General features: G+C 71.2%; 54 protein-coding genes (1 of these 54 only partly in view). 15 read left to right on the plus strand and 39 right to left on the minus strand.

Going from position 1 to position 55,419, the window contains the following annotated elements; translation table 11 throughout:
* Window positions 1-122: 122 nt before the first annotated feature.
* The 9 genes from ACFZBT_RS23880 to ACFZBT_RS23920 all read right to left on the minus strand — a co-directional run bounded on the left by ACFZBT_RS23880 (window position 123) and on the right by ACFZBT_RS23920 (window position 12,016).
* Window positions 123-941 (minus strand): TrmH family RNA methyltransferase, encoded by an 819-nt coding sequence (locus tag ACFZBT_RS23880; RefSeq protein ID WP_391106653.1) that lies wholly within the window; start codon window positions 939-941, stop codon window positions 123-125.
* 64 nt (window positions 942-1,005) lie between these two features.
* Window positions 1,006-2,247, minus strand: coding sequence for a uroporphyrinogen-III C-methyltransferase (gene cobA / locus ACFZBT_RS23885; protein WP_391106657.1), 1,242 nt, complete (start codon window positions 2,245-2,247; stop codon window positions 1,006-1,008).
* Window positions 2,248-2,364: 117 nt separating this feature from the next.
* Window positions 2,365-5,868 (minus strand): nicotinate-nucleotide--dimethylbenzimidazole phosphoribosyltransferase, encoded by a 3,504-nt coding sequence (gene cobT / locus ACFZBT_RS23890; protein WP_391106660.1) that lies wholly within the window; start codon window positions 5,866-5,868, stop codon window positions 2,365-2,367.
* A 366-nt stretch (window positions 5,869-6,234) separates the two neighbouring features.
* The gene (cbiE, locus tag ACFZBT_RS23895; protein ID WP_391106662.1) at window positions 6,235-7,455 is read right to left on the minus strand and encodes a precorrin-6y C5,15-methyltransferase (decarboxylating) subunit CbiE; all 1,221 of its coding nucleotides are present in this window, start codon (window positions 7,453-7,455) and stop codon (window positions 6,235-6,237) included.
* Window positions 7,456-7,591: 136 nt separating this feature from the next.
* Window positions 7,592-8,224 carry a GNAT family N-acetyltransferase gene (locus ACFZBT_RS23900; RefSeq protein ID WP_391106665.1) on the minus strand — a complete coding sequence of 211 codons (633 nt, stop codon included), beginning with the start codon at window positions 8,222-8,224 and terminating at the stop codon, window positions 7,592-7,594.
* Between the two features lie 140 nt (window positions 8,225-8,364).
* A complete protein-coding gene (locus tag ACFZBT_RS23905) occupies window positions 8,365-9,183 on the minus strand; it encodes a MetQ/NlpA family ABC transporter substrate-binding protein (protein ID WP_391106668.1) in 819 nt (272 codons plus the stop codon).
* Window positions 9,184-9,246: 63 nt separating this feature from the next.
* Window positions 9,247-9,954 (minus strand): methionine ABC transporter permease MetI, encoded by a 708-nt coding sequence (locus ACFZBT_RS23910; protein ID WP_391106672.1) that lies wholly within the window; start codon window positions 9,952-9,954, stop codon window positions 9,247-9,249.
* The gene (locus ACFZBT_RS23915) at window positions 9,951-10,985 is read right to left on the minus strand and encodes an ATP-binding cassette domain-containing protein (protein WP_391106675.1); all 1,035 of its coding nucleotides are present in this window, start codon (window positions 10,983-10,985) and stop codon (window positions 9,951-9,953) included. Before ACFZBT_RS23915 ends, ACFZBT_RS23910 begins: the two co-directional genes overlap by 4 nt.
* Window positions 10,986-11,365: 380 nt before the next feature.
* Entirely contained in the window at window positions 11,366-12,016 is a 651-nt protein-coding gene (locus tag ACFZBT_RS23920) for an HAD-IA family hydrolase (RefSeq protein WP_391106678.1), read from the minus strand.
* A 69-nt stretch (window positions 12,017-12,085) separates the two neighbouring features.
* Here ACFZBT_RS23920 and ACFZBT_RS23925 point away from each other — a divergent pair, with 69 nt between their 5' ends.
* Together ACFZBT_RS23925 and ACFZBT_RS23930 are read left to right on the plus strand one after the other, a co-directional pair.
* Window positions 12,086-12,445, plus strand: coding sequence for a hypothetical protein (locus tag ACFZBT_RS23925; protein WP_184597297.1), 360 nt, complete (start codon window positions 12,086-12,088; stop codon window positions 12,443-12,445).
* On the plus strand, window positions 12,426-12,857 hold the full coding sequence (locus ACFZBT_RS23930) for a hypothetical protein (RefSeq protein ID WP_391106681.1): 432 nt from the start codon (window positions 12,426-12,428) through the stop codon (window positions 12,855-12,857). Before ACFZBT_RS23925 ends, ACFZBT_RS23930 begins: the two co-directional genes overlap by 20 nt.
* Before the next feature lie 70 nt (window positions 12,858-12,927).
* Here ACFZBT_RS23930 and ACFZBT_RS23935 read toward each other — a convergent pair whose 3' ends face one another.
* From ACFZBT_RS23935 to ACFZBT_RS23945, 3 genes are all read right to left on the minus strand, one after another.
* A complete protein-coding gene (locus ACFZBT_RS23935; protein ID WP_391107044.1) occupies window positions 12,928-13,425 on the minus strand; it encodes a GNAT family N-acetyltransferase in 498 nt (165 codons plus the stop codon).
* 57 nt (window positions 13,426-13,482) lie between these two features.
* Window positions 13,483-13,977, minus strand: a complete 495-nt coding sequence (locus tag ACFZBT_RS23940; protein ID WP_391106684.1) for a sigma-70 family RNA polymerase sigma factor — start codon at window positions 13,975-13,977, stop codon at window positions 13,483-13,485.
* A gap of 74 nt (window positions 13,978-14,051) precedes the next feature.
* Window positions 14,052-15,224 (minus strand): glycerophosphodiester phosphodiesterase family protein, encoded by a 1,173-nt coding sequence (locus ACFZBT_RS23945; protein WP_391106687.1) that lies wholly within the window; start codon window positions 15,222-15,224, stop codon window positions 14,052-14,054.
* A gap of 387 nt (window positions 15,225-15,611) precedes the next feature.
* On the opposite strand from ACFZBT_RS23945, the gene ACFZBT_RS23950 reads away from it, so the two are divergent.
* Window positions 15,612-16,286 carry a 1-acyl-sn-glycerol-3-phosphate acyltransferase gene (locus tag ACFZBT_RS23950; RefSeq protein WP_189726505.1) on the plus strand — a complete coding sequence of 225 codons (675 nt, stop codon included), beginning with the start codon at window positions 15,612-15,614 and terminating at the stop codon, window positions 16,284-16,286.
* Window positions 16,287-16,351: 65 nt separating this feature from the next.
* Here ACFZBT_RS23950 and ACFZBT_RS23955 read toward each other — a convergent pair whose 3' ends face one another.
* From ACFZBT_RS23955 to ACFZBT_RS23975, 5 genes are all read right to left on the minus strand, one after another.
* Window positions 16,352-17,887 carry an MFS transporter gene (locus tag ACFZBT_RS23955; RefSeq protein WP_391106690.1) on the minus strand — a complete coding sequence of 512 codons (1,536 nt, stop codon included), beginning with the start codon at window positions 17,885-17,887 and terminating at the stop codon, window positions 16,352-16,354.
* Complete coding sequence (locus tag ACFZBT_RS23960; protein WP_391106693.1) at window positions 17,884-18,435, minus strand: TetR family transcriptional regulator; 552 nt, start codon at window positions 18,433-18,435, stop codon at window positions 17,884-17,886. The genes ACFZBT_RS23955 and ACFZBT_RS23960 overlap by 4 nt, the downstream gene beginning before the upstream one ends.
* A gap of 100 nt (window positions 18,436-18,535) precedes the next feature.
* Window positions 18,536-19,507 carry an aldo/keto reductase gene (locus ACFZBT_RS23965; protein ID WP_391106696.1) on the minus strand — a complete coding sequence of 324 codons (972 nt, stop codon included), beginning with the start codon at window positions 19,505-19,507 and terminating at the stop codon, window positions 18,536-18,538.
* 159 nt (window positions 19,508-19,666) lie between these two features.
* On the minus strand, window positions 19,667-21,103 hold the full coding sequence (argH, locus tag ACFZBT_RS23970) for an argininosuccinate lyase (protein WP_391106699.1): 1,437 nt from the start codon (window positions 21,101-21,103) through the stop codon (window positions 19,667-19,669).
* Window positions 21,104-21,200: 97 nt separating this feature from the next.
* Window positions 21,201-22,394 (minus strand): argininosuccinate synthase, encoded by a 1,194-nt coding sequence (locus ACFZBT_RS23975; protein ID WP_391106702.1) that lies wholly within the window; start codon window positions 22,392-22,394, stop codon window positions 21,201-21,203.
* A 240-nt stretch (window positions 22,395-22,634) separates the two neighbouring features.
* On the opposite strand from ACFZBT_RS23975, the gene ACFZBT_RS23980 reads away from it, so the two are divergent.
* From ACFZBT_RS23980 to ACFZBT_RS24005, 6 genes are all read left to right on the plus strand, one after another.
* Window positions 22,635-23,534, plus strand: coding sequence for a hypothetical protein (locus tag ACFZBT_RS23980; protein ID WP_391106705.1), 900 nt, complete (start codon window positions 22,635-22,637; stop codon window positions 23,532-23,534).
* A gap of 162 nt (window positions 23,535-23,696) precedes the next feature.
* On the plus strand, window positions 23,697-24,284 hold the full coding sequence (locus ACFZBT_RS23985; RefSeq protein WP_391106708.1) for a pyridoxamine 5'-phosphate oxidase family protein: 588 nt from the start codon (window positions 23,697-23,699) through the stop codon (window positions 24,282-24,284).
* 3 nt (window positions 24,285-24,287) lie between these two features.
* Window positions 24,288-24,986, plus strand: coding sequence for a L,D-transpeptidase family protein (locus tag ACFZBT_RS23990; RefSeq protein WP_391106710.1), 699 nt, complete (start codon window positions 24,288-24,290; stop codon window positions 24,984-24,986).
* Between the two features lie 136 nt (window positions 24,987-25,122).
* A complete protein-coding gene (locus tag ACFZBT_RS23995) occupies window positions 25,123-26,505 on the plus strand; it encodes a ferric reductase-like transmembrane domain-containing protein (protein WP_391106713.1) in 1,383 nt (460 codons plus the stop codon).
* Window positions 26,506-26,545: 40 nt separating this feature from the next.
* Window positions 26,546-27,625 carry an FMN-binding protein gene (locus ACFZBT_RS24000; RefSeq protein ID WP_391106716.1) on the plus strand — a complete coding sequence of 360 codons (1,080 nt, stop codon included), beginning with the start codon at window positions 26,546-26,548 and terminating at the stop codon, window positions 27,623-27,625.
* Window positions 27,618-28,421, plus strand: coding sequence for an FAD:protein FMN transferase (locus ACFZBT_RS24005; RefSeq protein WP_391106719.1), 804 nt, complete (start codon window positions 27,618-27,620; stop codon window positions 28,419-28,421). Before ACFZBT_RS24000 ends, ACFZBT_RS24005 begins: the two co-directional genes overlap by 8 nt.
* A gap of 70 nt (window positions 28,422-28,491) precedes the next feature.
* Here the strand turns inward: ACFZBT_RS24005 and ACFZBT_RS24010 are convergent, their stop codons facing one another.
* The 6 genes from ACFZBT_RS24010 to ACFZBT_RS24035 form a co-directional block, all read right to left on the minus strand.
* The gene (locus ACFZBT_RS24010; protein WP_391106721.1) at window positions 28,492-29,034 is read right to left on the minus strand and encodes an arginine repressor; all 543 of its coding nucleotides are present in this window, start codon (window positions 29,032-29,034) and stop codon (window positions 28,492-28,494) included.
* 7 nt (window positions 29,035-29,041) lie between these two features.
* Complete coding sequence (locus tag ACFZBT_RS24015; protein ID WP_391106725.1) at window positions 29,042-30,238, minus strand: acetylornithine transaminase; 1,197 nt, start codon at window positions 30,236-30,238, stop codon at window positions 29,042-29,044.
* A complete protein-coding gene (gene argB, locus ACFZBT_RS24020) occupies window positions 30,235-31,158 on the minus strand; it encodes an acetylglutamate kinase (RefSeq protein WP_391106728.1) in 924 nt (307 codons plus the stop codon). The genes ACFZBT_RS24015 and argB overlap by 4 nt, the downstream gene beginning before the upstream one ends.
* On the minus strand, window positions 31,155-32,306 hold the full coding sequence (gene argJ, locus ACFZBT_RS24025) for a bifunctional glutamate N-acetyltransferase/amino-acid acetyltransferase ArgJ (protein WP_391106731.1): 1,152 nt from the start codon (window positions 32,304-32,306) through the stop codon (window positions 31,155-31,157). Before argJ ends, argB begins: the two co-directional genes overlap by 4 nt.
* Window positions 32,303-33,331, minus strand: a complete 1,029-nt coding sequence (argC, locus tag ACFZBT_RS24030; protein ID WP_391106734.1) for an N-acetyl-gamma-glutamyl-phosphate reductase — start codon at window positions 33,329-33,331, stop codon at window positions 32,303-32,305. The genes argJ and argC overlap by 4 nt, the downstream gene beginning before the upstream one ends.
* 311 nt (window positions 33,332-33,642) lie before the next feature.
* Complete coding sequence (locus ACFZBT_RS24035) at window positions 33,643-36,126, minus strand: alpha-L-arabinofuranosidase C-terminal domain-containing protein (RefSeq protein WP_391106736.1); 2,484 nt, start codon at window positions 36,124-36,126, stop codon at window positions 33,643-33,645.
* A gap of 137 nt (window positions 36,127-36,263) precedes the next feature.
* Here ACFZBT_RS24035 and ACFZBT_RS24040 point away from each other — a divergent pair, with 137 nt between their 5' ends.
* On the plus strand, window positions 36,264-36,704 hold the full coding sequence (locus ACFZBT_RS24040; RefSeq protein ID WP_391107047.1) for a DUF6314 family protein: 441 nt from the start codon (window positions 36,264-36,266) through the stop codon (window positions 36,702-36,704).
* 82 nt (window positions 36,705-36,786) lie between these two features.
* On the opposite strand, the gene ACFZBT_RS24045 is transcribed toward ACFZBT_RS24040, so the two are convergent.
* From ACFZBT_RS24045 to ACFZBT_RS24055, 3 genes are all read right to left on the minus strand, one after another.
* The gene (locus ACFZBT_RS24045; protein ID WP_391106739.1) at window positions 36,787-37,380 is read right to left on the minus strand and encodes a histidine phosphatase family protein; all 594 of its coding nucleotides are present in this window, start codon (window positions 37,378-37,380) and stop codon (window positions 36,787-36,789) included.
* Window positions 37,381-37,453: 73 nt separating this feature from the next.
* A complete protein-coding gene (locus ACFZBT_RS24050) occupies window positions 37,454-37,894 on the minus strand; it encodes a GNAT family N-acetyltransferase (RefSeq protein ID WP_391106742.1) in 441 nt (146 codons plus the stop codon).
* A gap of 39 nt (window positions 37,895-37,933) precedes the next feature.
* Window positions 37,934-39,370, minus strand: coding sequence for an aminotransferase class I/II-fold pyridoxal phosphate-dependent enzyme (locus tag ACFZBT_RS24055; RefSeq protein WP_391106745.1), 1,437 nt, complete (start codon window positions 39,368-39,370; stop codon window positions 37,934-37,936).
* Here ACFZBT_RS24055 and ACFZBT_RS24060 point away from each other — a divergent pair.
* Together ACFZBT_RS24060 and ACFZBT_RS24065 are read left to right on the plus strand one after the other, a co-directional pair.
* Complete coding sequence (locus ACFZBT_RS24060; RefSeq protein WP_391106748.1) at window positions 39,369-40,286, plus strand: EamA family transporter; 918 nt, start codon at window positions 39,369-39,371, stop codon at window positions 40,284-40,286. The two genes, ACFZBT_RS24055 and ACFZBT_RS24060, sit on opposite strands and share 2 nt — an antisense overlap.
* Window positions 40,287-40,379: 93 nt before the next feature.
* On the plus strand, window positions 40,380-40,580 hold the full coding sequence (locus ACFZBT_RS24065; protein WP_010045242.1) for a DUF1918 domain-containing protein: 201 nt from the start codon (window positions 40,380-40,382) through the stop codon (window positions 40,578-40,580).
* 53 nt (window positions 40,581-40,633) lie between these two features.
* Here the strand turns inward: ACFZBT_RS24065 and ACFZBT_RS24070 are convergent, their stop codons facing one another.
* The gene (locus ACFZBT_RS24070; RefSeq protein WP_391106750.1) at window positions 40,634-41,863 is read right to left on the minus strand and encodes a family 10 glycosylhydrolase; all 1,230 of its coding nucleotides are present in this window, start codon (window positions 41,861-41,863) and stop codon (window positions 40,634-40,636) included.
* Window positions 41,864-42,043: 180 nt separating this feature from the next.
* On the opposite strand from ACFZBT_RS24070, the gene ACFZBT_RS24075 reads away from it, so the two are divergent.
* Complete coding sequence (locus ACFZBT_RS24075; protein WP_391106752.1) at window positions 42,044-42,919, plus strand: 3-hydroxybutyryl-CoA dehydrogenase; 876 nt, start codon at window positions 42,044-42,046, stop codon at window positions 42,917-42,919.
* 22 nt (window positions 42,920-42,941) lie between these two features.
* Here the strand turns inward: ACFZBT_RS24075 and ACFZBT_RS24080 are convergent, their stop codons facing one another.
* Window positions 42,942-43,172 carry a hypothetical protein gene (locus ACFZBT_RS24080; protein WP_391106755.1) on the minus strand — a complete coding sequence of 77 codons (231 nt, stop codon included), beginning with the start codon at window positions 43,170-43,172 and terminating at the stop codon, window positions 42,942-42,944.
* 220 nt (window positions 43,173-43,392) lie between these two features.
* Between ACFZBT_RS24080 and ACFZBT_RS24085 the strand changes: the two genes are divergently transcribed.
* Entirely contained in the window at window positions 43,393-43,650 is a 258-nt protein-coding gene (locus ACFZBT_RS24085; protein ID WP_184597347.1) for a hypothetical protein, read from the plus strand.
* Between the two features lie 11 nt (window positions 43,651-43,661).
* On the opposite strand, the gene ACFZBT_RS24090 is transcribed toward ACFZBT_RS24085, so the two are convergent.
* The 10 genes from ACFZBT_RS24090 to infC form a co-directional block, all read right to left on the minus strand.
* Window positions 43,662-44,207 carry an NUDIX domain-containing protein gene (locus tag ACFZBT_RS24090; RefSeq protein WP_391106758.1) on the minus strand — a complete coding sequence of 182 codons (546 nt, stop codon included), beginning with the start codon at window positions 44,205-44,207 and terminating at the stop codon, window positions 43,662-43,664.
* A gap of 107 nt (window positions 44,208-44,314) precedes the next feature.
* Complete coding sequence (locus ACFZBT_RS24095; protein ID WP_391106761.1) at window positions 44,315-45,655, minus strand: transcriptional regulator; 1,341 nt, start codon at window positions 45,653-45,655, stop codon at window positions 44,315-44,317.
* A 271-nt stretch (window positions 45,656-45,926) separates the two neighbouring features.
* On the minus strand, window positions 45,927-46,859 hold the full coding sequence (locus ACFZBT_RS24100; protein ID WP_391106764.1) for a SpoIIE family protein phosphatase: 933 nt from the start codon (window positions 46,857-46,859) through the stop codon (window positions 45,927-45,929).
* Between the two features lie 167 nt (window positions 46,860-47,026).
* A complete protein-coding gene (gene pheT / locus ACFZBT_RS24105; protein ID WP_391106766.1) occupies window positions 47,027-49,540 on the minus strand; it encodes a phenylalanine--tRNA ligase subunit beta in 2,514 nt (837 codons plus the stop codon).
* Window positions 49,540-50,661 carry a phenylalanine--tRNA ligase subunit alpha gene (gene pheS / locus ACFZBT_RS24110; protein ID WP_391106769.1) on the minus strand — a complete coding sequence of 374 codons (1,122 nt, stop codon included), beginning with the start codon at window positions 50,659-50,661 and terminating at the stop codon, window positions 49,540-49,542. The genes pheT and pheS overlap by 1 nt, the downstream gene beginning before the upstream one ends.
* Before the next feature lie 134 nt (window positions 50,662-50,795).
* A complete protein-coding gene (locus ACFZBT_RS24115) occupies window positions 50,796-51,947 on the minus strand; it encodes an ATP-binding protein (protein WP_391106771.1) in 1,152 nt (383 codons plus the stop codon).
* 54 nt (window positions 51,948-52,001) lie between these two features.
* Window positions 52,002-52,862 (minus strand): TrmH family RNA methyltransferase, encoded by an 861-nt coding sequence (locus tag ACFZBT_RS24120; RefSeq protein WP_391106774.1) that lies wholly within the window; start codon window positions 52,860-52,862, stop codon window positions 52,002-52,004.
* Between the two features lie 91 nt (window positions 52,863-52,953).
* Window positions 52,954-53,337 (minus strand): 50S ribosomal protein L20, encoded by a 384-nt coding sequence (gene rplT / locus ACFZBT_RS24125; RefSeq protein WP_004002577.1) that lies wholly within the window; start codon window positions 53,335-53,337, stop codon window positions 52,954-52,956.
* A 95-nt stretch (window positions 53,338-53,432) separates the two neighbouring features.
* A complete protein-coding gene (gene rpmI, locus ACFZBT_RS24130; protein ID WP_003989075.1) occupies window positions 53,433-53,627 on the minus strand; it encodes a 50S ribosomal protein L35 in 195 nt (64 codons plus the stop codon).
* Window positions 53,628-53,736: 109 nt separating this feature from the next.
* Window positions 53,737-54,387, minus strand: coding sequence for a translation initiation factor IF-3 (gene infC / locus ACFZBT_RS24135; protein WP_215124526.1), 651 nt, complete (start codon window positions 54,385-54,387; stop codon window positions 53,737-53,739).
* A gap of 394 nt (window positions 54,388-54,781) precedes the next feature.
* On the opposite strand from infC, the gene ACFZBT_RS24140 reads away from it, so the two are divergent.
* Window positions 54,782-55,138: a DUF1844 domain-containing protein gene (locus ACFZBT_RS24140; protein WP_184597362.1), complete on the plus strand. Its 357-nt coding sequence runs from the start codon at window positions 54,782-54,784 to the stop codon at window positions 55,136-55,138.
* Window position 55,139: 1 nt separating this feature from the next.
* Here the strand turns inward: ACFZBT_RS24140 and ACFZBT_RS24145 are convergent, their stop codons facing one another.
* Window positions 55,140-55,419, minus strand: the end of a protein-coding gene (locus ACFZBT_RS24145; RefSeq protein WP_391106779.1) for an SseB family protein. The gene runs 452 nt beyond the window's last position; the window shows 280 of its 732 coding nt (coding positions 453-732); its start codon lies off the right edge, out of view — the gene reads right to left on this strand; its stop codon occupies window positions 55,140-55,142.

The following is a 55,419-nucleotide window of genomic DNA, read 5'->3' on the forward strand; positions in this document are numbered from 1 at the left end:
AACGAGGGCCTCCTGGGTGCCGGTTGTAGATGTCGCAATCCACACCGAAACCAGAGGCCCTCACCTCGTTCAAGGACCGCTCAAGGCGTGTCGCCCGTCACCAACGTCCCCGGACAGCACACCTAGACGCGGGGTCGGCCGGTGGCCACGGCGTAGAAGGCGACGGCCGCCGCCGCGCCCACGTTGAGGGAGTCGACGCCGTGGGACATGGGGATGCGGACCCACTCGTCTGCGGCGACCAGGGCCTGGGTGGACAGGCCGTCGCCCTCGGCGCCGAGCATCAGGGCCACGCGGTCCATGGTGTGCGGGGCGGCCTCGTCGAGGGGCCGGGCCTTCTCGTCCGGGGTGAGGGCGAGAAGCGTGAAGCCGGCCTCGCGTACCGACTCCAGCCCCTTGGGCCAGGTGTCCAGACGGGCGTACGGGACGGAGAAGACCGCGCCCATGGAGACCTTCACGCTGCGACGGTAGAGGGGGTCGGCGCAGTCCGGGGAGAGGAGGACCGCGTCCATGCCGAGGGCGGCGGCCGAGCGGAAGATCGCGCCGATGTTGGTGTGGTCGTTGACCGACTCCATGATCACGACGCGGCGGGCGGTCCTCAGGAGGTCGGCCGCCGTGGGCAGAGGCTTGCGCTGCATGGAGGCGAGCGCGCCGCGGTGCACGTGGTAGCCGGTGACCTGCTCGGCCAGCTCCGGGCTGACCGCGTAGACCGGGGCCGGGAGCTCGTCGATGACGTCGCGCATGACGTCGACCCACTTGGCCGAGAGCAGCATGGACCGCATCTCGTAGCCCGCTTCCTTGGCCCTTCTGATGACCTTCTCGCCCTCGGCGATGAACAGGCCCTCGGCGGGTTCGCGCTTGCGGCGCAGTTCCACGTCGGTCAGGCCGGTGTAGTCGGAGAGGCGCGGGTCGTCGGGATCGTCGACGGTGATGAGATCGGCCACAGGGTGATACTGCCTTGTCCTGAGTGCGGTGCCAACGGCTCGGTACGGGTTGCGTTACCCGGAGTTACTCGCGGGGCGCGGGGGTCGCGGCGCCGACCTTCACGACCTCGCCGATGACGATGACCGCAGGGGGCTTCACGTCCTCCGTCCGGACCCTCTCCGCGACCGTCGCGAGGGTCGCGTCGACCCGGCGCTGAGCGGCCGTCGTGCCCTCCTGGACGAGGGCGACGGGGGTGTCGGCCGGCTTTCCGTGCGCGACCAGCGTCTCGGCGATCTTTCCGATCTTGTCGACGCCCATGAGGATCACCAGCGTGCCGGTCAGCCTGGCCAGGGACGGCCAGTCGACCAGGGAGCGCTCGTCGTCGGGTGCGACATGGCCGCTGACCACGGTGAACTCATGGGCGACGCCGCGGTGGGTGACGGGGATGCCGGCCGCGCTCGGGACCGAGATCGAGCTGGAGATCCCGGGGACGACCGTGCACGGGATGCCGACCTCGGCGAGGGCCTGGAGTTCCTCCATGCCGCGGCCGAAGACGTAGGGGTCGCCGCCCTTCAGACGGACGACCGACTTGCCCTGCTTCGCGTGCTCGATCAGCGCGCTGTTGATGGCCTCCTGGGCCATGAAGCGCCCGTAGGGGATCTTCGCCGCGTCGATCACCTCGACATGGGGCGGGAGTTCGGCGAGGAGATCGCGCGGGCCGAGGCGGTCCGCGATGACCACGTCCGCCTCGGCGAGCAGGCGACGGCCGCGGACCGTGATCAGGTCCGGGTCGCCGGGGCCGCCGCCGACCAGGGCGACTCCGGGCGTGCGGGTGCGGTGGTGCGGGGCGACGAGCGTGCCGTCGCGCAGGCCCTCCACGACCGCGTCGCGGACGGCGGCGGTGTGGCGGGGGTCGCGGCCCTTGGCGTCCGTGGTGAGGACGGCGACCGTGACGCCCTCGCTGTGGCCGGTGGCCGGGGTCCAGGCCGTCGCCTCGTCGGCGTCGTCGGAGCGGACGCACCAGATGCGGCGCTGCTCCGCTTCGGCGGAGGCCCGGGTGTTCGCCTCCGTGTCGCCGGTGGCGATGAGGGCGTACCAGGCGTTCTCGAGGTCGCCGTCCTCATAGCGGCGCCGCTGCCAGGTGATCTCGCCGGCGTCCGCCATGGCTTCGACGGAGGGGGTGGCACTGGGGGACACGAGGAAGACGTCCGCACCTGCCGCGATCAGTGCCGGGAGGCGGCGCTGGGCGACCTGGCCGCCGCCGAGAACGACCACGCGGCGGCCGGTGAGGCGGAGGCCTACGGGGTAGGCGGGGTGTTCGGCCATGGGGGTGCGGCTCCTGTTGACTGCGGTGCGGTAGCCCTGACGTGCGGATTTTAATGGGCGGGAGTCAGGACGGCTCCGGTGGTCCAGTGGCTGGGCACCGGAGCCGGCCCCAGGCACCTACTTCTCAGTGACGCCCGCCGAATCGAACGTCGCCACCTCGTGCATCGCCCGGGCCGTGCTCTGCACCAGCGGCAGGGCCAGGAGGGCACCCGTGCCCTCGCCCAGACGCAGGTCGAGGTCGACCAGGGGTCGCAGGCCCAGCTTGTTGAGGGCCGCGACATGGCCGGGCTCGGCGCTGCGGTGACCGGCGATGCAGGCGGCCAGGACCTCGGGGGCGATGGCGCGGGCCACCAGGGCGGCGGCACCGGCGCTGACGCCGTCCAGGATCACCGGCGTACGCAGGGAGGCACCGCCGAGGAGGAGGCCGACGATGGCGGCGTGCTCGAAGCCGCCGATCGCGGCGAGCACGCCGATCGGGTCGGCCGGGTCCGGCTGGTGGAGTTCCAGCGCGCGGCGGACGACCTCCGTCTTGCGGGCGAGGGTCTCGTCGTTGATGCCGGTCCCCCGGCCGGTGACCTCGGCCGGCTCCGCACCCGTGAAGACGGAGATCAGAGCGGCGGACGCGGTCGTGTTCGCGATGCCCATCTCGCCGGTGAGCAGGGCCTTGTTGCCGGCGGCGACCAGATCGCGGGCGGTCTCGATGCCGACCTCGATGGCCTGCTTGGCCTCCTCGCGGGTCATCGCGGGCCCGGTGGTCAGGTCGGACGTACCGGCCCGGACCTTGCGGGGCAGCAGTCCCGGGGTGGCCGGGAGGTCGGCGGCGACGCCCACGTCGACGATGCAGACCTCGGCGCCCACCTGGGTGGCGAAGGCGTTGCAGACGGCGCCGCCGCCGAGGAAGTTGGCCACCATCTGGGCCGTGACCTCCTGCGGCCAGGGGGTCACCCCCTGCGCGTGCACGCCGTGGTCGCCGGCGAAGATCGCGACGGCCGCGGGCTCCGGGATGGGCGGCGGGCACTGGCGGGACAGGCCGGAAAGCTGGGCGGAGATGATCTCCAGCATGCCCAGCGCACCGGCCGGCTTGGTCATGCGCTTCTGGCGCTCCCACGCCTCGCCGAGCGCCTTGGCGTCCAGCGGGCGGATCTGCGCGACGGTCTCGGCGAGCAGGTCGTGCGGTTCCTCTCCGGGCAGTGCGCGGCGGCCGTACGTCTCCTCGTGCACGACCCAGGACAGCGGGCGGCGCTTGGACCAGCCCGCCTGCAGCAGTTCGGGCTCGTCCGGGAACTCGTCGACGTAGCCGACGCACAGATAGGCGATGACTTCGAGGTGCTCGGGCAGGCCGAGGGCGCGGACCATCTCGCGCTCGTCGAAGAAGCTGACCCAGCCGACGCCGAGGCCTTCGGCGCGGGCGGCGAGCCAGAGGTTCTCCACGGCCAGGGCGGCCGAGTACGGCGCCATCTGGGGCTGGGTGTGACGGCCGAGGGTGTGCCGGCCGCCGCGGGTCGGGTCGGCGGTGACCACGATGTTCACCGGGGTGTCGAGGATGGCCTCGATCTTCAGTTCCTTGAACTGCTTGGCCCTGCCCTTGGGGAGGGACTTCGCGTACGCGTCGCGCTGGCGCATGGCCAGTTCGTGCATCGCGCGCCGGGTGTCGGCGGAGCGGATGACGACGAAGTCCCAGGGCTGCGAGTGGCCTACGGAGGGCGCGTGGTGGGCGGCCTCCAGGACACGGAGCAGCACCTCGTGCGGGATCGGGTCGCTGCGGAAGCCGTTGCGGATGTCGCGGCGTTCACGCATGACCTTCAGTACGGCCTCGCGCTCGGCGGGGTCGTAGCCGGGGGCGGCGGGGCCGGTGGGCTGTGGTGCCTCTGCCACTGCGGCCGTGCTCTCTTCGTCGTGGCGTACCTGGTCAGCCAAGTCTTCCTGCTCCGCGGCCCGGGTGTCCAGGTCGTCCGCGTGCTGCACGAGTTCGGCGTCGCCGTCGCGGGGTGCGGGGACGGTGGCGGCGGGGGCCGGAGGCTGCTCCGGGGTCTCGGGCTGCGCGGGCTCGGTCTCGGCCTGTGCGGGCTCGGGGGCGGCGGGCGGCTGGGACTGCTGGGGGCCCTGGACGGGCCGCATGGTGTGTTCGTCCGGCATTTCGTCCGGCTCCCCTTCCGGCTTCTCGTCCGGCGTTTCGTCCGCGATCGGCTCGGGGGGTACGACGGCGACGTCCTCGGCGGATGCCGGGGGGAGGTCCGTGGTCTCGGGCGTGGAGGACACCGGCTCGAGGGCGGGCTCGGGAGCGACTTCCTCGACTACGGGGGCGGGCTCGGGAGCGACCTCCGCGGCCACGGGGGCGGGCTGGACTTCCTCGACGACGGGAGCAGGCACGGGTGCCTCGGCCATGGGGGCAGGCTCGGGCGCCTCGGCCATGGGGGCAGGCTCGGGCGCCTCGGGTGCCTCGGGCTGCACAGGAGACTCGACGGGTGCGTCCGGCGCGGGTGTCTCGGTGGCCTGGGCGAGGGCGGCTGCCTCGGCCTCAGTTGCCTGAGGAGCGGGGGCGGCCTGCGGGGCGACGGGCTCGGCGGCCGGCGAGGGGACCTCGACGCCGAGGGCGTCCGGCTCCGGTGCTACGGCCTCGGGGGCGATCGCTTCCGGGCCGGGTGCGGCGGGCTCGGGGGCGACAACCGGGACCGGTACCTCCGCGACGGCCTCGGGAGCGACGGCCTCGGGCTCCTCGGCGGGAGCCTCGGGCGCGGTCGCGGCCTCCGGGAACGGCACTGCTTCAGGGGCCGGTGCGGCCTCAGCAACAGGAGCGGCCGCGGCAACAGGAGCGGAGACCACGTCCTGTTCCCCGACGGCCGCCGGAACCTGATCGCCGGCATCGGCGGAGTCGCCGACGGGAGCCGGCTCGGAAGCCTCGGGAGAATCAGCGGCAGGCACCGGCTCCTCCCCCGGAACCGGTTCAGGGAGGGACGCGGCCTCGGCCAACGGCGCGGGCTGCTCGGCAGGGACGCTCTGCTCCGCCTCCGGCGCCACAGTGGTCTCGACGGCCGCGGGCAGCGGCTGCGCTTCCGGAACAACCGTTTCCGCAGTGGCGGCCCCGGCGCTCACCGGAGCCTCGTGGGTGACCTGCCCGTCCCAGGGTGCCGCCGGGGGCGAGGGCATCTCCTGGACGCGCGGGACGTCGAGGTACTCGGGTCCCGCCGACGGCGACGCGGGCTGCCGCAGCGGCGCGTCCGCGGGGCCGCGGTCGGCGAGGGAGCGGACCGGGCTGGCGGAGCTGTCGGGCAGCGGCGGGCCGAGGTGCAGCGGGCGTCGCGGGGTGACGGGCGGGATCGGCGGAGGGTCGGGCAGCCGGACGCCGCCGAGGTCGACCGAGCCGCTGTCGCGGCCGGAGATCTCGTGCGGCCCCGGCTCGTGGACGGTCTCGGCGACCGGCTCCGGCGCGGGCGCGGGCGGGGCGACCTCGTTGCCCCAGGCGCCCTGGGCGCCCGGCAACAGCAGCAGGTCGTCGTCCTCGGCGGTGGTCTCGGGCTCGGAGAGGTAGGTGTACGAACCGTGCGCGGGGACGCCCGGCTGCTCCACCATGCCTGCGTTCTCCGGCAGTCCCTCGCCCGGGACCTGGCCGGTGTCGGTCATGCGTACCCCTCGCCCATCGGTTTGTGCTCCTACGACCAGCTCGCCCGGAACGGCGCACCGACCGCCCCGCAGTGAAGAACGAGCGTGCGTCCCCAGCGGCACGAGCGGCCCGCCCCAAAAAGGCGACAAAGCCATTCACTGGCATTGTCGCGGCCGTACCGCCCTCGCGGCAGCTTGATCCGCGACGGTTCCGCTGTGGACTGCGCCACGTTGCGTGTCCTCAGGTTCTGCCGTACCACACGCACCCCAAAACGGGTGGGTTTTCCGGACATTGACCGACGAAGTGCCGGGCGTCCGCGTGCGGTGCAACGATCGGCCAGCCTACCGCGCGCGGTACGACAACCCGATCACGGGGACGCGGCGGGATCAGGCGCTGCGCCGCGGCAGCACGCCGCTGAGCAGGAACGCGACGCTCCGCTCTTTCTCCGTCCAGGCCCGGGTGTCGAGTTCGACGGACTGCAGCAGGGCGCACTCGACGCCGTAGCCGTGCTCCGTCAGGTCCCGGCCGATGAGTTCGGCGGCGTCGCGGGTGCCGGCGTGCGTGACGATGCGCTGCGGGCGGCGGTCGGCGACGGCCGAGACGACGGCCGCTCCCCCGCCGCCGACACGGACGACGTCCGGTTCGGGGAGGTTCTCCAGGATGTGCGGGGCGGTGCCGTGCACGATCTGGAGCTGGACGCCGAGGCGGCGGGCGGTGGCGTCGGTACGGGCGCAGGCCGCCCGGTCGCTGTCGACGGCGATGACGGCGGCGCCGGCGCGTGCGGCCTCGACGGCGAAGGCGCCGCTGCCGCAGCCGATGTCCCAGACGAGGTCGCCCACGCGCGGTCCGAGGCGGGCGAGTTGGGAGGCGCGCAGTGGCTGGGTCTCGCCCTCGTCGAGGCGGGCGCCGTAGGTCTCGGAGGGCAGGCACCAGCCGCGGGGCCCGGCGGACGGGTCCCGGCCGGCGATCCAGCCGCCGGCCTCCCCCGCCGTGCCGGGTCCGGCCGGGCCCCCGAGGACGATGACGACGTTGGGGTCGCGCCAGGTGTGGTCGGCGGCCTTGTCGGAGGTGACGATCGTGACGCGCTCGCGTTCGGTGCCGAGTTCCTCGCAGATGACGAAGGAGCGGTGGACACCTTCGAGGAGCAGGCCGAGTTCGGCCGGGCCGGCGCCGGGTGAGGTGAGGACGGCCACCTTGGTGTGGGCGCGGCATACGTTCACCGCGCGGCGCAGGGTGCGGCGGTGCGCGACGACCACCTGTGCGTCGTCCCAGGGCATTCCGGCGCGGGCGAACGCGGCGGCGACGGAGGAGACGGCGGGGACGACCTCGACCTCGAGGCCGAACTCGGGGGCCCGTAGGGTCCGTACGACGCCGAAGTAGCCGGGGTCGCCGTCGGCCAGCACGACGGCCGTGCCGCGGTGGCCGGCGATGCGGCGGGCGGCGAGGGCGACGCTGCCGAGGCGGATGCGCTCGGCGCCGGCGGGTACCTCGGGGAGCGCCAGATGGTGGGCGGCACCCGCCACGAGCGTGGCGGCTCCCAGGGCGGCGCGTGCCGCGTCGGTCAGCGGCGAACCGTCCCAGCCGATCACCGTGACCCGGTCGGCCATCGTCGTCAGTCTCCAGAGAATGTCGCGGGTCGTCTGCGTGTCGTGTCGCGGGCGGCCCGTGGGCGGGCTTGGTGAGAGTACCCGGTGGAGCCGACGGAGGGGACGGCGGTGCGCTCGCGCAGGGTGGCCGTCGCGGTCAGTTCCAGTCTCCGAAGGAGGTGAAGTCGCCGGGCAGCCGGCCGCCGACGCCCTCCAGGTCCTCGGGGAGCAGGCTCCAGACGATGAAGTCGGTGCGTACGTCCGTCCATGTGCCGTCCTCGGCACGGCTGCGGGCTATACAGGCGTTGCGCAGCACGCCCTCGCTGATACAGCCGATCTTCTGGGCGACCTGCTGGGAGGCGGTGTTGTCGGCCGCCGTGCGCAGTTCGATGCGTTCGAACTTCTGGTCCGAGAAGAGCCACCGGGCGGTGACGAGCGCGGCCTCGGAGGCGTAGCCCTCGCCCCGGGCCCAGGGGGCGATGATGTACGACAGCTCGGTGGAGCGTACGCGCCAGTTGGTCTTGCCGAGCTGGATGACGCCGACCAGGCGCTGGGTGAGGAACTCGGTGACCGCGAAGTCGAGGCCGCGGCCCGCGGTGCGCTCGGCGGGGGCGCACTCGGTGATCCAGGAGCGGGCGCCGTCCTCCGTGAAGGGCTGGGGGACGGAGGTCCACGCCGCCACCTGTTCGTCGTTCATCATCGCGGCCAGGGCGGCGACGTCGTCTTCGTCAAGGGGACGCAGCACCAACCGCTCCGTGCTGATGGAGACGTTGGGAAAGGTGCTCGTCATGCGCCGCTCCGTAACCTTCGGTGAACCTTCAGGGCCTGCTCAACTGCCCAGCATGCAGCATGAATGCACTGCTCCGCACCACGGGGTCCTCCCCCACCCGGTGAGGGAGGACCCCGTGCGGCGCGGTGCCGGGCGAGGGCTCAGAAGGAGGCGAGCACGGCGCCGGCGTACTTGTCCTGAATGAACTTCTTCACCTCGGGCGAGGTGAGAAGCTTCGCCAGCTTCTTCACCCGCGGGTCCTTCTCCTCCCCCTTCTTCACGGCGAGGAAGTTGCCGTACGGGTTGTCCTTCGGGGACTCCAGGAAGAGGGCGTCCTTCGCCGGCTCGAGGTCGGACGAGAGGGCGTAGTTGCCGTTGACGACGGCTGCGTCCACGTCGTCGAGGGAGCGCGGGGTCTGAGCCGCCTCCAGCTCCTTGAACTTGAGGTTCTTCGGGTTCTTGGTGATGTCCGAGGGGGTCGCCTCGTTGCCGACGCCCGCCTTGAGGGTGATGAGCCCGTTGGCGGCGAGGAGCTTGAGGGCGCGGGCCTCGTTGACGGTGTCGTTGGGGATGGCGACCGTCGCACCGCTCTTCAGGGCGTCGGCCTTCTTGACCTTGTGGGAGTAGAGGCCGAGCGGCTCCAGGTGGACCGTGACGACGGGCACGATGTCGGTGCCGTTCTTCTTGTTGAAGTCGTCGAGGTACGGCTGGTTCTGGAAGTAGTTGGCGCCCACGGAGCCGTCCTGCGTCGCCGTGTTCGGCGTGACGTAGTCGGTGAACTCCTTGACCTGCAGATCGAGGCCCTCCTTCTTCGCCAGGTTGTCCTTGACGTAGGTGAGGATCTCGGCGTGCGGGGTGGGGCTGGCGGCGACGATCAGCGGTCCGTCGGAGCCGGAGTCGCCCGCGCCGCAGGCACTGAGCCCGAGGGTGAGGGCTCCGGCGGCGAGGACGGCGGTGGTGATCTTGGCGGTGTTACGCACGAAAAGTGCCTTTCCTTATGGCCTTGCGGGTGGTGCGGCCCCGTCGTGGGTGAACGGGGAGTCTTAAGAGGCGGCCTTCAGCAGCCGCAGCTTCGGGGCGGGGCCGGAGTGGGCGCCGCGGCGGTGCAGGGAGCGGGCCGCGTAGTCGCCGGCGAACTGGATGACCGAGATGACGACGGCGAGGATCGCCACGGTGATCCACATCAGCTGCGTCTCGAAGCGCTGGTAGCCGTAGCGGATGGCGATGTCTCCGAGGCCTCCGGCGCCGACCGTGCCCGCCATGGCCGAGTAGCCGATCAGGGCGACGATCGTGGTGGTGGTGCTGGAGATCAGCGACGGCAGGGACTCGGGGACGAGCACCTTGCGGACGATGGTCCAGGTGTTGCCGCCCATGGACTGCACGGCCTCGACGAGCCCGTGGTCCACTTCGCGGACAGCCGTCTCGACCAGGCGCGCGAAGAACGGGATGGCGCCGACGGCGAGCGGCACGATGGCCGCCTCGACGCCGATGGTCGTCCCGGTGATCGAGCGGGTGAAGCCCATCAGCGCGACCATCAGGATGATGAACGGCAGGGAGCGGGCGATGTTCACGATCTGCCCGATGACCTTGTTGACGGCGAGGTTCTGGAGCAGGCCGCCGCGGTCGGTCAGGACCAGCAGGATCCCGAGCGGCAGTCCGCCGGCCACGGCGATGAGCGTGGACCAGCCGACCATGTAGAGGGTGTCCCAACACGCCTGCTCCAGCAGGGGCTGCATCTCGGACCAGGTCACTTGACACCCTCCTTCACCAGTTCGGACTCATGGCCCAGGACGTCGATCTGCAGGCCCTGCTCGCGCAGGAACCCGATCGGTACGACGTTGTCCTCGTAGCGGCCGGGCAGCTCGATGCGCATCCGGCCGACCTGGAGGCCGCCGACGGTGTCGATGGCGGCACCGAGGATCGATATGTCGATGTTGTAGGTGCGGGCGAGCTGCGAGATGACCGGCTGGGTCGCGCTCTCGCCCTGGAAGGTGACGTCGACGACGGTGCGGTCGTCGCCGGAGGCCTCGCCGCCGAGCGGGAACAGCGCGGAGGCCAGTTCGGAGCCGGGGGTCGCGAGCAGTTCGCTGACCGTGCCCGACTCGACGACGCGGCCGTTCTCCATGAGCGCGGCGGAGTCGCAGACCGACTTCACGACGTCCATCTCGTGCGTGATGAGCAGGACGGTCAGGCCGAGCTGCCGGTTCAGGTCGCGCAGCAGCGCCAGGATGGACCGGGTGGTCTCCGGGTCGAGGGCGCTGGTGGCCTCGTCGGACAGCAGCACCTTGGGGTCGCCGGCCAGGGCGCGGGCGATGCCGACGCGCTGCTTCTGGCCGCCGGAGAGCTGCGCCGGGTAGGCGCCCGCCTTGTCGGCGAGCCCAACCAGGTCGAGCAGCTCCAGCGCCTTGCGAGAGCGCTCCTTGCCGGACTTGCCGAGGATCTCCAGCGGCAGCTCGATGTTGTCCTGGACGGTCCGGGAGGACAGCAGGTTGAAGTGCTGGAAGACCATGCCGATCCGGCTGCGTGCCTCACGCAGTTCCTTTCCGGCGCGCGGGCCGCGGCCGGCCAGGGCGGTGAGGTCCTGTCCGGCGACGGTCACGGTGCCGGAGGTGGGGCGTTCCAGCAGGTTGACGCAGCGGATGAGCGAGGACTTGCCGGCGCCGGACTGGCCGATGACGCCGTACACCTCGCCTTCGCGGACGTGCAGGTCGACGCCGTCCAGGGCGGTGACCTCGCGGCCGCGCGAACGGTAGACCTTGGTCAGGTCCGTTGTGGTGATCACGTGGGTTTCCGTCACTGTCGAGTGCGCGGGCGTGGGTGTGCCCGGGCACAGAGGCATTCGTTCAGGGACGCGACACGGTTCTCGCTGAGGCGGGGAACCGGGGAGAACATGCGCGCGGGGCGGCTTGGCTTCTCGCACCGCTCAGGGCGTGCGGACCTGCCGCTGTCTCGCTTCGGGGCGCGAGCTCAGGGGGGTGGTGCGGGGGCCCTCTAGAAGGCGCACATTCGACACATACAACGAGCACCGGGCGTCATGGTCGCCTCGGTCGCGGGGATGCGGTCGCTCGTCGTGGTCATGGTCGCCAGTAAAACACGCGTACGGTCCTGACAGTCACGCCGCTGTCCGGATGCTGGACAGTGGTGGACAGGGGCGGGGACGCCTCAGCCGCGCGGGGAGATTTCCACGCCCTGCTCGGTGACCAGTGCGGACAGGGCCGAGAGGTTCTCGACGACCAGGTCGGCGTCGAGCTCGTGGGCCTGGTGGGTTGTGGCCAACGCCACGGTGGCCATGCCGGCGGCCCGGCCGGACGTCAGGCCCGCGGGGGCGTCCTCGAAGACGACGCAGTGGGCCGGGTCGACGCCGAGGGTGCGGGCGGCGAGCAGATAGGGCTCCGGGTCGGGCTTGCCGCGGGTGATGTCGTCGGCGGCGACGAGCGTCTTGGGGAGGATGCCGACGGCGTCGAGCCGCGCCTCGGCCAGCCGCCGGGTGGCGGAGGTGACGACGGCCCAGCGCTCGGCGGGCAGGGAGTCGAGGAACGCGCGCGTTCCGGGCAGGAGGTGCACACCGCCGTTGGGCACGTCCTCCACCTCCAGGTCCTCGATCCGCGCGAGGGCCCCCGGCACGATCTCGGCGGGCAGCAGGTCGGCGGCTATCTCGACGGCCGGCCGTCCGTGCAGTTCGACCCGCGCGAACTCCTCGGCCGTGATCCCGTACTCCGCGGCCCACCGCGTCCAGCAGCGGTCCACCGAGTCGAGGGAGGAGACCAGGGTTCCGTCGTTGTCGAACAGCAGGGCTTGGGCGTGGATCTTCATGCCCCCGACCCTACGGTGCGGGCCAGGGCCGGAAGCATCGGGCCTTTTCGGCCGTAATAAGGTCGCAGCATGCTTGCTGCTCTGACGCTGGTGACCGGTGTCGCCGCGCTGCTGCTCGCCGCCTGGTGCGGCTGGGCGGCCTACCGTGACCAGCCGACGAAGGACTGGCACTTCATCGGGATGGCCGTGGTCACCCTGCTGTCGCTGGTCCAGCTGGTGGTGGGGATCGTGCTGCTGGCGCAGGGCGAGAAGCCGGAGCAGGGCACGACGATCTTCGTGGCGTATCTGCTGGGGGCGTTCGCGTGTGTCCCGGCGGCGGGGTTCATGTCGCTGGCCGAGCGGACCCGGTGGGGCTCGGTGACCGTTGCCGCCGGCGGTGTGGTGCTGGCGGTGCTGGAGGTGCGGCTCTATGACATCTGGGGAGGCTGAGGTGGGCCGGCGGCGGCTGATCAGCGGGCCGGGGATTCTGCTGGTGTGGTTGTACGGCGTGATGGTCGTGGGGGCGGTGTCGCGGTCCGCGTATCAGATCGCCACGGAGTTCGAGCGGGCGCCGCTGGCCTACTCGCTGTCGGCGGTTGCCGGTGTCGTGTACGGGTTCATCACGTACTCGCTGGTGCGGGGTGGGGAGACGGCGCGGAAGGCGGCTCTGGGATGTTGTGCCGCCGAGTTGGCCGGTGTGCTGACGGTGGGGACCTGGACGTTGGTCGAACCCTCGGCGTTTCCTGACGCGACGGTGTGGTCGGACTTCGGGATGGGGTATCTGTTCATCCCGGTCCTGCTGCCGGTGACCGCGATCTACTGGCTGCGGGCTTCGCGTTCGCGGGATGGGGATGCCGCCTGAGGCGAACAGGCGGCCGCGGGCCGGATGTGGCTGGTCGCGCAGTTCCCCGCGCCCCTGAAGGGGCCGACTGTCAGGCTGTCGCCGCGTAGGTGCCGGCGGGCTTCTCCAGGACGATCATGGGGATGCCGTCCGCACCCTGGGACGTGCCCACCGTTTCGTAGCCCACCTTGCGGTAGAGACGGAGGTTGCCCTCGTTGCGGTGGCCGGTGTGGAGGCGGAAGCGCTTGGCGCCGTGCTGGCCGGCGAGGGCCGATTCGGCCGCCCGGAGGAGGCGGGCTCCGATGCCGTGGCCCTGGAGGCGCGGGTGGACGCAGAGCTTGCCGATCGCGGCGGCGCCGTCCTCGCTGACCGAGCCGCGGACCGAGCCGACGACCTCGTCTCCGAGCCGGGCCACGAAGACGCAGTCCCGGGTGACCTCCTCGCGGACCGAGTCGAGGGTTTGGACGAGCGGGTCGATGCGGTAGTTCCCGTACAGCGCCGCCTCCCGCTGGAAGCACAGGTACTGCAGCCTGAAGATCTGCTCCGCGTCCCGCCCGGTCGCCGCAGAGATGGTCACACTCATGCCCATGTGCGCACGCCTCCCGCTCATCTGATCACCTGTCGTCCCCCACTCCTATCCCCGTCCTCAGTGGGCCGCAACCTCCGGCGCGAGCAATCTGCGCAGACATCCCAGGCATCTGGAACGTTCCGGGCCAAGACTCCCCTGTGACATACCCAACTCCCCTGCGATTTCCCGGTATGTCAGGTCCTGCGGGGAGAGCAGCGCCTCCATCAGCCGAGGGCAGCGGCCCGGGAGGCGGCGTACGGCTTCGCGCAGGGCACGGCCGCGGGCCGCGGCGAGGGCGAGCTGTTCGGGGTCACGGTCACCGGCGTCGACGGGTTCACCGGCGTACGGCCGTTCGAGGCGGCGCGTACGGCGGGTGCGGCGGGCCTCCGAGCGGACGGCGCGGCGGAGCCATCCCTGGGGGTCGAGCGGCGGGTCGTCGGCGTCGAGGCGTTCCAGCAGGCGGAGCCAGACCGCCTGCTCCAGGTCACTCGGCTCGGCTCCGGTGGCATATGCCTCCGCGGAGGCCTCGGCGGTGAGCAGCGGGCTCAGGGCGGTGACCAGGTCGGGCGTCATATGCGGAGCGACGCGGCCGCCCGGGCGGCGGGTTGCCCGGGCGGCCGAAGCTCACTCGACCGGGTGGTGTGAACTCAGCCGTTGACGAAGGCCTCGCGGGCCAGCACACCCGTGTCGGGCTGGTCGGTGAAGACACCGTCGATGCCGGTCGCGAAGTACGCCCGGTACGCGCCGAAGACGTCACCGTAGGCGTCCGCGTCCGTGCCCATGCGGAAGTTCGCCGGCAGGAAGGGGTTCTCGTTGCGCATCGTCCAGGGGTGCAGGATCAGGCCCACCTTGTGCGCGTCCGCGACGAGCGTCGTCGGCTTGGTGAGGTTGCCCTTGGCGTCGCGCGGGACGACCAGGTCGAGGGTGGGGCCGATGCCCTGCGCGTACGAGGCGATCTCCCGGAGGCCGGCCGGCTTGACCAGGTCGGCGACGGTGCGAGGGTCGCCGGTCTCGACGAAGTCCCAGGGGCGGGTGTCCGCCGAGGAGAGCAGGACGACCAGGGGGTTGTCGACGAGCTTGTTGAGGCGCTCGATGCTGGTCGGCTCGAAGGACTGGATGATGACCGGGGAGGTCCGCCGGTCCTTGCGGTACTTGCGCAGCACCTTGGCGACCCGCTCCTCCAGCGGCAGGCCCTGCTTGCGGAAGTAGGTGGGGTGCTTGAGCTCGGGGTAGATCCAGACCTGCTTGCCCCGCTTGCGGGTCTGCTCGTCCTGCCACCTCAGGACCTCTTCGAAGGTGGGGATCTCCCAGCGGCCGTTGTAGAGGGTGTTGTGGGGGCGGTTGGCCGGGATGCGCTCGATCGCGCGCAGCGTCTTCAGCTCGGCGAGCGTGAAGTCCTCGGTGAACCAGCCGGTGGTGGCCACGCCGTCGAGCTGCTTGGTCTTCTTGCGGCCGGCGAACTCGGGGTGGTCGGCGACGTCCGTGGTGCCGCCGATCTCCGGCTCGTGCCGGCAGACCAGATGCCCGTCCTTCGTCGGCACCAGGTCGCCCGCCTCGACGATGTCGGCGCCCAGGTCGAGCGCCAGCTGGTACGAGCCCAGGGTGTGCTCCGGGCGGTAGCCGCTGGCCCCGCGGTGGCCGACGATCGTCGGCTTGGGCAGGCTCTTGAATCCGGCGTGTCCGCCGCCGTGCCGGGAGCCGTCCGCGCGCGCCGTGCCGGTCATGCCGAGGACCGCTCCGCCGGCGCTGAGCATCGCCGCGCCGAGCAGGGCCCGCCGTCCGGTCCCGCTCGTTTCTTCGTTCGACTCCTGCGTTCCCATGTGAGCGCCCTCCCTGCCGTCGACTCGTCACTGCGGCCTGATCGTAAGGGCGCGTACATGACGAGTGTGAGACCCCGGGCCGAACACGCGGGTGACTCCGGATGTCGTAGTGGCTGGTGGGGACGGCGAACTGACGATTCGTCGTATGCCGTTCGATTCGGCGTGGCGGTTCTGGGAACGCGTCCGGTGCGATCCGAGGCGATGTCCGTCACATCATGGCGGTGGGGTTACACACCGTCGGCGACACGCCACCGCAGGTAAACACGCGTCAACAGTACGTAAGGCCCCGGTTAAGTCGCCGTGCCCGATGTGCGCGATCCCCGGGGCCGCGAGTATCGTCCTCACCTGCACATACTCATACAGATTCCCTTGACACCGGAGGGTCCGTTGTCCCGCTTCGCACTCATCAAGGCAGTGCTCGGTCCGGTCATGCGCCTGATGTTCCGCCCACAGGTGGAGGGTGCGGAGCACATTCCCGGCGACGGTCCGGTCATCCTGGCCGGCAACCACCTGACGTTCATCGACTCGATGATCCTTCCGCTGGTCTGCGACCGGCAGGTCTTCTTCATCGGCAAGGACGAGTACGTGACCGGGAAGGGCTTCAAGGGCCGGCTGATGGCCTGGTTCTTCACCGGCGTCGGCATGATCCCGGTCGACCGCGACGGCGGCCGGGGCGGGGTCGCCGCGCTGATGACCGGGCGCCGGGTGCTGGAGGAGGGCCAGGTCTTCGGGATCTACCCCGAGGGCACGCGCTCACCCGACGGCCGGCTGTACCGGGGGCGTACCGGTATCGCCCGGCTCACGCTGATGACGGGCGCGCCGGTGGTGCCGTTCGCGATGATCGGCACCGACCGGCTGCAGCCGGGCGGGGCGGGTCTGCCCCGGCCGGGCAAGGTCACCGTGCGGTTCGGTGAGGCGATGGAGTTCTCCCGGTACGAGGGGATGGACCGGGACCGCTATGTGCTGCGGGCCGTCACCGACTCGGTGATGAGCGAGGTCATGCGGCTGTCCGGGCAGGAGTACGTGGACATGTACGCCAGCAAGGCCAAGGAAGCGGCGTAGTTTTCGGGTGCGGGTGAGTGGGGCTGGTCGCGCAGTTCCCCGCGCCCCCAAGAGGGCGTGCCCGGCTACGCGTGGTCCGTCCCGCCGCTCTCCAGCCGCTGCCCCCGTAGCAGGAACCACGCCGCCACCGCCGCGGCCAGCAGGACCGCCGCGCCGACGCCCGCCGCGAGGGCCAGGCCGTCGACGAAGGACGTACGGGCCGCGTCGAGCATCACCGCCGCGCTCTGTGCGGGCATGCTCGCGGCCGCCTCGACCGCGCCGCCGAGTGACTCGTGGGCCGCGGCCGGGGTGCCCGCCGGACCGGTGAAGTCGCGGTATACGCCGGTCACGATGGAGCCGAGCACGGCGATGCCGAGGGCCGCGCCGAGTTCGTACGCCGTCTCGGAGACGGCGGAGGCGGAGCCCGCCTGCTCCTTCGGCACGCTGGAGAGAATCACGTCGGCGGTCACGGTGAAGGAGAACCCGGCGCCGACACCGACCACCAGCAGCGCGGTCCCGAGCAGCGGGTAGCCGGTGGACTGGTCGATCACCGTGAGCGCGGCCAGCGCCAGGCCGATCGCCGCGAGGCCGCCGGCGACGACGGCCCGCACCGAGAAACGGCGGGCCGCGCGCCCCGCGGCCAGACCTGCCACCACCGCGCCGATCGCGGCGGGCAGCTCGGCGAGGCCCGCCTCGAACGGACGCCTGCCCTGGACGAGTTGCAGGTACTGGGAGAGGAAGAACACCAGTCCGGACAGGCCGAGAATGGTCAGCAGGTCCGCCAGTACGGCCCCGCTGAAGCCGCGGTGGCGGAACAGCCTCATGTCCAGCAGCGGTGCGGGGAGCGTGAGCTGACGGCGTACAAACCCGTACAGGGCTGCCGCGCCCAGCAGTCCGGCGGCCAGGGTGGCCCAGGCGAAGCCGTGGGTGGCGGCCTCCTTGATCGCGTACACGACACCGACCATGCCGACCAGCGACAGCACGACACTGACCAGGTCCCAGGGGCCCGCGTTCGCGGTCCGCGACTCGGGCAGCAGCTTGATGCCGACGAGGACCAGGACCGCCATGACCGGCAGGTTGATCAGGAAGACCGAGCCCCACCAGAAGTGCTCCAGCAGGAAGCCGCCGACGATCGGCCCCACGGCCGTACCGGCGGAGGCGGTCGCGCCCCAGATGCCGACGGCGAGGCTGCGTTCGCGCGGGTCGTGGAAGAGGTTGCGGATCAGCGCGAGCGTGGCCGGCATCAGGGTGGCGCCGGCGACGCCCAGCAGGGCCCGGGCGACAATCATCATCTCGGGGGTGGTGGCATAGGCGTTGAACACGGATATCGCGCCGAACGCCGTGGCACCGATCAGCAGGATCCGCTTGCGGCCGATGCGGTCGCCGAGGCTGCCCATGGAGACGAGCAGACCGGCGATGACGAACGAGTAGACGTCGCCTATCCACAGCAGCTGTGTGCCGGAGGGCTTGAGGTCCTCGCTGATGTAGGGGGTCGCGAGACCGAGCACGGTCGCGTCGACGGCCACCAGCAGCACGGCGAGCACGAGGACGCCGAGCGCGAGCCAGCGGCCCGGGCGCTTCACCGCCTCGGTCGCTTCCGCCGTCTGCAAGGTGCTGGTCATGATTCCTCTCTCCGTAGTGCGCCGCCGAGCAGCAGCTCGACGATCATGTGCTGGAAGTCCTTGGGTGCGCCCTTGCCGCTGTGCACCATCCAGGCGCCGGAGGCCATCAGGCCGTAGAGCGCCTCGGTGAGCCAGGCAGGTGTGAGGTCGATGCGGAACTCGCCGCCGAGCTGACCGCGCCGGAACAGGGCGGAGATCCGGTCGTCTATCAGGGTCCAGCCCGCGTTCAGCTCCTCGCCCTCGAACAACTGGTTCTCGGAGTAGAGGAACGCGAGCAGTCCGGCGACGGGCTCGATGGCCTCGACCAGCCTGCGTACGGCATCGCTCGCCGTGCCTTCGTCGAGCCGGGCAGCGTCCAGCGCGGCCTCGCACTCCGCGATGCCCAGCGACTCCAGCGCGCGGACGAGGGCGTCCCTCCCCGCGAAGTGGCGGTGCAGGGTGGCGCGGCTGATCCCGGCGGCCTTGGCGACCTCGTCCATGGTCGCGGTGGACTTGCGGGTCAGCAGCGCCGCGGCGGTGCGCAGCACGTGATCAGGATCGACAGCCATGAGACGAGCATAGCCCATATGAGACATTGATGTCTCACGCTGGGCATGCCCGTCTCATGGCTGTCGGTCTTGTCGTTGTTGTCCTACGGAGAGGTGAAACTCAGTGCCAGGGCAGCTGTCCGCGCCGTTCCCAGTACGTGTGCGGTTCCTCGACCAGCGTGGCGAGGCGGGCCAACTGGTCGTCGTCGAGGTCGACGACCGCTGCGTGCAGGTTCGAGGCGAGCTGGTTGGTGGTGGCGGCGCCCGAGAGGACCACGCCGGCCCAGGGCTGTCGCAGGATCACGGCGAGAGCGACGGCGTCGCAGCCCAGGTCCGCTTCCTCGGCGACCTCCCGCAGCGCGTCCGGCGCGTGCGGCCCGGCGAGCCGGCCGTTGGCCATGCCCTCCTTGACGATCACGGTGAGCCCGGCGTCGTGCGCCTCGGCGAGGGCGGGCGCGGCGGAGGTCTCCAGGGCGTTGTACGTGGACTGGACGGTACGGAAGAGGGGTTCGCCGTCGACCGTCACGGTGAGGGCGGCGCGGATGGCGTCCGCCTGGGCCGGGCCGCTGGTGGAGAAGCCGATGGTGAGGCCCCGGGCGGCGGCCTCCGCGAGCTTCGCGTGCAGTTCCTTGTCGGTGAGGGCCGGGCTGTCGGGGGTCACCGAGTGGATCTGGTAGAGGTCGAGCCGGTCACCGAGCAGGGCGTCGCTCTCCGCGCGCTGCCGTTCGTAGGTGGGCAGGGCGTGGTCCTTGACCTCGTGCCGGTCGGCGTCGGTGGACCAGTCGGCGGTGTAGGTGTAGCCCCACTTGCTGCCGACGACGATGTCGTCGAAGGCGGGCCTCGCCTTGAGCCAGTCGGCGAGGAACTCCTCCGAGCGGCCGTAGGAGCGGGCGGCGTCGAAGTAGCGGACGCCTTGGGCATAGGCGGCGTCGAGGAGTTCGTGGGTGCGGGTGCGCAGCGTTTCGACGCTGCGGTCTGCTCCGAGGTCTTCGTCCCGGCCGAGGTTGATGTAGCCCGGGCGTCCGACGGCGGCGAGGCCGAGGCCGATGTGGCAGGTGGGGGTGGTTGCTGTGGCCAGGCGGGCGAAGGGCATCGCGGGCTCCGTTTGGTCGGCTACGGCTTTCGACCAACGTAACCCCCGCGATGACCTTCGCCGGAGAGCTGGGGGCTTGTTGTGTGTTTGCGAGTGCGGACTGTGTGTGGCTTGCCGCGCCCGCGCGGCGGAGCCGCAGATCGATACAGTCCCGCGCCCCTAAGAGGCCTGCTGCCGTGCTGTTGCCCATTCGTGCTGGGACTCCACGTCCGCCTTGACCTCTGCCAGCTGGACGGCGACCGCGCTCGGCGCCGTGCCGCCCCTGCCGTTGCGGGAGGCCAGGGCGCCGGGGACGTTGAGGACCGTGCGGACCTCGGGGGTGAGGTGGGCGGAGATCTTGGCGAACTGGTCGTCCGTCAGCTCGTCCAGTTCCTTGCCCTCCGCCTCGGCGACCTTCACGCACTCGCCGGCGACCTCGTGGGCGACGCGGAACGGGACGCCCTGCTTGACCAGCCACTCGGCGATGTCCGTGGCGAGGGAGAAGCCGGCCGGGGCCAGTTCCGCCATGCGCTCGCGGTGGACGGTGAGGGTGGCCATCATGCCGGTGAAGGCCGGCAGCAGGATCTCCAGCTGGTCGATGGAGTCGAAGACCGGCTCCTTGTCCTCCTGGAGGTCGCGGTTGTACGCGAGGGGGAGGGCCTTGAGCGTGGCCATCAGGCCCGTCAGGTTGCCGATCAGGCGGCCGGACTTGCCACGGGCCAGCTCCGCGATGTCCGGGTTCTTCTTCTGCGGCATGATCGACGAGCCCGTGGAGAACGCGTCGTGCAGCGTCACGAAGGAGAACTCCTTCGTGTTCCAGATGATGACCTCCTCGGCGATCCGGGAGAGGTTGACCCCGATCATCGCCGTGATGAAGGCGAACTCGGCGACGAAGTCACGGGAGGCCGTGCCGTCGATGGAGTTGCCCGCGGAGCCGTGCTCGAACCCGAGGTCCTTCGCCACCGCCTCCGGGTCCAGGCCGAGGGAGGAGCCCGCCAGGGCGCCCGAGCCGTAGGGCGAGACCGCCGTGCGGGCGTCCCACTGGCGCAGCCGCTCGGCGTCCCGGGAGAGGGACTGGACGTGGGCCAGGACGTGGTGCGCGAACAGGACCGGCTGGGCGTGCTGGAGGTGTGTACGGCCGGGCATCGCCACGTCGGGGTGCGCCTCGGCGAGGCCGATCAGGGCGTCCTGGAGCTCGGCGATCAGGCCGCCGACGACCCGGGCGTGGTCGCGCAGGTACATCCGGAAGAGGGTGGCGACCTGGTCGTTGCGGGAGCGGCCCGCGCGCAGCTTGCCGCCGAGGTCGGGGCCGAGCCGCTCCAGCAGGCCGCGCTCCAGCGCCGTGTGCACGTCCTCGTCGGCGATGGTGCCGACGAAGGAGCCGTCGGCGACGTCCGCCTCGAGGCGGTCGAGGCCTTCGAGCATCCTCGTCAGCTCGTCGTCCGTGAGCAGTCCGGCCTTGTGCAGCACGCGCGCGTGGGCACGCGAACCGGCGATGTCGTACGGCGCGAGCCGCCAGTCGAAGTGGACGGACGCGGACAGCTTCGCCAGGGCCTCGGCGGGACCGTCGGCGAAACGGCCGCCCCAGAGCCGGACGTCACCGCTGTTGCTGCTCACTTGCGTTGCTCCTAGAGGGGTGTGGATGTGAGGCGGACCTTTGACGCGGCCCATCGGACGCAGACCTTTATACGCCCGGACCAGGTCCCGTGAACGCCTACGCCAGGTCGCGCTTCGCCGCGATCTTCGACGACAGGCTGTAGATGTCGATGAAGCCCTTGGCCGCGGACTGGTCGAAGGTGTCGCCCGTGTCGTAGGTCGCGAGGTCGAAGTCGTACAGCGACTGCTGCGAGCGCCGGCCGGTGACGACCGCGCGGCCGCCGTGCAGGGTCATCCGGACGTCCCCGGTGACGTGCTGGTTCGCCTCGGCGACGAAGCCGTCCAGGGCGCGCTTGAGCGGGGAGAACCACTGGCCGTCGTAGACCAGCTCGCTCCAGCGCTGCTCGACGCCGCGCTTGTAGCGGGCGAGTTCGCGCTCGACGGTGACGCTCTCCAGCTCCTGGTGGGCGGTGATCAGGGCGATCGCGCCCGGAGCCTCGTAGACCTCGCGCGACTTGATGCCGACGAGCCGGTCCTCGACCATGTCGATCCGGCCGATGCCCTGGGCTCCGGCGCGCTCGTTGAGCTGCTGAATCGCCTGGAGGACGGTGACGGGCCTGCCGTCGATCGCGACCGGGACGCCCTCCTTGAAGGAGACGACCACCTCGTCCGGCTCCCGGGTGAGAGCCGGGTTCTCGGTGTACTCGTAGATGTCCTCGATCGGCGCGTTCCAGATGTCCTCGAGGAAGCCGGTCTCGATGGCGCGGCCGAAGACGTTCTGGTCGATGGAGTACGGCGACTTCTTGGAGGTCGCGATCGGCAGACCCTTGGCCTCGCAGAAGGCGATGGCCTTGTCGCGGGTCATGGCGTAGTCGCGGACCGGGGCGATGCACTTCAGGTCCGGGGCGAGGGCGACGATGCCGGCCTCGAAGCGCACCTGGTCGTTGCCCTTGCCGGTGCAGCCGTGGGCGACGGTGGTGGCGCCGTGCTTCCGGGCGGCGGCGACCAGGTGCTTGACGATCGTCGGGCGGGAGAGCGCGGAGACCAGCGGGTAGCGGTCCATGTAGAGGGCGTTGGCCTTGATCGCCGGGAGGCAGTACTCCTCGGCGAACTCGTCCCTGGCGTCCGCCACCTCGGCCTCGACGGCACCGCAGGCGAGCGCGCGCTTGCGGATGACGTCCAGGTCCTCGCCGCCCTGGCCGACGTCGACCGCGACCGCGATGACCTCGGCGCCCGTCTCCTCGGCGATCCAGCCGATGGCGACGGAGGTGTCAAGACCGCCTGAGTAGGCGAGTACGACGCGCTCGGTCACGGGTTCTTCCCCTCATACTGCGAATACCGACCTGCATGAGTATGCAGACCACTGCATGATTCGTCAATCCGGCGCATGTCCAGGCCCGAGGCCGGCAGCGACTTCTGGCCGGGCGGAAAAGAATTTGAAGATCCTTTGAACGCGGGAAACCGCTTACTCGTACCTCTCGCCGAACGCAGGCGCCGCGTTTCAGCACACCGAGGACACCCCCCGTCCCCCGACCCCTAGTGAGGCATCCGCATGTCCAGGGCTCTTCCGAAGTACAACAAGCGTCGCGTCGCGTTCATCGGCGGCGCCGCCGCGGTGGCACTGTCCGGCACGGTGATCGCCGGCTTCGCCCTCGCCGGGGAGGAGACGCCCGCGAGCGGCGGGACGAACGCCCGGACGCTGGCGGGCCCCGGCACCATCTCGTGCCCGGACGTCACCGGGCAGCTGCCCGCGGTGCCCGCTTCGGCGCAGGCGGAGGTGGACAGCAACCTCGCCCAGCTGAACACCCAGATCCAGGAGGCCAACAAGCGGCTCGTGGACACGGTCGGCCAGGGCGGACCCAACTTCGTCCAGAACGCCATCCTCGGCCCGCTGGAGGACAAGCGCGTCGCCGCCCTCAACCGCATCGAGACCGCCATCGGCCGCGCCGCCGAGAAGCCCGAAGGCCTCGAGGCCTTCGCCGCCTGCCAGCTCAACGCCGACGGCGGCGCCGGGGCGGGCGAGGCGGCTGGAGGCGAGGCGGGCGCCGGTGAGGAGGCGGGTGCCGAGGCCGGTGCCGGTGCGGAAGCGGGTGCGGGCGCCGAGGCCGGTGCGGGTGCCGGCGAGGACGCGGGCGCGGGTGCGGGCGAGGCGGGGAACGCCGGCGCCATCAGCTGCCCGGACGTCACGGGCGAGCTGCCCGCGATCCCCGCCTCGGCCCAGGCCGAGGTCGACCGCAACCTGGCGCAGCTGGACACCCAGATCGCGGAGGCGAACAAGCGGCTCGTGGACACGGTCGGCCAGGGCGGACCCAACTTCGTCCAGAACGCCATCCTCGGCCCGCTGGAGGACAAGCGCGTCGCCGCCCTCAACCGCATCGAGACCGCCATCGGCCGCGCCGCCGAGAAGCCCGAAGGCCTCGAGGCCTTCGCCGCCTGCCAGCTCAACCAGTGAGGTGACAGGCACCGTGGCCGCCCCGAGTGAGCGCCGGCCGGGGCGGCCACGGGCAGGCGTCCGACTCGGGATCCGGCAGAGGTGACCGGATCCCGCGACCTCCCGGACGATCGCCCCTAATTCCTTAGACAGTCGAAAGACCTGCGCCCATAATCGTTTGACATGGGAAAGACTCATGAGTGCATAGAAGGCCGGCTCCGCTCGTTCATCGAGGCGCAGCCGGTCTTCTTCACCGCCACCGCTCCCCTGTCCGCCGACGGCACGGTCAACCTCTCCCCCAAGGGCCTCAAGGGCTCCTTCGCGGTGCTCGACGAGCACACCGTCGCCTACCTCGACTTCGCGGGCTCCAACGCCGAGACCATCGCCCATCTGCGGGAGAACGGGCGGATCACCCTGATGTGGTGCGCCTTCCAGGGCCCGCCGAACATCGTGCGCGTGCACGGGCGGGGTGAGCCGGTCTTCCGCGACGACCCGCGCTTCCCGGAACTCCTCGCCCGCTTCCCGGACATCGACCCGGCCCGGCACGGCCTGCGCGCGATCATCGTCGTGACGGCCGAACTCGTCCGTGACACCTGCGGCTACGCGGTGCCCTTCATGGAGTACGAGGCGGAGCGGGATCTGCACGCCAAGCGTTTCGCGCGTGAGGACGACGCCTCGCTCGACGCCTACTTCACCAAGAAGGAGCACATCGCGACCAGCCTGGACGGACTACCCGGGCTGCCGTTGCCGCTGCCCCCCTCTACGGTCTGAGACATGCGCCCAGGTGCCGTCGCCCTCACCGTCTCCTCCCTCCTCGTGCTCGGCGCCGGGCAGCCCGGCGTGGCGGCGCCCCTGCCGGACCGGATGGCGGACACCGGCGGCGGCACCCAGCTCATCACCGCGGTGGCCCCGGAGCGGGCCTCCACCACGGGCACGGTCACCTGGTGGGACCGCAGGGACGGGCGGTGGATGAAGGCCGGCTCCGCGCCCGCGCGCTTCGGAGCGAAGGGGCTCGTCGAGGGCCTCGCCCGCAGGCAGGGCACGGACACCACACCCACGGGCCTCTACGGAATGCCGTACGCCTTCGGCATCGAGGCGGCACCGCGGGGGACGGCGTACACCTACCGCCGGGTGCACCGGGACTCCTGGTGGTGCCAGGACAACGACTCCCGCTCCTACAACCGCTGGACCGAGCCCCGCGCGGCTGACTGCCGGGCCGCCGAGTCCGAGCGGCTGATCACCTACCGGGCGCAGTACGCGCACGCGCTCGTCATCGACTTCAACTACGAGCGTCCCGTCCGGGGGCGTGGCGCGGGCATCTTCCTGCATGTCAACGGGCGGGGAGCGACGGCCGGCTGCGTCTCCGTGCCGAAAGGCGCGATGCGGCGGATCCTGACCTGGGCCGACCCGGCGAAGCGTCCCCACATCGCGGTCGGGACGAAGAGCGGGACCACCGCCGTCACACGCTACTGAGCCGGGAACGCCGCGCGGGGACGCAGGCGGGTTACCCCCGGTCACTCCCGTCCGCACATGACTCGGTGCACGGCTGAACACTCCCGCGCCCCGGCACGTATCTGTGGGCCAAGGGTCAAGTCCCCACGGAGGAACCGTGACCACCACGCTCGCAGGCGGCCGTGCCGCCCGTCGCCAGACGATGCGCCGCATCCGCCCGCGCCGCTCCCCGGCCGTCCCGCTGCTGATCGCCCTGTGGGCGGGAGCGGCGGCCGTGCTGTGGCTGTGGTGGGACAACACACCGTCCCTCGCGGACAACGCGAGCAAGATCCTGGCCGCGGGCCGGATCACCGGCCTGCTCGCCGGTTACCTCATGGCGCTGGTGGTGCTCCAGATGGCCCGGGTGCCCGCGCTGGAGCGACGGGTGGGCACCGACCGGGTCGCGCGCTGGCACGCCATGACCGGCCGCTACACGCTCTGCCTGGTCCTCGCCCATGTCTTCCTCACCATGTGGGGCTACGCCCTGCAGGCGGGCAAGGGGCTCGGCGACATCGTCCAGCAGACGACCGACTCCATCGACCAGCTGCCGGACATGGGCAAGGCCGCCATCGGCACGGGCCTGCTGTTCGTCATCGGAATCCTCTCGATCGGCGGGGTCCGCCGCATGATCGGGTACGACACCTGGTACCACGTGCACCTGCTCACCTACGCGTCGGTGTACATGACGTTCTGGCACCAGATCACGACCGGCAACGAGTTCGCCGTCGAGCCGGCCGCGAAGACCTTCTGGTACGGGCTCTACGGCGTGGTGACCGCGCTGGTGCTCTGGTACCGGATCATCACCCCGATCCGTCTGAACCTGCGGCACCGCATGCGGGTCGAGGCGGTCATCGAGGAGACCCCGGGCATCGTGTCCGTGCTGATCGGCGGACGCAAGCTGCACCGGATGGGCGCGGAGGCCGGGCACTTCTTCCGCTGGCGGTTCAAGGCGCCCGGCATGCGCTTCAGTTCGCACCCGTACTCCCTGTCGGCGGCGCCCCGCCCGGACATGCTGCGCATCACCGTCAAGGCGATCGGGGACCACACGTCCCGGCTGCGCGAGCTCCAGCCCGGCACCAAGGTGTGGGCCGAGGGCCCGTACGGCGCGATGACCGCGCAGCGCCGCAGCCGCGGAAAGGTGCTGCTGGTCGCGGGCGGTGTCGGTATCACCCCGATGCGGGCGCTGTTCGAGACGCTGCCGGGCGCGTCCGGCGACATCACCCTTCTCTACCGGGCCAACACCACCCAGGACCTGGCGCTGTGGGGCGAGCTGGCCAAGATCGCCGACGAGCGCGGCGCGCGGCTGATGTACGCGGTCAACAGCCCCGACGGCGAACGCCCCGACATCTCCGCGGAGTCCCTCCAGCGGAAGATCCCCGACGTCGACAACCACGACGTCTTCATGTGCGGGCCGCCCGGCTTCGCGCAGTCGGTCTACGAGGCACTGCGCGGCGCGGGAGTCCCCGCCCGCCGTATCCATCACGAGTCGTTCGAGATGTGAGCGACGGGACATCAACGGCCCTTCAGGAGCTTGAGAAACGATGAGGAAGAGTCACCCCGTCCGGCGTGCCGTGCTCGCCGGCGCAGCCACCGTCTCCGGGATCGTGCTGCTGCTGTCCATGAAGCCGGCCTCCGACCCGGGTTCCGCCCAGGCCGCCGGGCAGGCTCCTCCGGCGGCGGCCGGACAGGCGCCGCAGGGCGGCGTGAACGGCGCCGTCACCGGTGACGCGCAGCAGACCGAGTACGGCCCGGTCCAGGTCCGTCTGACCATGAGCGGCGGAAAGATCACTCAGGCCGAGGCGGTCCAGGCCCCCAAGGGCGGACGCAGCGACCAGATCACCGCCAGCTCGGTGCCCCGCCTCAACCAGGCGGCGGTCGCCGCGCAGAGCGCGGAGATCGACGCCGTCTCGGGCGCCACCTACACCAGCGCCGGCTACAAGAAGTCCCTCCAGTCGGCCCTGGACAAGGCCAAGGCCGCGGGCGGCGCCGCACAGGGCTCGGGCAACGCCCAGACCCTCACCGGCGATGCCGTGCAGACGGAGTACGGCCCGGTCCAGGTCCGGGTCACCGTCGCGGGCGGGAAGATCACCAAGGCCGAGGCGGTCCAGGCCCCCAAGGGCGGACGCAGCGACCAGATCACCTCCTCCTCCGTCCCCCGCCTCAACCAGGCGGCGGTCGCGGCCGGGAACGCGCAGATCGACGCCGTCTCCGGTGCCACCTACACCAGCGCCGGCTACAAGAAGTCGCTCCAGTCCGCGCTGGACAAGGCTCCGGCAGGGGGAGGCGGCGGGGCCGCGCAGGACTCCGGGCAGGGTGCCGGCGCGGGTGCCGGGGCGGGCGGCGCCCAGGCCAAGACGGTCACGGGCACGGCCGCGCAGACCCAGTACGGTCCCGTCCAGGTCCGTATCACCGTCGCGGGCGGGAAGATCACCAAGGCCGAGGCGGTCCAGGCCCCCAAGGGCGGACGCAGCGACCAGATCACCTCCTCCTCCGTCCCCCGCCTCAACCAGGCCGCCGTGGCCGCCGGGAACGCGCAGATCGACGCCGTCTCCGGTGCCACCTACACCAGCGCCGGCTACAAGCAGTCCCTCCAGTCGGCGCTGGACCAGGCCGGTGGCTGACACGGTGGCCGACCCCGCACAGGCTCCCGCCGCGGCACGTCATGTGGAAGAGACGATGGGGACCGTCTTCTCCCTCGACGTCCGCGGCGGGGAACCGGCCGCCGTACGCGCGGCCCTGGACGAGGCCGTCGCCGGACTGCACCGCGTCGACGAGGTGTTCAGCACCTACCGCGAGGACAGCCAGATCGCCCGGCTGCAACGCGGTGAACTGACCGTCGCGGAGTGCGATCCCGAGGTCGCCGAGGTCCTGGAGCTGGCCGCCGAGGCGGAGCGGCTCAGCGACGGCTGGTTCAGCACGTCGTACCAGGGCCGCCTCGACCCGACCGGCATCGTCAAGGGCTGGGCGGTCGAGCGGGCCGCCCGGCGGTTGTCGGCGGTGCCGGGCGTGTGCGGGGTGAGCGTCAACGGCGGCGGCGATGTGCAGCTGCTCGGGGCGCCGGGGACCCAGCGGCCGTGGCGGGTGGGGGTGTCGGACCCGTTGCGGCCGGGGGGTCTCGCGGCCGTCATCTCGGCGGCCGGGGTGGAGGAGTTGTCCGTGGCGACTTCCGGAACGGCGGAGCGGGGCGCTCATATTCTCGACCCGCGTACGGGGCATTCGGCCGTGACCGACCTGGTCGCCGTGACCGTGGTCGGACCCCGGCTGACCTGGTCGGACTGCTGGGCCACGGCGGCGTTCGCGATGGGGTCGCGGGAGGGGCTGGCCTGGCTGGAGTCCCTGCCGGATGTCGAGGCGCTGCTGATCACGGCTGGTGACGAGGTGCGCTGTACCGGGGGGTTGGCGGCGCGGCTGGGGTGAGACTGACCCTCTTGAGGGCGCGGGGAACTGCGCGATCAGCCACAGCTCACCCGCACCCGAACGACAACCCTCAGTGCCCGTTCTGCGCCAGCCGCAGCAAATGCTCCGCCAGCGCCTGACCCCCGTCCGGCTCCCGACTGATCAGCATCAGCGTGTCGTCACCGGCGATCGTCCCCAGGATGTCGTGCAGTTCCGCCTGGTCGATCGCCGACGCCAGGAACTGCGCGGCCCCCGGAGGGGTCCGCAGCACCACGAGATTCGCCGAGGCCTCCGCGGAGATGAGCAGTTCCTGCGACAGCCGCCGCATCCGCTCCTCCTTCGCCGACCCGCCCAACGGCGCCCGGGGCGTGCGGAAACCGCCCTCGCTGGGCACCGCGTAGATCAGGTCACCGTCGGTGTTGCGGATCTTCACCGCGTTCAGCTCGTCCAGGTCCCGGCTGAGCGTCGCCTGCGTGACGCTCAGCCCGTCGTCGGCGAGCAGCTTCGCCAGCTGGCTCTGTGACCGCACCGGCTGCCGGTTGAGGATGTCCACGATCCGGCGGTGGCGGGCGGTGCGGGTCTGCGGCACGGCGGGCCCGTTCGCCCCCTGCTCGTGCTCCTGCGCCTGGCTCATCGTCGTCTCATTCTCCGGATCGTCCGTCCCCGCGCACTGCCTGGAGGATGCCGGGCAGCGCCCCGAGGAAGGCGTCCACCTCGTCGTCGCCGAGGTTCAGCGGCGGCATCAGCCTGACGACGTCCGGGGCGGGCACGTTCACCAGGAATCCGGCCTCCTGAGCCGCCTGGCGCACCTGGGGCGCGAGGGGCTCGGTGAGCACGATACCCAGGAGTAGGCCCGCGCCCCGGACAAAATCGATCAACTCGTGGCCGAGGCCTTCGATCCCGTCCCGCAATGCGGCGCTCTGCCGCTTGACGTTGTCCAGCAGCCCCTCGTTCTCGATGGTGTCGAGGACGGCGAGCCCGGCCGCGCAGGCGACGGGGTTCCCGCCGAACGTCGTGCCGTGGTGCCCGGGCTGGAGCAGCTCCGCGGCCCGCCCGAAGGCGACGGTCGCGCCCAGCGGCAGCCCGCCGCCGAGCTGCTTGGCGAGGGTGACGATGTCGGGCAGGACACCCTCGTGGGCCTGGTACTCGAACCAGTGCCCGGTCCGGCCGATGCCGGTCTGCACCTCGTCGAGGACGAGGAGCGACCCGGTCGAGGCGGTGATGGCACGGGCGGCCTTGAGGTAGCCGGCGGGCGGGACGACGACGCCCCGTTCGCCCTGGATCGGCTCGATGATGACGAGCGCGGTCTCCTCGGTCACCGCGGCGGCCAGTGCCTGCGCGTCGCCGAAGGGGACATGGGTGACGTCGCCGGGCAGCGGCAGGAACGGCTCCCGCTTGCCGGGCTGGCCGGTCATCGCCAGGGCGCCCATGGTCCGCCCGTGGAAGGCGCCCTCGGTGGCCACCACATGGGTCCGCCCGGTCAGCCGGCCGATCTTGAAGGCGGCCTCGTTGGCCTCGGCGCCGGAGTTGCAGAAGAAGACCCTGCCGTCCCGGCCGAAGAGCCGGAGCAGCCGCTCGGCGAGAGCCACGGTGGGTTCGGCCATGAAGAAGTTGGAGATGTGGCCGAGGGAGCCGATCTGCCGGGTCACGGCTTCGACGATCGCCGGGTGGGCGTGGCCGAGGGCATTGGTCGCGATGCCGCCGACGAAGTCGAGGTACGAGTTGCCCTCGGCGTCCCACACGCGGCTGCCCTCACCGCGTGCCAGGGGCAGCTGCGGGGTGCCGTAGTTGTTCATGAGGGCGCCCTGCCACCGCGTGGTCAGTTCCTCATTGCTCATGACTCCCCCTGTTCGCCCGGTCCCTCGGGCTTCTCGTCGGGCACGACCATCGTGCCGATGCCCTCGTCGGTGAAGATCTCCAGCAGGATCGAGTGCTGGACCCGGCCGTCGATGACGCGGGCGGTGGTCACGCCGCCCCGTACGGCGTGCAGACAGCCCTCCATCTTCGGCACCATGCCGGAGGACAGGTCCGGCAGGAGCCGCTCCAGCTCGGAGGCGGTGAGGCGGCTGATCACCTCGTCGCTGTTCGGCCAGTCCTCGTAGAGGCCCTCGACGTCGGTGAGGACCATGAGGGTTTCGGCGCCCAGTGCGGCGGCGAGTGCCGCGGCCGCCGTATCGGCGTTGACGTTGTAGACATGCCCGTCGTCCTGGGAGCGGGCGATCGAGGAGACGACCGGGATGCGGCCGTCGGCGAGCAGGGCCTCGATGGCGCCCGTGTCGATCGCGGTGATCTCGCCGACCCGGCCGATGTCGACGAGTTCGCCGTCGATCTCGGGCTGGTGTTTGGTGGCGGAGATGGTGTGGGCGTCCTCGCCGGTGAGGCCGACGGCCAGCGGGCCGTGCTGGTTGAGCAGCCCGACCAGCTCGCGCTGGACCTGACCGGCCAGCACCATGCGGACGACGTCCATGGCGTCCTCGGTGGTCACCCTGAGGCCCGCTTTGAACTCGCTGACGATGCCGTGCTGGTCGAGGGCGGCGCTGATCTGCGGGCCGCCGCCGTGCACGACGACGGGCTTGAGGCCGGCGTGGTGCAGGAACACCACGTCCTGGGCGAAGGCGGCCTTCAGGTCCTCGTCGATCATGGCGTTGCCGCCGAACTTGATGACGACCGTCTTGCCGTTGTGCCGGACCAGCCAGGGCAGGGCCTCGATGAGGATCTGCGCCTTGGGCAGGGCGGTGTGCTTACGCGTGATGCTCATGACGAGTAGGCGCTGTTCTCGTGGACGTAGTCGGCGGTGAGGTCGTTGGTCCAGATGGTCGCGGTCTCGGACCCGGCGGCCAGGTCGGCGACGATGTGCACCTCGCGGTAGCGCATGTCGACCTTGTCGCGGTCCTCGCCGACGCCGCCGTTCTTGCAGACCCAGACGCCGTTGATGGCCACGTTGAGCTGGTCCGGCTCGAAGGCGGCGGAGGTCGTGCCGATCGCGGAGAGCACGCGGCCCCAGTTGGGGTCCTCGCCGTGGATGGCGCACTTGAGGAGGTTGTTGCGAGCGATGGAGCGGCCCACCTCGACGGCGTCGTCCTCGGTCGCGGCGTTGATCACCTCGACCTTGATGTCCTTGCTGGCGCCCTCGGCGTCCCGGATGAGCTGCTGGCCGAGGTCGTCGCAGACCTGCCGTACGGCCTCGGCGAACTCCTCGTACCCGGGGGTGACCTCGGCGGCGCCGGAGGCGAGCAGCAGCACGGTGTCGTTGGTGGACATGCAGCCGTCGGAGTCGACCCGGTCGAAGGTCGTCCGGGTGGCCGCCCGCAGGGCCTTGTCGAGGACCTCGTCGTCCAGGTCCGCGTCGGTGGTGAGGACGACGAGCATGGTGGCGAGGCCGGGGGCGAGCATGCCCGCGCCCTTGGCCATGCCGCCGACGGTCCAGCCGTCCTTGGTCACGACGGACGTCTTGTGGACGGTGTCGGTGGTCTTGATGGCGATCGCGGCCTTCTCACCGCCGTGCTCGGAGAGCTGCGCGGCGGCGGTCTCGACGCCCGGGAGCAGCTTGTCCATCGGCAGGAGGAGGCCGATGAGGCCGGTCGAGCAGACGGCGACCTCGATGGCGCCCCGGCCGAGCACCTCGGCCACCTTCTCGGCGGTGGCGTGCGCGTCCTGGAAGCCCTTGGGACCCGTACAGGCGTTGGCGCCACCGGAGTTGAGGACGACGGCGGAGACCTGGCCGCCCTTCAGCACCTGCTCGGACCACAGGACCGGCGCGGCCTTCACACGGTTGGCGGTGAAGACGCCGGCGGCGGCGCGGCGGGGACCGGTGTTTACCACGAGGGCCAGGTCGGGGTTGCCGTTCTCCTTGATCCCGGCGGCGATCCCGGCCGCCGTGAATCCCTGTGCTGCCGTCACACTCACGGCGCGACTCCGATCGTCGTCAGTCCCGTGGTCTCGTCGAGACCGAGGGCGATGTTCATGCTCTGGACGGCACCGCCCGCGGTGCCCTTGGTGAGGTTGTCGATGGCGCTGATCACGATGATCCGTCCGGCTGCCGCGTCGTACGCGACCTGCACCTGAACGGCGTTCGAACCGTAGACGGACGCCGTGGCGGGCCACTGGCCCTCGGGGAGCAGGTGCACGAAGGGCTCGTCGGCGTAGGCCTTCTCGTAGGCGGTGCGCACGGACTCGGCCGTGACGCCCTCCTTCGCGGCGGCGCTGCACGTGGCGAGGATGCCGCGCGGCATCGGGGCCAGGGTCGGCGTGAACGACACGGTGACCGGCTCGCCGGCGGCCGCGCTGAGGTTCTGGGTGATCTCGGGCGTGTGCCGGTGCCCGCCGCCGACGCCGTACGGGGTCATCGACCCCATGACCTCGCTGCCCAGCAGGTGGGGCTTGGGCGCCTTGCCCGCGCCGGAGGTTCCGGAGGCGGCGACGATCACGGCCTCGTTCCCGGCGAGTCCGGCGGCGTACGCCGGGAAGAGGGCCAGGGAGACGGCGGTCGGGTAGCAGCCGGGCACCGCGATGCGCTTGGACCCCGTAAGCCGAGCGCGGGCACCCGGCAGTTCGGGAAGGCCGTAGGGCCAGGTTCCGGCGTGCGGCGAGCCGTAGAACTTCTCCCAGGCGGCGGCGTCCGTCAGCCGGAAGTCCGCGCCCATGTCGACCACCAGCACGTCCGGGCCGAGCCGCTCGGCGACGGCGGCGGACTGCCCGTGCGGCAGCGCGAGGAAGACGATGTCGTGACCGGCGAGGACCTCGGAGGTGGTCTCCTGGAGCACTCGCCCGGCCAGGGGAAGCAGGTGCGGCTGGAGCGCACCGAGTTTCTGCCCCGCGTTGGAGTTGCCGGTGAGGGCGCCGATCTCCACCTCGGGGTGGGCCAGCAGCAGACGCAGCAGTTCCCCGCCCGCGTATCCACTCGCTCCGGCCACTGCCGCACGTACCGCCATGGATCCTCCTCCTTAGAGGGCATGACTATACGTTTCTCTGCACGTTTATGCAATCCCGGGTCATGGTCCGCGAGCCCTGTCCGGCGGCCCCGGAAACCTGCTTTGTCGGGACCATGACCACAGGTTAAGGTCCTCCGGCCCTTATCAGGGGATCTTGGCGGGTGGGGGACATGACCGAAGAAGGCGGCACGCACGCGGTGCTGCTCCGGGTCGCCGGGAAGGTGCTGCCGACGGTCCGGGACTGGACCGCCGGCCGCTCACGACCGGGAGTGGGCCGCCGCCCCGCGGACGACGGCCCACTCGCCCGGCCCCTACCTCTGCTTGATCCGCAGGAAGGTCACGGAGTTCGCCGGGAAGGTGTAGGTGAACTTCGCGGCCACGCCCCGGACGGTGGACGTCACCGGCGTCACCGGTGTGTCCGTCTCGGTGTTCACGGCGTCCTGGTCGGCGGCCAGCGTGGTCACGCGGGCCGTGGAGGCGACCCTGGCGCTACCGAGGTCGACGGCCGTGCGGGCCTCGGCGGACTGGGCGTTGACGACCTTGACGATCAGGTCACCGCTCTTCGCGTCCTTGGTGACGACCTGGCGGAACGGCTCGGCCGGCTTGTCGTCGGTGAAGCTGCCCCACTCCTTGCCGTCGAGGAGCAGCGTGACCTGGCGGCCTCGGACCTTGATGTCGATGTCGTAGGCGCGGCCGGTCTCGATCGAGCCCGGCTTCGTCATCAGCGTGCCCTTGCCGCCGTCCACGGCCTGCTCGATCGCGCCCTGGGTGTTGTTCCAGCCGCCCAGGTTCCACCAGTAGTAGTTGCCGGTGTCCTTGACGCCGAAGGCGACCAGGAAGCCCTCCTTGCCGGACTTCTTGGTGGCCTTCACATGGAGGTCGTAGTCCTTCCAGGCCGGGTCGCCCGCCGTGACCATGGTGTTCTCGGTCGCGGCGTCCGTCTGGACGTACTGCCCGTCCTGGATGCTCCAGCTGCCGCGGCCGCTGCCCGTCCACTTCGAGGCGTCACCCGAGAAGTCGTCGCTCAGCAGGGTCGAGCCGTCCGCCGAGGTGACCTTCACGTCGTCGTACGCGGCGCTGGTGGCCCACGTGGACAGGCCGACGGCGCCGGTGATGGGGCCGCTGACGTCCGGTGTGGTGGTGGCCTTCGAGGGGACCACACGGTCGCCGACGTTGGTCATGAACAGCTTCTGGACCTCGTAGTTGGCCGAGTTCCAGGAGGCCCGGTTGTTGAACCAGATCATGTCGGGCCGCCACTGGACGTAGTCCTCGTTGGCGAGCAGCGGGGCGTACGAGGCGAGTTTGACGATGTCCGCGTTGCGCTCCAGGCCGGTCATGAAGGCGGCTTCGGAGAGGCCGTTCTTCCAGGCGTTGCCCTGGGAGGCGTACTCGCCGAGGAAGACCTTGGGACCCTTGCGGTCGTAGGAGTCGTAGCGGTCGTTGTTCTGCAGGAACCAGTTCGGGCTGTTGTAGTAGTGCTCGTCGACCATGTCGACCTTGCCCTCGCGGTTGAGCTGCCAGGCGGTGTCGAAGGTCGTGCCGGCGTCGTCCGGGCCGGAGTTGGAGATGACGGTGATGTCCGGGTACTTCGCCTTGATGGCGGCCCGGAACCGCTCGAAGCGGGCGAAGAACTCCTTGGGGAGGTTCTCCTCGTTGCCGACCCCGATGTGGGTGAGGTGGAACGGCTTGGGGTGGCCCATCTTCGCGCGCACCTTGCCCCAGGTGGAGGTCGCCGGGCCGTTGGCGAACTCGATGAGGTCGAGGGTGTCCTGGATGTGCCGCTTGAGCAGGGCCTCGTTGTCGGTCGCCTTGTTCTGGCCGCAGCCCGTGACCAACGCGGGGACGACGGGCAGCGGCATGGCGCCGATGTCCTCGGAGAGGCGGAAGTACTCGTAGTAGCCGAGGCCGTAGCTCTGGTTGTAGCCCCAGAAGTTGGAGTTGGTGGCGCGCTCCTCGACCGGGCCGATGGTGTCCTTCCACTGGTAGCTGCGCTTGCGCTGCCAGTTGGACGCCTCGCTGTAGTCCTCCATGGAGCCGGTGTTGACCAGGCAGCCGCCGGGGAAGCGCACGAAGCCCGGCTTGAGGGCGGCGATCTTCTCGGCGAGGTCCTTGCGCAGGCCGTTCGGCTGGTTCTTGTACGTGTCGCGCGGGAACAGCGACACCTCGTCGAGCGCCGCGACGTTGACCGAGGCCACGGCGAGGCGGCCGCGGTTGCTGGTGCGGGTCGCGGTGAACGTGGCCTTGTACTTGGCCCAGCCGCCCTTCACGGCGACCTGGCGTGCCGTGGCCAGCGTGCCCGCGGTGTCCTTGAGCGAGACCGTGAGCGTGCTGCCGCTCTCGGCGCGGGCCCACACCGAGAAGTCGTACCGCTTGCCCTTGTCGACCCGGATTCCGGTGTTGTAGCCGGAGTTCGTGACGGACGAACCGGCGCCCAGGGAGAGGTAGTTGCGGTTGCGCGCGTTGAGGCGGCCCGAGTCGTTCACGACCTCGGCCGTGCCGCCGGCCGCCCAGGAGGTCAGGGGCGTGTAGGAGCCGTTGTCGGCGGTGGAGTACTCGAAGGACCGGTTCTGCACGAGCTCGGCGTACAGACCGCCGTCGGCGGCCCGGTTGATGTCCTCGAAGAAGACGCCGTACATCGTGTCGTCGATCGCCGCGCCCTGGGCGGACGGGTCGACGGTGATCGCGTAGTCGGTGACGTCCTCGGCGTGCGCGGGGGCCGGTACGAGGGCTGCTGCCGTCAGGAGGGCGGTGGTCGCGAGACCCACTCTCCATCGGGTGCGGGCGGTGCGTGGCATGGATACTCCGCGGCTCTCTGGTAGAGGAGTGTTCGAAATATCAGACATTGATCAGCACTTCGAACGGCAAGATAGGGAGGGGGCTGATGCGCGTCAATGGGTCGCGCAGCAACGGGTGGGACGGAGAGCGGGACGGGATGGGCGAGTTCTGGCCAGTGCCGGACGTGCTGGCGTACCTGGCCGGACGCTGGGGCGTGACGCGGTCCGTGCGGGATCTCGCGAGCGGTGCGGAAGGGGAGTTCACCGGAACCACCGAGTTCCGTACGGACGAGGCCGGCGGTCTGCTGCACCACGAGTGCGGCACCTTCGTCTGGCAGGGCGTCGCCCGGCCCGCCGAGCGGACGCTGCGGTTCCTGCCCGGCCCGGACGGCACCGCGGAGGTGCGTTTCGCGGACGGCCGCCCGTTCCACGACCTGGATCTGACGTCCGGGCGGCACGTCGCCGACCACCCCTGCTCGGCGGACCTCTACCGCGGCGAGTTCACGGTCCGGGACGCGGACCACTGGCGGACGGTGTGGCGCGTGCGCGGCCTGGCGAAGGACCTGGTGCTGCGCACCGACTACGCCCGCGAAGACTGAAAGCGGACTCCCCCGCTATGCCCGCGAAGCCTGAAGCGGACTCCCCCGCTATGCCCGCGAAGCCTGAAGCGGACGCCCCCGCTTACGCACGCGAAGGCTGAGCGGAAGCCCCGTCGAAGCGAAGGTTCCAGCGCCCGCCCCGGCCTGTCACGGAGGTCGTCGACAGCGGGCGGACGTCGATGTTCCAGTACGTCGAGGGCGGCGCCTTCAGGGCATAGACCAGGGCGGCACGGATCACGGACGGCTCGGCCACCGCCACGACACGGCAGCCGTCGTCGACGGGCCGGGTGTCGAGCCAGCCGCCGACCCGGGTGATGAAGTCCATCAGCGACTCACCGCCGTGCGGTACGGCACGCGGGTCGGCGAGCCAGGCGTCCACGGCCTGCGGCTCCCGGGCCATCGCCTCGCCCAGGGTCAGCCCGCGCCAGCGGCCCATGTCGCAGTCCCGCAGGGCGAGCTGCACCAGCGGCGCGTACCCGAGCCCCTCCCCCGTCGCACGGCTGCGCGGGGTCGGCGAGCAGTAGCGCAGCTCGGCCGCGGCGAGCGGCAGCAGCCCCTGGGCGGCATGCTCCACCTCACCCCAGCCGGCCTGGTCCAGCGGCCGGTCGTCCTCGAATCTCTCGGCGAGCAGCGAGGAGCTGCGCGCTGCGGCGACGAACGTGACCCGAAGTGGCATGCGGCGATCGTGGGTGCCGCAAGTGCGCAGGTCAAGAGGTGTTACTTCGGAGTTACCCAGGGTGCCCCAGCCCTCACTGGCCGAAGATGAGCGCCATCCAGTGCCCGGGGTGCTCCAACTCCGCGAACCCGAGCTTCTCGTAGACGCCGTGCGCGTCGTGCGTGGCGAGCAGGACCCGGCGCACCCCGAACCGCCGCACCTCGTCCCGTACGGCCGCCAGGAACGCGGTGCCGACGCCCTTGCCGCGCACCGAGGGGTCGACGTACACATCGCACAGCCACGCGAAGGTCGCCCGGTCCGTGATGATCCGGGCGTACGCCACCTGCGCCCCCGAGACCGTCTCGTACACCCCGAAGTTGAGCGAGCCCTCGATCGCCCGGTCCTGCTTCTCGCGGGTCCGGCCCAGCGCCCAGTACGCGTCGGTGGACAGCCAGCGGTGGACGCGCTCGGCGTCGAGGCGGGCGGGGTCGGTGGAGATCTCGTAGCCCTCGGGCAGGCTCGGCGTGTCGGTCATGGCGCGATGCTCGCAGGCCACCGCCCACGCGTCGAACCCTTATCCCAGCACCTCGTCGAAGGCCGTACGCAGCCGCCGTACCCCCTCCGCGATCTCCCCGGTCCCCGCGACGGCCGCGAAGCTCAGCCGGATGTGCGCGGCCGGCGGCTCGGCACTGAAGTAGGGGCGACCGGCAGTGATCGCGACACCCGCGCGAAGGGCGGCGGCGGTCAGGGCGGACTCCGCCACCCCGTCAGGCAGCCGGGGCCACAGGTGGTAGCCGCCGGACGGGACGTGTGCCAGCGCGAAGTCCGGCAGGCGCAGTGCCAGCGCGGTGGTCATCGCGTCCCGGCGCGCCTTCAACTCGGCGGAGACGGACCGCAGATGGCGCGGCCAGGCAGGAGAGCCGACGAGTTCCAGCGCGGCCTCCTGAAGGGGCCTCGGCACGAAGAAGGTGTCGACGACCTGGATGGCGCGCAGCCGCTCCAGGACCGGTCCGCGCGCGGCCAGGGCGCTCACCCGGAAACTCGGCGAGGTCGCCTTGGTCAGCGAGCAGACATGGACGACGACACCGTCGGGGTCGTCGGCGGCCAGCGGACGCGGCAGCGGCCCGGCGTCCTCGTGGACCAGCCGCCGTACGAAGTCGTCCTCGACGACGAACGCGCCCGCATCGCGGGCGATGCGCAGCACCTCGTGACGCCGCCCGGGTGCGAGCGACGCGCCGGTGGGGTTCTGGAAGAGCGGCTGGCAGACGAGGACCGGGGCGCCGCTGGCCCGGAAGGCGTCGGCGAGCAGCGCCGGTCTCACACCGTCGGCATCCACTGGTACGGGTACCGGGCGCAGGCCCGCCGCACGGGCGATGGCGAGCATGCCGGGGTAGGTCGGCGACTCGACCAGGACGGGGGCGCCGGGCGGGGCGAGGGCGCGCAGGGCGGTGGTGAGCGCGGACTGTCCGCCCGCGGTGATCAGCACCTCGGCGGCGGTGAAGGACCCGCCGATGCCTCGCGCGAACCACTCGCGCAGCTCCGGCAGCCCCTCCATGGGCGGGCGTCCCCAGGCACCGGGACGCCGTCCGGCGCGCGACAGGGCGGCGGCCATCGCCCGCTCCGGCTGCAGCGACGGGTGCAGATAGCCGCCGTTGAACTCGATCACGCCCGGCGGTGGGGTGGCCAGCGTCGCCAGTACCCCGGAGGCGTCCACCGAGCGCGGGACGAGGTCGGCGGCGCCGTCCGCGCTGAGCGCGACCTCCTGCCAGGAGGTGTCCCCGGCGGGTGCCGGTGCCGTCCTGGCCCGGGCGCGGAACGCGCCCGCGCCGGGCCGGGTGACCACCAGCCCCTCGGCGGCGAGCTGGGCCAGGGCCCGGGACACGGTCACGGGGCTCACCCGGAACCGCTCGACGAGAGCCCGGCTCGACGGCAGCTTTCCACCGGGAGAGTAGCGGTCGAGCTCCCTTCGGAGTCGTTCCGCCAGTTCAGTGACGCTGCTACGCTCTTGCATGAGAGCACAGAGTAGCGCTACTACCGCACCTCGGATAGCAGTCGCCGCCAGCCGGGACCGGGCCGGCCTGGGCACCCTCCAGGCGGCCCTCGGCGTCATCGCCTTCTCCCTCACGTTCCCCGCGACCGCCTGGGGCCTCGAGGGCTTCGGGCCCTGGTCGCTGGTCGCCGTCCGCAGTGTCCTGGCCGCGGTGATCGCGGGCGGCTGTCTGCTCGCCCTGCGTGTACCGCTGCCCGACCGGCGGCACTGGCCGGGCCTGGCGGTCGTCGGGGGCGGGGTGGTGCTCGGCTTCCCGCTGCTGACCACGCTGGCACTGCGGACCTCGACCACCGCGCACGCCGCCGTCGTGGTCGGCCTGCTTCCCCTCACCACGGCCCTCGGCTCCGCCCTGCGCGTCGGCACCCGGCCCTCGCGCACCTTCTGGACGGCGTCCCTCGCGGGCGCGGCGGCGGTGCTGGCCTTCACCGTGCAGCAGAGCGGCGGCGCCCTGAGCACGGCCGACCTGTACCTCTTCGGGGCGCTGCTGGTGTGCGCGGCCGGCTACACCGAGGGCGGCCGGCTGGCCCGGGTCATGCCGGGCTGGCACGTCATCGGCTGGGCACTGGTGCTGTGCCTGCCGCTGACCGTGCCCATGGCCGCGCTCGCCCTGGCGCAGGAACCCGTACGGCTCACCGCGCACAGCGTCACCGGGCTGCTGTGGGTCGCGGCGGGCTCGCAGTTCGTCGGTCTGGTCGTCTGGTACCGGGGCATGGCGGCCATCGGCATCCCGAAGGCCAGCCAGTTGCAGCTCGCCCAGCCCCTGCTCACACTGGTGTGGTCGGTGCTGCTGCTGGGCGAGCACCTGCCGGTGGCCGCCCCGCTGACGGCAGCGGCGGTGCTGGTCTGCATCGCCGTCACACAGCGGGCGCGCGGCTGAACGGGGCGCGCCCCGCACCCCGCCGAGCAGCGCCCCCAGCCGTAGACTCGAAAGCCACGGACCGCTGCTCCGCACCTCGTGAGGAGGCCCCAGATGCGCGCAACCGTGGGCGACCAGCTTGTCCAGCACGGCAGGGTGGTCGGTCAGCACGACAAGGTCGGCGAGATCGTCGAAGTGCTCGGCCAGGAGGGCAATCCCCCGTACCGCGTCCGGTTCGAGGACGGGCACGAGGGAGTGTGCTCACCGGGCCCGGACACCGAGATCCGGCACCGGGAGACCACCACCGGGCCGTGACGCGGCCCGGGGGCGACCCCTACCTGTAGTCGTCGAACCACTCGTGCCGGCGATTACTCGTAGTGGTCGGAGACCACTTTCGCCATCGCCCCGATCCGATCGGTCGCCACGTCCTTGGCGGCGAAGAAGACGTGCCCGCGCACCTGCGCGTAGTCCTCGGCCAGCGCCAGGTGCCGGGACAGCTCGGCCGGGTTCTGCCAGGCCGCGGGCTGCGCCGGGTCACCGGCCTTGTACAGCGCCTCCCCCACGTAGAGCTGTGTCGAGGTGCCGCGCGCGACCTCCGCCCACCAGGGCACCAGCTTCGCGTAGTCGGCGGCGGCGAAGCCGATGTTCCAGTACAGCTGCGGGACGATGTAGTCGATCCAGCTCTCGCGCACCCACTTGCGGGTGTCCGCGTGCAGGTCGTCGTACGTCTGCACGCCGGCCCGGGTGTCGGAGCCGCGCTTGTCCGTGGCGGCGTTGCGCCACACGCCGAAGGGGCTGATGCCGAAGCGGGCGCCCGGCCTGACCTTCTTGACGCGGGCCGCCGTCTCCCGCACCAGCTTGTCGATGTTGTCCCGCCGCCACGCGGCCCGGCTCGGGAAGCCGCCACCGTGCTTCTCGTAGGCCGCGTCGTCGTCGAAGCGCTGGCCCGCCACCGGGTACGGGTAGAAGTAGTCGTCGAAGTGGACGCCGTCCACGGGGTACTTCCGCACCGCGTCGAGCATCGCGTCCTGCACGAAGCGACGGACCTCGGGCAGCCCCGGGTTGTAGTAGAGCTTCCCGCCGTACGTCACCACCCAGTCCGGGTTGCGGCGCGCGGGGTGGGAGGCGGCCAGCCGGGACAGGTCGGCGTGCGTGGCGACCCGGTACGGGTTGAACCAGGCGTGCAGCTGCAGACCGCGGGCGTGGGCCTCCTTGACGGCCGTCCCCAGCGGGTCCCAGCCCGGGTCCTTGCCCTGGGTGCCGGTGAGGTACTGCGACCACGGCTCGTACGGTGACGGCCACAGGGCGTCCGCCGTCGGCCTGACCTGGAAGAACACCGTGTTGAGCCGCCTGCGGACCGCTGTGTCGAGGTGCCCCCGCAGCTCGGTGCGCTGCTGCGACGCGCTCAGCCCGGTCTTGGACGGCCAGTCGCGGTTGGCCACGGTCGCCAGCCATACGCCCCGCATGGCGGAAGCCGCCCGGTCACCTCCCTTGCCGTCCCACTCGACGTCCCCCTTGGGCGCGGCCGACGCCGGAGGCACCATCGTGAAAGCCGACAGCGCCGCCACCGCGAACGCCCTGCGTGACACTCGTCCCATCCGCATGCCCCAAAATGCCGCGGATCCGCCCGGTCGCGGATCGCTCCGGGCCCAGAATGCCCGACTCTGGACCGACCCCCGCGATCGATCATCGATACTTGGGAGTAACGTGCTCGAACGGAGCAGGCACCGGACCACGGAGCACCTGCCCGGACGTGGATCAGCAGCGAAAGGGACGATGTGACGGACATCCCAGCGGGAGACATTGCACGCGTCGGAGTCGTGGGCTGCGGTCAGATGGGCGCGGGGATCGCCGAGGTGTGCGCCCGGGTCGGTCTGGACGTCATGGTCGCCGAGACCACCGGCGAGGCCCTGGAGATCGGCCGGACCCGGCTGTACAACTCCCTGGCCAAGGCGGCGGAGCGCGGCAAGATCACCGAGGAGGAGCGGGAGGCCACGCTTGACCGGCTGAACTTCACCACGGACCTCGGCGAGTTCGCCGACCGCGACCTGGTGATCGAGGCCGTCGTCGAGAACGAGCACGTCAAGACCGAGATCTTCCAGGTGCTCGACCAGGTCGTGACCCGGCCCGACGCCATCCTGGCCTCCAACACCTCCTCCATCCCGCTGGTGAAGCTCGCGGTGGCGACCTCCCGGCCCGACCGGGTCATCGGCATCCACTTCTTCAACCCGGCCCCGGTGCAGAAGCTCGTCGAGCTGATCCCGGCGCTCACCACGTCCGAGGACACCATCGGCCGGGCCGAGCAGTTCACCGAGAAGCTCCTGGGCAAGCACGCGATCCGCGCCCAGGACCGCTCCGGCTTCGTGGTCAACGCACTGCTGATCCCGTACCTGCTCTCCGCGATCCGGATGTTCGAGACGGGCATCGCGAGCCGCGAGGACATCGACAACGGCATGGAGATGGGCTGCGCCCACCCGATGGGCCCGCTGAAGCTCTCCGACCTCATCGGCCTCGACACGGTCGCGTCGGTGGCCCAGTCGATGTACGAGGAGTACAAGGAGCCCCTGTACGCCGCTCCCCCGCTGCTCCAGCGCATGGTCGACGCGGGCCGCCTGGGCCGCAAGTCGGGCTCGGGCTTCTACACGTACGACTGACCGGCCGACCGCTGCCGCCACCTCAACGCCGCCGCTCCTCCGGCCACGGCCGGAACCGGCGGCGTCCCCATTCCGCCGCCTGCTCGTTGAGGCGACGGCGCAGCCAGCCCATCCAGAGGGCGAGCGGAGTGACGACGACAGCGAGCAGCAGCGCCGTGCCCCACCCCTGTCCGCCGGCGGAGAACCGGATCACCACGACCAACAGCGCATAGATCGCCAGCGCGTACGCCGCGTTCTTCTGCCACTTCGTCATACGCCCCCGAATACCCCCCGAGGCCGATTACGGACGGTCAGATTTCGGCCAAACCGCAGGCCCGGCACCGGAATTGGTGCCGGGCCCGCGGCATTCACACACCGTGTGCGCGCCGGGCTCGCATATGCCCCTCGCACACTCTCCCCAGGCGCCCACCAGGCGAGTTGACTCCACATGCGCATACCAGGGATGTGAAACGACTACGGAAAGGAGCGGACTCGTGGCCGCCGATCCCGAGCATCCCGTCGTTCATGGAGAACTCGCAGAGTTACGACGCCGCCTCGACGTGGCCTACGCCCGCGTCGAGGGCGGGCTGGCTCTGCTCAGCCACCGCACCGAGGAGACCGCCAAGGAGATCGACGAGCTCAACACCCGGATCCACACACTCGAACACACGCGCTGGCCGCTGCCCGCGGTCGCCGCCCTCACCGCCGTGGGTGCCCTCGTCCTGGCGATCTGGCAGGCACTGGGACGCTGAGGCCTGCCGACCTAGGGCAACACGTCCTGTCCGAGCCTGAGATGGTGCAGCAGAAGTAACGCGGCCGCCATGTTGGCGGCCGGGACCTCGCCGCGGGCGACCATGTCGGGGACCAGCTTGAGGGGGACCCATTCCCGGCGGTCCGATTCGAAGTCGTCCACGGGGTGCCCGACGTACTCGCCCTCGTCGGCCCAGTACACATGGTGCCGGGCGTCGGTGAGCCCGTTGGACGGCTCCACGCTCATGAGATGGTGCAGCGGTCCCGGCCGCCAGCCGGTCTCCTCCTCCAGTTCCCTGGCGGCCGCGCGGGCGATGTCCTCGCCGTCCTCGACGACGCCCGCCGCGAGTTCCCACCCCCAGCTGTCCGTGATGAAACGGTGCCGCCAGAGCAGCAGCACCTCGTTGGCCTCGTTCACCACCGTGGCCACCGCCACCGGCCGCAGCCGTATCAGGAAGTGGTCGAGGTGTCGGCCGTCCGGTAGTTCGACATCCGCGAGATTGACGCTGAACCAGCGGTTTGAGTACACAGTTTGTTCATTGTGTTTCGTCCACTGCACGGTTCTGCCACCTTCCGTCGAGTAAGTGGCAATATCGCAGCAGGGACGTACTGACAGCAGGCGCACAGGAAGTCGCTCGGGATGACGAGGACGCCGCTGCGCCGGGTCTACAACGGTACGCGCAGCGCCCCGTCGATGAGTTCGGCGGCCTCGGCCGTGCCCGCGCCCCCGCTGCGCACCAGATGCTCGCGCACCGCGCGCAGCCGGTCCCGCAGCCGCTGGGACTCCATGCCGCGGGCCTGCTCGGCCATCTGCACGGCGATGACCACCGCCTTGTCGGCGTTGCCCTGCCGCAGTTCGATGGTGCTCAGCATGGCCAGCCGGTGCACCCGGCCGCGGTCGTGCGCCGGGTTGTCGACGGCGGCGGCGGCATGCTCCCCGGCGGCCGCGATCTCCCCGAGGCTGAGCAGCGCCTCCGCCACCTGGACGTTGACGAGCCCCGGCTGGACATAGCCGGTCTCGTCGGGCTCGTACCCGCGCCGGATGCGCTCGGCGGACTGCTCGGCCCGCCGGATGCAGGACAGCGCGCTGGTACCGTCGCCGAGATGCGCGTACGCCTTGGCCTGCATCGCGTACAGGTCGGAGGAGAGCGCCGGCGTGATCTGCTTGCCGGCCGCCCGCAGCGCGGCCTCCGCGAAGGCGACGGACTGCCGGTACTCCCGCATGAACAGCGACTGGTTGACGAGCAGGGCGATCACATACGCCCCGAGCCCCCGGTCCCCGCTGGCCTTGGCGAGGCGCAACGCCTGGTGGAAGTAGCGCTGCGCGAGGCCGTGGGCGTCGGAGTCATAGGCACAGATCCCGGCGACGGCCACCAACCCGCCCGTCGCACGGTGCAGTTGCCGTCCCGTCTCGTCCGTGTAGCTGCCGCGCAGCAGCGGGGCGGCCTCGGAGTTGAGGAAGCCGACGATGCGGGCCCGCGTCGCTATGCCCCCCGCCTTGCGGTACATCTGCTCGTAGTGGGCCCGGGCCGACCGCAGCATCTCCAGGTCGCCCGCGGTGACCCGGTGTCTGCCGCCGCGGGAGACGTCCACGTCCTCGGGCGGGTTCTCCCACTCCCACACCGGCATGACGGCGGGCGTACCGGTGAGCGCGGGCGCGCCCAGGATGTGCGGGCGCTGCTGCTGGTCGGAGCGCCACAGGGCGGTGGCCCGCTCGACGAACCCGGACAGCGAGCCGGTGTGCGGCGCTGCCGGCTCACCGGGCACGCCGAGGCCGATGTCGTCGAGGGTGACGTGCCGTTGGAGCCGGGCGGCGAGCACCTCGCAGATCAGGTCGGGCACCTGGCCCCTGGGGCGCTGCCCCTTCAACCACCGGGCGACGGCGGTGTGTTCGTACCTCAGGGACAGGCCCCGTGCCCGTCCCGCCTGGTTGACATGTGCGGCCAGCCCCGCGTGCGAGATCCCGGCTTCGTCCAGGATCGCGTCGAGCAGAGTGTTGGGCTGCATGTGGGCCCCCCGGTGGCTCGGTGCGGCCAGATTAGTGGTTCCGCCTTCACACGGGGTGTGAACGGAGTGCTCGAATCCGCGCTGTGTGCGCGCTGTCGCACAGAGTCGCCGGCCGGTTGACTGAAATGCCTCGCAAGAGGCCGGCCGGGCCGCCGGCTCCCCCTCGTACAGTGCGGCGGCCCGCTTCCGCCGTCCGCCCAGCCGCCTGCCCGACACTCCGTGGCGGGGCGGACGGCATCGCCGGCCGGCCGGGCGAGTCATCGCCGGTGGGTCAGAGGTGAGTTGTCGGCTGCGGGTGCGTGGTGGTGGTTCGCGCAGTTCCCCGCGCCCCTGGGGGCATGCGCCCGTCGTTCCTCAGGACCAACAGGGCGATGTCGTCCGTCGGCGTGCCCTGGGAATGGTCGACCAGCGCGCTCTGGACACCGCGGAGAATCGCCCGCGGTGCGAACGGCTCCTCCCGTGCGACGCTCGCCAGCACGAACGGCAGGGGGAAGAACCGGCCACGGGCATCCCGCGCGTCCTGAGCACCGTCCGTGTAGAGGAACAGCGCGTCGCCGGGCGGGAGATGCCCCAGGCCGACGGTCGACAGCACGTCCGGCAGCGGAAACACTCCCAGCGGCGGGTACGGGTCGGCGGGCGCGAGCTGTTCGACTCGGGTACCGCTCAGCCGGTACGGCCACGGATGCCCGCAGTTCAGGGCGGCCATCTCGCCGTCGGCGCGGATCTCCACCAGCAGCAGGGTCACGAACTCCTCGGCGACGCTCGCCGGATGCTCCTGGCGCAGATGCCGGTCCAGGGCGCGCTCCAGCCGGCGCAGCACCCCGCCGAGGTCCGCCTCGTCGTACGCCGCCTCGCGGAAACAGCCCAGCACGGCGGCGACGGTTCCGAACGCGCCGATCCCGTGCCCGCGTACGTCGCCCATCACGGCCCGTACGCCGTGCTCGGTGGCGACGACCTCGTACAGGTCACCACCGATCGCGGCCCCGCGCTCCGCCGACAACTGGGCGGCCGCGACAGCCAGCCCGCCGATACACGAGGGCAACGGCCGCAGCACCGCGTTCTGTGCGGCAGCCGCGACCCGGCGCAGCTGCCGCAGCTCACGCATCAGCGTCCGCCGCGCACAAAGGATCACCCCGGTACCCACCGCGAGGAGAACCGCACCGGGCAGACCGAGGCCGCGCACCCGACCCTTGAAGCGGATCATGCCGATGGCCCCCCAATTAGGCCCTGACACACAGAATCGGACCGGCCCAAGAGGGCCGGTCCGATTCTGTCGACAGCACGCCGGAAAAGGCAGGATCATCCACCTTTACCACTCAATCGAGTGAGGCAAATCCGGGCTTCGCCTTGGGGCGCGCAGCCCTCACGGCGCTAACTCCGCAATTCAGCTCCTACGCGCTCACCCGCGAGCGCGACCGCCGCATCCCGAGCGGCGGAGGCCTCGTCCACGGTCAGGGTCCGGTCACCGGCCCGGAAGCGCAACGCGTACGCCAGCGACTTCCGTCCCTCACCCAACTGCTCGGCGTTCTCGTACACATCGAACAGCCGGATCGACTCCAGCAGCTCCCCGGCCCCGGCACGCAGGGCCTCCTCGACCTCCGCCGCCGGAACCACCGCGTCGACGACCAGGGCGACATCCTGCGTGGCCACCGGGAACGCGGAGATCCGCGGCGCCGTCAGCGTGGCGTCGCCGGCCTTCTCCACCGCGTCCAGGTCGATCTCCATCGCGCAGGTACGCGCGGGCAGCCCCAGCGCCTTGACGACGCGCGGGTGCAGCTCCCCCGCGTGCCCCACGACCCGCTCGGCGCCGTCCACGGTGATCACCAGCTCGGCGCACCGACCCGGGTGCCACGGCCCGTACTGCCCCTTGCGGATGATCAGCTCGGCGCCCGCCTCACGGGCGACGGTCCGGGCCGACTCGATGGCGTCGGCCCAGTCGGCCGGACGACCCTTGCCCCACCAGCCGGCCTGCTCGCGGGCCCCGGCGAGGACGACGGCGGCGTGCCGCGGCTGCACGGGCAGCGCGGCGTTCAGCTCGGCGATCTCCTCGTCGGTGGGGCGGCGGTCGACGGGCAGCCGGACGGCGACGGGCTGCTCCGCACGCGGCTGGAAGACCAGGCCGGTCTCGAACAGCGCGAGATCGTGCGAGCCCCGGCCGTCGTTGCGCCGCAGGGCACCCAGCAGGCCCGGCAGCAGCGAGGTGCGCAGTGCAGGCTCCTCGTCGCTCAGCGGGTTGCTGAGCTTCACGACACGGCGCGCCGGGTCGTCGGAATCCAGGCCGAGCCGGTCGAAGACCTGCTCGCTGATGAACGGGTAGTTCGGCGCCTCGACGTACCCGGCCCCGGCCAGTGCCCGGCCGACGCGGCGGTGCAGCCGCTGCCGGTGGGTCAGGCCACGGCCGGCCGGCGGCCTGGGCAGCGTGGAGGGCAGGTTCTCGTAGCCCTCCAGGCGGATGACCTCTTCGGCCAGGTCGTTCGGGTCGGTGAGGTCGGGCCGCCAGGACGGCACGGTGACGATCAGCTCGTCCTGGCCGTACACGTCGCAGCCGACCTGCTGGAGGCGGCGTACGACGGTCTCGCGGCCGTACACGACGCCCGCGACCTTGTCCGGGTGGTCGGCCGGGACGGTGATGGTGTGCGGCGCGCTCGGGGCGAGGACCTCGGTGACACCGGCCTCGGCGGTGCCGCCCGCGAGCAGCACCAGCAGGTCGACGGTGCGCTGCGCGGCGGCCGCCGCGGCCTGCGGGTCGACGCCGCGCTCGAAGCGCCGGGACGCCTCGGAGGACAGCTTGTGCCGGCGGGCCGTACGCGCGATCGACACCGCGTCGAAGTGCGCGGCCTCGATCACCACGTCGGCCGTGGCGTTCTCCACGTCGTCGTGGTCGGCGATCTCCGTGTTGGCGCCGCCCATGACACCGGCGAGCCCGATCGGGCCGCGGTCGTCGGTGATCACCAGGTCCTCGGCACCCAGCGTGCGCTCGACACCGTCGAGGGTGGTGAGCTTCTCGCCCTCCTCGGCCCGGCGCACGCCGATGGTGCCCTGGACCAGTCCGCGGTCGTAGGCGTGCAGCGGCTGGCCGAGCTCCATCATCACGTAGTTGGTGACGTCGACGGCGAGCGAGATCGGGCGCATGCCGACCTTCTGGAGCCGACGCCGGAGCCAGATCGGGGAACGGGCCTCGGCGCTCAGGCCCGCCACCGTGCGGGCGGTGAAGCGGTCGCAGCCGGTGGGGTCGGAGATCTGGACCGGGTAGCCGTACGCGTTCGGTCCGGGCACGTCGAGCAGGGCCGGGTCGCGCAGCGGCAGGCCGTAGGCGATGGCGGTCTCGCGGGCGACGCCGCGGATGGACAGGCAGTCGCCGCGGTTGGCGGTGACGGCGATGTCCAGGACCTCGTCGACCAGCTCCAGCAGCTCGACGGCGTCCTTGCCGACCTCGGTCTCCGGGGGCAGCACGATGATGCCCTTGGTGCCGTCGTCACCCATGTTCAGCTCGTCGCTGGAGCAGATCATGCCGCGCGACATCTTGCCGTAGGTCTTGCGCTCGGCGATCTGGAAGTCACCGGGCAGGACGGCACCGGGCAGCGCCACGACGACCTTGTCGCCGACGGCGAAGTTGCGGGCGCCGCAGACGATCTCCTGGAGTTCGCCGGTGCCGTTGGCCTGGCCGACGTCGACGGTGCAGAAGCGGATCGGCTTCTTGAACTCCGTCAGCTCCTCGATGGTCGCCACCCGGCCCACGGCCAGGGGGCCCTTGAGGTCGGCGCCGAGTTGCTCTACGGTCTCGACCTCCAGACCGGCCGAAATCAGCTTGGCCTGCACGTCACGACCGGTCTCCGTCTCCGGCAGGTCGACGTACTCCCGCAGCCAAGAAAGCGGGACCCGCATCAGATCTCCATCCCGAACGGCCGGGTGAACCGGACGTCACCCTCGACCATGTCTCGCATGTCTTCGACGTTGTGGCGGAACATCAGCATCCGTTCGATGCCGAACCCGAAGGCGAAACCGCTGTACTTCTCCGGGTCGACACCGCAGGCCCGCAGCACGCGCGGGTTGACCATGCCGCAGCCGCCCAGCTCGATCCAGCCCTCGGACGAGCAGGTGCGGCAGGAGCGGTCGGGGTTGCCGACGGAGGCGCCGCGGCAGACGTAGCAGACCATGTCCATCTCGGCGGACGGCTCGGTGAAGGGGAAGAAGTTCGGCCGCAGCCGGGTCTTCATGCCCTCGCCGAACAGCGACTGGACCATGTGGTCCAGGGTGCCCTTGAGGTCGGCCATGGTGAGGCCCTCGTCGATCGCGAGCAGTTCGACCTGGCGGAAGACGGGCGTGTGCGTGGCGTCCAGCTCGTCGGTGCGGTAGACGACACCGGGACAGATCACGTAGACCGGCAGCTCGCGGTCGAGCAGGGAACGGATCTGCACGGGCGAGGTGTGGGTGCGCAGCACCACGCCGGACTCGGTGCCGCCCTGCGGGCCCTTCACGAAGAAGGTGTCCTGCTCGCCGCGGGCCGGGTGGTCCGGGCCGATGTTCAGGGCGTCGAAGTTGAACCACTCGGCCTCGACCTCGGGCCCCTCGGCGACCTCGTAGCCCATGGCCACGAAGATGTCCTCGATGCGCTCGGACAGCGTGGTGAGCGGGTGCCGCGCCCCGGCCGGTACGCGGTCGTGGGGCAGCGTGACGTCCACGGACTCCTCGACGAGCACGCGGGTGTCCCGCTCGGCCTCGAGTTCGGCCTGGCGGGCGGCGAGGCCCTTGTTCACGGCGCCGCGTGCCTGGCCGACGCGCTTGCCGGCCTCCGCCTTGGCGTGCGGGGGCAGGGCGCCGATCTCGCGGTTGGCGAGGGCCAGCGGGGAGGTGCCGCCGGTGTGGGCGACCTTGGCCTCCTGGAGCGCGTCGAGGGAGTCCGCGGCGGCGAAGGCGGCGAGCGCCTCGTCCCGCATGCGCTCGATCTCTTCCGGTTTCAGTGTCTCGACCTCGACCGGGTCGTACGACTTATTGGGTGCCGACATCTCTTCCCGTGCTTCCGGTTGGCTGGCTGGAACGCCCCGTCTACGGTCCGGAGACGTTTCGTCTACGGAACTGGACGCAAAGGTGCCAATGGCCGAGTCTAACGGGGCGGAGGTATACGAATGCGCCCGCGGGCTCAGGCGAGATAGGCCGGAGCGCTCACGGGCAACGTAAATCGGAACTCGGCGCCGGCGCCGGGCGCGCGGCCGACCGTGATGGTGCCGCCGTGGGCCTCGACGATGCCCTTGACGATGTAGAGCCCGAGGCCGGTGCCGCCGCGCTTGCTGCCCCGCCAGAAGCGGGTGAAGACGCGGTTCATGGACTCCTCCGGGATGCCGGGCCCCTCGTCGCTCACCGTGACCGACGTGGCTGCGTTCTCGGCGTACTCGCCCTCGCGGAGGGACGCCGTGGCCGTGACGTCGATCGTGACAGTTCCCTCGCCGTGCCGCACGGCATTTTCCAGGAGGTTGCTGAGCACCTGGTCGATCTTGTCGGGGTCGGCCCACAGGTCGGGCAGCGGTTGCTGGAGACGCAGCAGGAACCGGTCGGCCGCCTGCCCGGCGGCGACGTAGGCCTGGATGTGCCGTCCGACGGCCGCGCCGATGTCGACGGGCTGGCGACGCAATTCCAGCCGGCCGGAGTCGATCCGCGAGATGTCGAGCAGCTCGGCGATGAGCCGGGTGACCCGGTCCGCGTCGGCGTCGACGGTCTCCAGCATCAGCCGCTTCTGGTCGTCGGTGAAGCGTTCCCACTTGGCGAGCAGGGTGGCGGTGAAGCCCTTGACCGAGGTGAGCGGGGAGCGCAGCTCGTGGGCGACGGTGGCGATCAGCTCGGCGTGGCTGCGCTCGGTGCGGCGCCGGGCCTCGGTGTCGCGCAGGGTGACGACGAGGCGCCGGACGGGCCCGCTGGGCCGGCTGCGGACGTAGCGCGCGGAGACGAGCACTTCACGGCCGCCGGGGAGCAGGAGGTTGCGCTCGGGCTGTCCGACACGGATGGCGAGGCCGCCGTACGGGTCGGTCAGCTGCCACCAGCGGCGGCCCTCCAGGTCCTCTAACGGCAGGGCCTTCTCCAGCCGCTGCCCGAGGGCGTCCCGGGCGGTGACGGCGGTGATGCGCTGGGCGGCGGCGTTGAAGCAGATGACACGGCCCTGCTCGTCGGCGACGACGAGTCCGTCGGGGAGCTGGTCGGGGTCTATGCCGAGGCCGGCGAGATCACCGGGCGGCCCGAACGCGGCGGGCGGGTTCCCGGCGTCCTGGGCTCCCGGTGCGCTGCTCGTGCCGACGCTCATCCCCGCTCCCCACCTCTAACGCTCCACAGAGGGGTCCCTGAGCTGGTCACCCTACTAGTTCCCGGTGACGGAACGGCACCCTCCGGCGGCGCGCTGTGCACGCGCGGACGCATAGAGACATACGGCGGCGGCGGTGGCGAGGTTCAGGCTCTCGGCCTTCCCGTGGATCGGGACGCGCACGACGGCGTCGGTGAGGGCGCGGGTCTCCTCCGGGAGGCCCCAGGCCTCGTTCCCGAAGACCCAGGCGGTCGGCCCGCCCATGGTGCCCTTGTCGAGCTCGTCGTCGAGGTCGCGGTCGCCCGCCCCGTCGGCGGCGAGGACCCGGACACCGGCGGTCCGCAGCCGGTCGACCGCCCGCTCCACGGGGACGCCGACGGCGACGGGCAGGTGGAACAGGGAACCGACGGAGGCGCGGACGGCCTTGGGGTTGTACACGTCGACGGAGGCGTCGGTCAGGACGACGGCCTCGGCACCGGCGGCGTCGGCGCAGCGCAGCACGGTCCCGGCGTTGCCGGGGTCGCGGACGTTCGCGAGGAGGGCGACGAGCCGGGGGCGCGCGTCGAGGATCTCCTCGAAGGGCGTGTCCAGGAACCGGCAGACGCCGACGAGTCCCTGCGGGGTGACGGTGGTGGAGATGTCGGCGATGACCTGCTCGGAGGCGAGGTGCACCCGGGCGCCCGCGTCCCGGACCGCCCCCAGGATGTCGGCGTACCGATCGGCCGCCTCCAGCGTCGCGAACAGTTCCACGAGCGTGGCCGTCTCCCCGGCCCGGTGCCCGGCCGCCTCGCGCACGGCCTGCGGCCCCTCAGCGAGGAACAGCCGCTCCTTCCCCCGGAAGTTCCGCTTGGCCAGCCGCCGCGCGGCCAGGACGCGGGGTGAGCGGGGGGAGATGAGCTCGGGCGTGGCGGGGGACATCCTGTTCACTTTCTGCTAGCTGCACAGCAGGACCCGCAGGCCGTTCGGCCTGCGGGTCCTGGAATCACGTCGGCTTGGGGCCGGCGCGGCGTCACGCAGCCTTGGGCGCGTTGACGTCGCTCGGCAGCGCCTTCTGAGCGACCTCGACGAGCGCGGCGAACGCACCGGCGTCGTTGACGGCCAGCTCGGCCAGGATCTTGCGGTCGACCTCGACGTTCGCGGCCTTCAGACCCTGGATGAAGCGGTTGTACGTGATGCCGTTGGCGCGGGCAGCGGCGTTGATGCGCTGGATCCACAGCTGGCGGAAGTCACCCTTGCGCTTCTTGCGGTCGTTGTAGTTGTAGACCAGCGAGTGGGTGACCTGCTCCTTGGCCTTGCGGTACAGGCGCGAACGCTGACCGCGGTAGCCGGAAGCCTGCTCGAGGATCGCCCGGCGCTTCTTGTGGGCGTTCACTGCCCGCTTGACGCGTGCCACTTTTTAACTCCTTGTAGCGGGGCCGCGGTCGTACTCACACGGCCCGAAATCGATTGGGTCCCGGTCCTGACGTACGGCGCTCGCGCGCCGAAGCGTCACTTGCCGAGAAGCTTCTTGATCTTCTTGGCGTCGCCCGGGGCCATCTCGGCGTTGCCGGTGAGGCGACGCGTCACACGGGACGACTTGTGCTCGAGCAGGTGGCGCTTGCCGGCACGCTCGCGGAGCACCTTGCCGGAGCCGGTGACCTTGAAGCGCTTGCTGGACCCGCTGTGCGACTTGTTCTTCGGCATAGCGCCGTACTCTCCTCGTCGGTGGCGCTCCGGTGCCCGGTCGTGAAACCGGGCACGGTGGAGCGTCGTCTTGTTTCGATTGCTTCCTCGGGACTCGCGTCCCCAGGGGTCACGCCTCGGCGGGCTCCTCGGCCGGCGCCTCGACGTCCGCGTCGGCTTCCGCGGCGTTCTGCGAGCGGCCGGGGTTGGCCTTCGCCTCCGCCTTGCGGGCCTCCTGCGCCTGGCGAGCCTCGGCCATCGCCTCGGTCTTCTTCTTGTGCGGACCGAGGACCATGATCATGTTCCGGCCGTCCTGCTTCGGGTTCGACTCGACGAAACCGAGGTCCTGGACGTCCTCCGCGAGACGCTGCAGCAGTCGGTAGCCCAGCTCGGGCCGGGACTGCTCGCGACCACGGAACATGATCGTGATCTTGACCTTGTCGCCCTGCTTGAGGAACCGGACGACGTGACCCTTCTTGGTGTCATAGTCGTGCGGGTCGATCTTCGGCCGGAGCTTCATCTCCTTGATGACCGTGTGCGCCTGGTTCTTGCGCGCCTCACGGGCCTTCATGGCCGACTCGTACTTGAACTTCCCGTAGTCCATGAGCTTGCACACGGGCGGACGGGCATTCGCCGCGACCTCGACCAGGTCCAGGTCGTACTCCTGCGCAAGCTCCAGTGCCTTGGCCAGGGGGACGATGCCCACCTGCTCGCCACTGGGACCGACAAGTCGCACCTCGGGAACGCGAATCCGGTCGTTGATGCGGGGCTCGGCGCTGATGGATCCTCCTCGGTAGCACCACGCGACGGTCTGGCGGACGGCCGCGTAACGTCTCTATTCGATAGACCTAACCGCGCCGAAGCAGAAAAAATGCCCCGGACGATCCCAGGCGGGGCTCCTCGAACTACCGGAGCACCGCCGCGGTGACCGCGGGGCGCGCTTTCGGACGGATCGCCGCCACTGGGGCGGGATCGTCTGACCGGTGACCCGCCGCCCTGGGGGCGGTCAGGTGGGAGTTCGAAAGCCTCCACTTGTGGGCCGGGCTCGCGGGCCGTGAGGCATACGGGTCCGACCGGTCGTTACACGAGGTTACCAGCAATGGCCAGGAACGGCTAATTGGAACGCCGTGGGGCCTGGTGCGGCACGGGGCCGCCCTGCGCCTATCGTGTGGGGCATGAGTGAGACCCCTCCTGAGTCCCCCGACTTCGACGCCATGGCCCGCGACATCGCCGAGGTCCCTGCGGTCGAGGTGATCGTGACGGTCGCCGTCAACCTGATGAGCGCCGCCGCGGTGAAGCTCGGTCTGACCGAGGAGGGCGACAAGCACAAGGACCTGGACGAGGCCCGCAAGCTGGTGCACGCCCTGGCCGGCCTGCTGGACGCCTCCGCGACCGAGATCAGCTCCTTCCACGCGTCGCCCCTGCGCGACGGCCTGAAGTCGCTGCAGCTGGCGTTCCGCGAGGCCTCGCTCCGCCCGGACGAGCCGGGCCAGGGGCCGGGCGAGAAGTACACGGGTCCCGTCTACGGCTAGTTCATCCGCGTACGTACAAGGGCTCGCCCGGTGGCGTCGCCTCGGCCGGCAGGACTGCCAGGTCGAGGCCGCGCACCAGGCGGGCCCTCAGTGTCTCGTCGGCGGCGAGGCGGCGTGCGACCGCGTGGACGCCGGCGTCGTGCGGCACGGCCGGCTCGAAGACCAGGGCGAGGGTGCCGTCGGCCCGGCCGGGGCCGAGGTAGGCACGCACCACCGCGCGCACGTCGGCGACCACGGCACGCACCGCGGCCACGACCGCCGGGTCGGCGAGCGGGTCCGTG

It is taken from the genome of Streptomyces sp. NPDC008137 (assembly GCF_042957035.1).
In the GTDB taxonomy this organism is placed as follows: Bacteria; Actinomycetota; Actinomycetes; order Streptomycetales; family Streptomycetaceae; genus Streptomyces.

Coding starts and splice junctions, on each gene's coding strand:
- ACFZBT_RS23985 (WP_391106708.1), top strand. CDS start 23,697: ATGGGAAAGACTCATGAGTGCATAGAAGGCCGGCTCCGCTCGTTCATC.
- pheS (WP_391106769.1), bottom strand. CDS start 50,661: ATGTCGGCACCCAATAAGTCGTACGACCCGGTCGAGGTCGAGACACTG.
- ACFZBT_RS23930 (WP_391106681.1), top strand. CDS start 12,426: ATGACATCTGGGGAGGCTGAGGTGGGCCGGCGGCGGCTGATCAGCGGG.
- ACFZBT_RS24000 (WP_391106716.1), top strand. CDS start 26,546: ATGAGGAAGAGTCACCCCGTCCGGCGTGCCGTGCTCGCCGGCGCAGCC.
- ACFZBT_RS23945 (WP_391106687.1), bottom strand. CDS start 15,224: ATGGGAACGCAGGAGTCGAACGAAGAAACGAGCGGGACCGGACGGCGG.
- ACFZBT_RS24040 (WP_391107047.1), top strand. CDS start 36,264: ATGGGCGAGTTCTGGCCAGTGCCGGACGTGCTGGCGTACCTGGCCGGA.
- cobA (WP_391106657.1), bottom strand. CDS start 2,247: ATGGCCGAACACCCCGCCTACCCCGTAGGCCTCCGCCTCACCGGCCGC.
- ACFZBT_RS24060 (WP_391106748.1), top strand. CDS start 39,369: ATGAGAGCACAGAGTAGCGCTACTACCGCACCTCGGATAGCAGTCGCC.
- ACFZBT_RS23960 (WP_391106693.1), bottom strand. CDS start 18,435: ATGGCTGTCGATCCTGATCACGTGCTGCGCACCGCCGCGGCGCTGCTG.
- rpmI (WP_003989075.1), bottom strand. CDS start 53,627: ATGCCGAAGAACAAGTCGCACAGCGGGTCCAGCAAGCGCTTCAAGGTC.
- ACFZBT_RS23925 (WP_184597297.1), top strand. CDS start 12,086: ATGCTTGCTGCTCTGACGCTGGTGACCGGTGTCGCCGCGCTGCTGCTC.
- cbiE (WP_391106662.1), bottom strand. CDS start 7,455: ATGGCCGACCGGGTCACGGTGATCGGCTGGGACGGTTCGCCGCTGACC.
- ACFZBT_RS23965 (WP_391106696.1), bottom strand. CDS start 19,507: ATGCCCTTCGCCCGCCTGGCCACAGCAACCACCCCCACCTGCCACATC.
- argC (WP_391106734.1), bottom strand. CDS start 33,331: ATGGCGGTACGTGCGGCAGTGGCCGGAGCGAGTGGATACGCGGGCGGG.
- ACFZBT_RS24035 (WP_391106736.1), bottom strand. CDS start 36,126: ATGCCACGCACCGCCCGCACCCGATGGAGAGTGGGTCTCGCGACCACC.
- ACFZBT_RS24115 (WP_391106771.1), bottom strand. CDS start 51,947: ATGAGCGTCGGCACGAGCAGCGCACCGGGAGCCCAGGACGCCGGGAAC.
- ACFZBT_RS23940 (WP_391106684.1), bottom strand. CDS start 13,977: ATGACGCCCGACCTGGTCACCGCCCTGAGCCCGCTGCTCACCGCCGAG.
- ACFZBT_RS24045 (WP_391106739.1), bottom strand. CDS start 37,380: ATGCCACTTCGGGTCACGTTCGTCGCCGCAGCGCGCAGCTCCTCGCTG.
- ACFZBT_RS24100 (WP_391106764.1), bottom strand. CDS start 46,859: ATGATCCGCTTCAAGGGTCGGGTGCGCGGCCTCGGTCTGCCCGGTGCG.
- argB (WP_391106728.1), bottom strand. CDS start 31,158: ATGAGCATCACGCGTAAGCACACCGCCCTGCCCAAGGCGCAGATCCTC.
- ACFZBT_RS23935 (WP_391107044.1), bottom strand. CDS start 13,425: ATGGGCATGAGTGTGACCATCTCTGCGGCGACCGGGCGGGACGCGGAG.
- ACFZBT_RS23955 (WP_391106690.1), bottom strand. CDS start 17,887: ATGACCAGCACCTTGCAGACGGCGGAAGCGACCGAGGCGGTGAAGCGC.
- ACFZBT_RS24010 (WP_391106721.1), bottom strand. CDS start 29,034: ATGAGCCAGGCGCAGGAGCACGAGCAGGGGGCGAACGGGCCCGCCGTG.
- ACFZBT_RS24095 (WP_391106761.1), bottom strand. CDS start 45,655: ATGCAGCCCAACACTCTGCTCGACGCGATCCTGGACGAAGCCGGGATC.
- ACFZBT_RS23990 (WP_391106710.1), top strand. CDS start 24,288: ATGCGCCCAGGTGCCGTCGCCCTCACCGTCTCCTCCCTCCTCGTGCTC.
- ACFZBT_RS24050 (WP_391106742.1), bottom strand. CDS start 37,894: ATGACCGACACGCCGAGCCTGCCCGAGGGCTACGAGATCTCCACCGAC.
- ACFZBT_RS23980 (WP_391106705.1), top strand. CDS start 22,635: ATGTCCAGGGCTCTTCCGAAGTACAACAAGCGTCGCGTCGCGTTCATC.
- ACFZBT_RS24015 (WP_391106725.1), bottom strand. CDS start 30,238: ATGAGCAATGAGGAACTGACCACGCGGTGGCAGGGCGCCCTCATGAAC.
- ACFZBT_RS24070 (WP_391106750.1), bottom strand. CDS start 41,863: ATGGGACGAGTGTCACGCAGGGCGTTCGCGGTGGCGGCGCTGTCGGCT.
- ACFZBT_RS24120 (WP_391106774.1), bottom strand. CDS start 52,862: ATGTCCCCCGCCACGCCCGAGCTCATCTCCCCCCGCTCACCCCGCGTC.
- ACFZBT_RS24140 (WP_184597362.1), top strand. CDS start 54,782: ATGAGTGAGACCCCTCCTGAGTCCCCCGACTTCGACGCCATGGCCCGC.
- ACFZBT_RS24065 (WP_010045242.1), top strand. CDS start 40,380: ATGCGCGCAACCGTGGGCGACCAGCTTGTCCAGCACGGCAGGGTGGTC.
- ACFZBT_RS24055 (WP_391106745.1), bottom strand. CDS start 39,370: ATGCAAGAGCGTAGCAGCGTCACTGAACTGGCGGAACGACTCCGAAGG.
- ACFZBT_RS23900 (WP_391106665.1), bottom strand. CDS start 8,224: ATGACGAGCACCTTTCCCAACGTCTCCATCAGCACGGAGCGGTTGGTG.
- pheT (WP_391106766.1), bottom strand. CDS start 49,540: ATGCGGGTCCCGCTTTCTTGGCTGCGGGAGTACGTCGACCTGCCGGAG.
- ACFZBT_RS24080 (WP_391106755.1), bottom strand. CDS start 43,172: ATGACGAAGTGGCAGAAGAACGCGGCGTACGCGCTGGCGATCTATGCG.
- cobT (WP_391106660.1), bottom strand. CDS start 5,868: ATGACCGACACCGGCCAGGTCCCGGGCGAGGGACTGCCGGAGAACGCA.
- ACFZBT_RS23920 (WP_391106678.1), bottom strand. CDS start 12,016: ATGAAGATCCACGCCCAAGCCCTGCTGTTCGACAACGACGGAACCCTG.